Source organism: Pseudomonas salmasensis (genome assembly GCF_014268375.2).
In the GTDB taxonomy this organism is placed as follows: Bacteria; Pseudomonadota; Gammaproteobacteria; order Pseudomonadales; family Pseudomonadaceae; genus Aquipseudomonas; species Aquipseudomonas salmasensis.
The window spans coordinates 1,549,139-1,605,517 of the sequence record NZ_CP077083.1; the positions used below are offsets into that span (position 1 = coordinate 1,549,139).

The 56,379-nt window shown below is 61.2% G+C and carries 54 protein-coding genes (1 of these 54 running past the window's edge); 31 read left to right on the forward strand and 23 right to left on the reverse strand.

The genetic code is table 11. The features are described 5' to 3' along the window. The first annotated feature begins 273 nt into the window (after positions 1-273). Positions 274-426 (forward strand): DUF3309 family protein, encoded by a 153-nt coding sequence (locus tag HU731_RS06715; RefSeq protein WP_003192767.1) that lies wholly within the window; start codon positions 274-276, stop codon positions 424-426. Positions 427-594: 168 nt separating this feature from the next. Here HU731_RS06715 and HU731_RS06720 read toward each other — a convergent pair whose 3' ends face one another. From HU731_RS06720 to HU731_RS06740, 5 genes are all read right to left on the reverse strand, one after another. Then, complete coding sequence (locus tag HU731_RS06720; protein WP_186606796.1) at positions 595-2,682, reverse strand: LTA synthase family protein; 2,088 nt, start codon at positions 2,680-2,682, stop codon at positions 595-597. A 410-nt stretch (positions 2,683-3,092) separates the two neighbouring features. Further along, positions 3,093-3,284: a PLDc N-terminal domain-containing protein gene (locus HU731_RS06725; protein WP_003192770.1), complete on the reverse strand. Its 192-nt coding sequence runs from the start codon at positions 3,282-3,284 to the stop codon at positions 3,093-3,095. A gap of 67 nt (positions 3,285-3,351) precedes the next feature. Further along, positions 3,352-3,882 carry a hypothetical protein gene (locus tag HU731_RS06730; RefSeq protein ID WP_186606797.1) on the reverse strand — a complete coding sequence of 177 codons (531 nt, stop codon included), beginning with the start codon at positions 3,880-3,882 and terminating at the stop codon, positions 3,352-3,354. Positions 3,883-3,923: 41 nt separating this feature from the next. Next, positions 3,924-4,439 carry an ankyrin repeat domain-containing protein gene (locus tag HU731_RS06735; protein WP_056786268.1) on the reverse strand — a complete coding sequence of 172 codons (516 nt, stop codon included), beginning with the start codon at positions 4,437-4,439 and terminating at the stop codon, positions 3,924-3,926. Between the two features lie 106 nt (positions 4,440-4,545). Further along, the gene (locus HU731_RS06740) at positions 4,546-6,372 is read right to left on the reverse strand and encodes a long-chain-acyl-CoA synthetase (protein ID WP_186606798.1); all 1,827 of its coding nucleotides are present in this window, start codon (positions 6,370-6,372) and stop codon (positions 4,546-4,548) included. Positions 6,373-7,223: 851 nt separating this feature from the next. Here HU731_RS06740 and HU731_RS06745 point away from each other — a divergent pair. Then, the gene (locus tag HU731_RS06745; RefSeq protein ID WP_003172952.1) at positions 7,224-7,502 is read left to right on the forward strand and encodes a DUF3509 domain-containing protein; all 279 of its coding nucleotides are present in this window, start codon (positions 7,224-7,226) and stop codon (positions 7,500-7,502) included. Positions 7,503-7,564: 62 nt separating this feature from the next. On the opposite strand, the gene HU731_RS06750 is transcribed toward HU731_RS06745, so the two are convergent. From HU731_RS06750 to aroC, 4 genes are all read right to left on the reverse strand, one after another. Then, positions 7,565-7,834 carry a response regulator transcription factor gene (locus HU731_RS06750; protein ID WP_003192780.1) on the reverse strand — a complete coding sequence of 90 codons (270 nt, stop codon included), beginning with the start codon at positions 7,832-7,834 and terminating at the stop codon, positions 7,565-7,567. Between the two features lie 210 nt (positions 7,835-8,044). After that, on the reverse strand, positions 8,045-8,575 hold the full coding sequence (locus HU731_RS06755; protein WP_186606799.1) for a 1,2-dihydroxy-3-keto-5-methylthiopentene dioxygenase: 531 nt from the start codon (positions 8,573-8,575) through the stop codon (positions 8,045-8,047). Further along, a complete protein-coding gene (locus tag HU731_RS06760) occupies positions 8,572-9,735 on the reverse strand; it encodes an MFS transporter (RefSeq protein ID WP_186606800.1) in 1,164 nt (387 codons plus the stop codon). Before HU731_RS06760 ends, HU731_RS06755 begins: the two co-directional genes overlap by 4 nt. A 76-nt stretch (positions 9,736-9,811) precedes the next feature. Further along, positions 9,812-10,903 carry a chorismate synthase gene (gene aroC, locus HU731_RS06765; RefSeq protein ID WP_003192786.1) on the reverse strand — a complete coding sequence of 364 codons (1,092 nt, stop codon included), beginning with the start codon at positions 10,901-10,903 and terminating at the stop codon, positions 9,812-9,814. 143 nt (positions 10,904-11,046) lie between these two features. Here aroC and HU731_RS06770 point away from each other — a divergent pair, with 143 nt between their 5' ends. After that, the gene (locus HU731_RS06770) at positions 11,047-12,009 is read left to right on the forward strand and encodes an alpha/beta hydrolase (protein ID WP_019818577.1); all 963 of its coding nucleotides are present in this window, start codon (positions 11,047-11,049) and stop codon (positions 12,007-12,009) included. A gap of 99 nt (positions 12,010-12,108) precedes the next feature. Further along, complete coding sequence (locus HU731_RS06775; RefSeq protein WP_186606801.1) at positions 12,109-12,912, forward strand: hypothetical protein; 804 nt, start codon at positions 12,109-12,111, stop codon at positions 12,910-12,912. Between the two features lie 152 nt (positions 12,913-13,064). Here the strand turns inward: HU731_RS06775 and prmB are convergent, their stop codons facing one another. Continuing rightward, on the reverse strand, positions 13,065-13,973 hold the full coding sequence (gene prmB / locus HU731_RS06780) for a 50S ribosomal protein L3 N(5)-glutamine methyltransferase (RefSeq protein ID WP_116667592.1): 909 nt from the start codon (positions 13,971-13,973) through the stop codon (positions 13,065-13,067). Between the two features lie 239 nt (positions 13,974-14,212). Between prmB and HU731_RS06785 the strand changes: the two genes are divergently transcribed. The 5 genes from HU731_RS06785 to HU731_RS06805 all read left to right on the forward strand — a co-directional run bounded on the left by HU731_RS06785 (position 14,213) and on the right by HU731_RS06805 (position 16,990). Next, entirely contained in the window at positions 14,213-14,803 is a 591-nt protein-coding gene (locus HU731_RS06785; RefSeq protein WP_003192792.1) for a cysteine hydrolase family protein, read from the forward strand. 136 nt (positions 14,804-14,939) lie between these two features. Further along, the gene (locus HU731_RS06790; protein WP_032896015.1) at positions 14,940-15,260 is read left to right on the forward strand and encodes a hypothetical protein; all 321 of its coding nucleotides are present in this window, start codon (positions 14,940-14,942) and stop codon (positions 15,258-15,260) included. Between the two features lie 75 nt (positions 15,261-15,335). After that, positions 15,336-15,893, forward strand: coding sequence for a Smr/MutS family protein (locus HU731_RS06795; protein WP_003192796.1), 558 nt, complete (start codon positions 15,336-15,338; stop codon positions 15,891-15,893). Positions 15,894-15,971: 78 nt separating this feature from the next. Continuing rightward, entirely contained in the window at positions 15,972-16,517 is a 546-nt protein-coding gene (folE, locus tag HU731_RS06800) for a GTP cyclohydrolase I FolE (protein ID WP_014719282.1), read from the forward strand. Positions 16,518-16,618: 101 nt separating this feature from the next. Further along, positions 16,619-16,990 carry a glutathione S-transferase N-terminal domain-containing protein gene (locus HU731_RS06805; protein ID WP_003192799.1) on the forward strand — a complete coding sequence of 124 codons (372 nt, stop codon included), beginning with the start codon at positions 16,619-16,621 and terminating at the stop codon, positions 16,988-16,990. Between the two features lie 140 nt (positions 16,991-17,130). Here HU731_RS06805 and HU731_RS06810 read toward each other — a convergent pair whose 3' ends face one another. Genes HU731_RS06810 through HU731_RS06820 form a run of 3 tightly spaced genes read right to left on the reverse strand, consistent with a single transcriptional unit; the run spans position 17,131 to position 20,067 of the window. Beyond that, on the reverse strand, positions 17,131-17,451 hold the full coding sequence (locus HU731_RS06810) for an AtuA-related protein (RefSeq protein ID WP_186606802.1): 321 nt from the start codon (positions 17,449-17,451) through the stop codon (positions 17,131-17,133). Continuing rightward, complete coding sequence (locus HU731_RS06815; protein WP_186606803.1) at positions 17,448-18,773, reverse strand: acyclic terpene utilization AtuA family protein; 1,326 nt, start codon at positions 18,771-18,773, stop codon at positions 17,448-17,450. The genes HU731_RS06810 and HU731_RS06815 overlap by 4 nt, the downstream gene beginning before the upstream one ends. A gap of 1 nt (position 18,774) precedes the next feature. Beyond that, entirely contained in the window at positions 18,775-20,067 is a 1,293-nt protein-coding gene (locus tag HU731_RS06820; protein WP_186606804.1) for a CitMHS family transporter, read from the reverse strand. Between the two features lie 125 nt (positions 20,068-20,192). Between HU731_RS06820 and HU731_RS06825 the strand changes: the two genes are divergently transcribed. Next, positions 20,193-21,089: a LysR family transcriptional regulator gene (locus tag HU731_RS06825; protein ID WP_186606805.1), complete on the forward strand. Its 897-nt coding sequence runs from the start codon at positions 20,193-20,195 to the stop codon at positions 21,087-21,089. A 102-nt stretch (positions 21,090-21,191) separates the two neighbouring features. Here HU731_RS06825 and HU731_RS06830 read toward each other — a convergent pair whose 3' ends face one another. Then, on the reverse strand, positions 21,192-21,794 hold the full coding sequence (locus HU731_RS06830; protein WP_186606806.1) for a glutathione S-transferase family protein: 603 nt from the start codon (positions 21,792-21,794) through the stop codon (positions 21,192-21,194). Between the two features lie 289 nt (positions 21,795-22,083). Here HU731_RS06830 and HU731_RS06835 point away from each other — a divergent pair, with 289 nt between their 5' ends. Both HU731_RS06835 and HU731_RS06840 read left to right on the forward strand, forming a co-directional pair. Then, positions 22,084-23,430 carry an NCS2 family permease gene (locus HU731_RS06835; protein ID WP_186606807.1) on the forward strand — a complete coding sequence of 449 codons (1,347 nt, stop codon included), beginning with the start codon at positions 22,084-22,086 and terminating at the stop codon, positions 23,428-23,430. A 65-nt stretch (positions 23,431-23,495) separates the two neighbouring features. Next, positions 23,496-24,134 carry a LysE family translocator gene (locus HU731_RS06840; protein WP_186606808.1) on the forward strand — a complete coding sequence of 213 codons (639 nt, stop codon included), beginning with the start codon at positions 23,496-23,498 and terminating at the stop codon, positions 24,132-24,134. Here the strand turns inward: HU731_RS06840 and HU731_RS06845 are convergent. Further along, the gene (locus HU731_RS06845; protein WP_225931629.1) at positions 24,118-29,316 is read right to left on the reverse strand and encodes a dermonecrotic toxin domain-containing protein; all 5,199 of its coding nucleotides are present in this window, start codon (positions 29,314-29,316) and stop codon (positions 24,118-24,120) included. The genes HU731_RS06840 and HU731_RS06845 overlap by 17 nt on opposite strands. Before the next feature lie 155 nt (positions 29,317-29,471). Beyond that, on the reverse strand, positions 29,472-29,825 hold the full coding sequence (uraH, locus tag HU731_RS06850) for a hydroxyisourate hydrolase (protein ID WP_186606809.1): 354 nt from the start codon (positions 29,823-29,825) through the stop codon (positions 29,472-29,474). Between the two features lie 439 nt (positions 29,826-30,264). Between uraH and puuE the strand changes: the two genes are divergently transcribed. The 8 genes from puuE (at position 30,265) to HU731_RS06890 (ending at position 37,476) form a co-directional block, all read left to right on the forward strand. Further along, positions 30,265-31,191 carry an allantoinase PuuE gene (gene puuE / locus HU731_RS06855; protein ID WP_014719292.1) on the forward strand — a complete coding sequence of 309 codons (927 nt, stop codon included), beginning with the start codon at positions 30,265-30,267 and terminating at the stop codon, positions 31,189-31,191. After that, the gene (gene uraD / locus HU731_RS06860) at positions 31,188-31,703 is read left to right on the forward strand and encodes a 2-oxo-4-hydroxy-4-carboxy-5-ureidoimidazoline decarboxylase (RefSeq protein WP_044271673.1); all 516 of its coding nucleotides are present in this window, start codon (positions 31,188-31,190) and stop codon (positions 31,701-31,703) included. The genes puuE and uraD overlap by 4 nt, the downstream gene beginning before the upstream one ends. A 41-nt stretch (positions 31,704-31,744) precedes the next feature. Then, positions 31,745-32,740, forward strand: coding sequence for an allantoicase (gene alc / locus HU731_RS06865; protein ID WP_186606810.1), 996 nt, complete (start codon positions 31,745-31,747; stop codon positions 32,738-32,740). A 145-nt stretch (positions 32,741-32,885) separates the two neighbouring features. Then, positions 32,886-33,389, forward strand: coding sequence for an ureidoglycolate lyase (locus tag HU731_RS06870; RefSeq protein ID WP_003192823.1), 504 nt, complete (start codon positions 32,886-32,888; stop codon positions 33,387-33,389). A 51-nt stretch (positions 33,390-33,440) separates the two neighbouring features. After that, positions 33,441-34,724: a urate hydroxylase PuuD gene (locus tag HU731_RS06875; protein ID WP_003192825.1), complete on the forward strand. Its 1,284-nt coding sequence runs from the start codon at positions 33,441-33,443 to the stop codon at positions 34,722-34,724. Between the two features lie 186 nt (positions 34,725-34,910). Beyond that, the gene (locus tag HU731_RS06880) at positions 34,911-36,254 is read left to right on the forward strand and encodes a nucleobase:cation symporter-2 family protein (protein ID WP_032896003.1); all 1,344 of its coding nucleotides are present in this window, start codon (positions 34,911-34,913) and stop codon (positions 36,252-36,254) included. 44 nt (positions 36,255-36,298) lie between these two features. After that, positions 36,299-36,667 carry a hypothetical protein gene (locus HU731_RS06885; protein WP_137204238.1) on the forward strand — a complete coding sequence of 123 codons (369 nt, stop codon included), beginning with the start codon at positions 36,299-36,301 and terminating at the stop codon, positions 36,665-36,667. Between the two features lie 23 nt (positions 36,668-36,690). Further along, positions 36,691-37,476: an outer membrane protein OmpK gene (locus tag HU731_RS06890; RefSeq protein WP_032896002.1), complete on the forward strand. Its 786-nt coding sequence runs from the start codon at positions 36,691-36,693 to the stop codon at positions 37,474-37,476. Positions 37,477-37,588: 112 nt separating this feature from the next. On the opposite strand, the gene HU731_RS06895 is transcribed toward HU731_RS06890, so the two are convergent. Together HU731_RS06895 and HU731_RS06900 are read right to left on the reverse strand one after the other, a co-directional pair. Next, positions 37,589-38,731, reverse strand: coding sequence for a patatin-like phospholipase family protein (locus tag HU731_RS06895; protein WP_186606811.1), 1,143 nt, complete (start codon positions 38,729-38,731; stop codon positions 37,589-37,591). Between the two features lie 30 nt (positions 38,732-38,761). Then, positions 38,762-39,697 (reverse strand): lipid A biosynthesis lauroyl acyltransferase, encoded by a 936-nt coding sequence (locus HU731_RS06900; RefSeq protein ID WP_186606812.1) that lies wholly within the window; start codon positions 39,695-39,697, stop codon positions 38,762-38,764. A gap of 119 nt (positions 39,698-39,816) precedes the next feature. Here HU731_RS06900 and minC point away from each other — a divergent pair, with 119 nt between their 5' ends. From minC to HU731_RS06940, 8 genes are all read left to right on the forward strand, one after another. Next, positions 39,817-40,554 carry a septum site-determining protein MinC gene (gene minC / locus HU731_RS06905; RefSeq protein WP_186606813.1) on the forward strand — a complete coding sequence of 246 codons (738 nt, stop codon included), beginning with the start codon at positions 39,817-39,819 and terminating at the stop codon, positions 40,552-40,554. Positions 40,555-40,753: 199 nt separating this feature from the next. Then, positions 40,754-41,566 carry a septum site-determining protein MinD gene (gene minD, locus HU731_RS06910; RefSeq protein WP_003192835.1) on the forward strand — a complete coding sequence of 271 codons (813 nt, stop codon included), beginning with the start codon at positions 40,754-40,756 and terminating at the stop codon, positions 41,564-41,566. 3 nt (positions 41,567-41,569) lie between these two features. Next, positions 41,570-41,824, forward strand: coding sequence for a cell division topological specificity factor MinE (gene minE / locus HU731_RS06915; RefSeq protein ID WP_003175252.1), 255 nt, complete (start codon positions 41,570-41,572; stop codon positions 41,822-41,824). A gap of 202 nt (positions 41,825-42,026) precedes the next feature. Then, entirely contained in the window at positions 42,027-42,662 is a 636-nt protein-coding gene (locus HU731_RS06920; protein ID WP_003192838.1) for an RluA family pseudouridine synthase, read from the forward strand. Positions 42,663-42,833: 171 nt separating this feature from the next. Then, positions 42,834-44,123 (forward strand): M18 family aminopeptidase, encoded by a 1,290-nt coding sequence (locus HU731_RS06925; protein WP_186606814.1) that lies wholly within the window; start codon positions 42,834-42,836, stop codon positions 44,121-44,123. Between the two features lie 264 nt (positions 44,124-44,387). Then, positions 44,388-44,564, forward strand: a complete 177-nt coding sequence (locus HU731_RS06930) for a hypothetical protein (protein WP_186606815.1) — start codon at positions 44,388-44,390, stop codon at positions 44,562-44,564. A gap of 72 nt (positions 44,565-44,636) precedes the next feature. Beyond that, positions 44,637-46,802 carry a mechanosensitive ion channel family protein gene (locus tag HU731_RS06935; RefSeq protein ID WP_186606816.1) on the forward strand — a complete coding sequence of 722 codons (2,166 nt, stop codon included), beginning with the start codon at positions 44,637-44,639 and terminating at the stop codon, positions 46,800-46,802. A 16-nt stretch (positions 46,803-46,818) separates the two neighbouring features. Then, a complete protein-coding gene (locus HU731_RS06940; RefSeq protein WP_186606817.1) occupies positions 46,819-48,165 on the forward strand; it encodes an amidohydrolase in 1,347 nt (448 codons plus the stop codon). A 111-nt stretch (positions 48,166-48,276) separates the two neighbouring features. Here HU731_RS06940 and HU731_RS06945 read toward each other — a convergent pair whose 3' ends face one another. The 5 genes from HU731_RS06945 to HU731_RS06965 all read right to left on the reverse strand — a co-directional run bounded on the left by HU731_RS06945 (position 48,277) and on the right by HU731_RS06965 (position 53,598). Beyond that, a complete protein-coding gene (locus tag HU731_RS06945) occupies positions 48,277-48,501 on the reverse strand; it encodes an MbtH family protein (protein ID WP_186606818.1) in 225 nt (74 codons plus the stop codon). 82 nt (positions 48,502-48,583) lie between these two features. Beyond that, positions 48,584-49,984, reverse strand: coding sequence for an aspartate aminotransferase family protein (locus tag HU731_RS06950; protein WP_003192849.1), 1,401 nt, complete (start codon positions 49,982-49,984; stop codon positions 48,584-48,586). Positions 49,985-50,708: 724 nt separating this feature from the next. Beyond that, a complete protein-coding gene (locus HU731_RS06955; protein WP_186606819.1) occupies positions 50,709-51,476 on the reverse strand; it encodes an N-acetylmuramoyl-L-alanine amidase in 768 nt (255 codons plus the stop codon). 122 nt (positions 51,477-51,598) lie between these two features. Further along, positions 51,599-52,918, reverse strand: coding sequence for an ATP-binding protein (locus HU731_RS06960; protein WP_186606820.1), 1,320 nt, complete (start codon positions 52,916-52,918; stop codon positions 51,599-51,601). Continuing rightward, positions 52,918-53,598, reverse strand: a complete 681-nt coding sequence (locus HU731_RS06965) for a response regulator (RefSeq protein WP_032895992.1) — start codon at positions 53,596-53,598, stop codon at positions 52,918-52,920. Before HU731_RS06965 ends, HU731_RS06960 begins: the two co-directional genes overlap by 1 nt. A gap of 175 nt (positions 53,599-53,773) precedes the next feature. Here HU731_RS06965 and dsbD point away from each other — a divergent pair, with 175 nt between their 5' ends. The 3 genes in view from dsbD to dsbG are tightly spaced (each overlapping or abutting the next) and all read left to right on the forward strand, a layout consistent with a single transcriptional unit that may run on beyond the window. Then, positions 53,774-55,501, forward strand: a complete 1,728-nt coding sequence (gene dsbD, locus HU731_RS06970; RefSeq protein ID WP_186606821.1) for a protein-disulfide reductase DsbD — start codon at positions 53,774-53,776, stop codon at positions 55,499-55,501. Beyond that, positions 55,501-56,346, forward strand: coding sequence for a TlpA family protein disulfide reductase (locus tag HU731_RS06975; RefSeq protein ID WP_056786340.1), 846 nt, complete (start codon positions 55,501-55,503; stop codon positions 56,344-56,346). The genes dsbD and HU731_RS06975 overlap by 1 nt, the downstream gene beginning before the upstream one ends. Then, a protein-coding gene (gene dsbG, locus HU731_RS06980) for a thiol:disulfide interchange protein DsbG (RefSeq protein ID WP_044274929.1) crosses the window boundary here: on the forward strand, positions 56,322-56,379 show its 5' end (the start). Its footprint extends 704 nt past the window's final position; 58 of the gene's 762 nt are visible here — the first part of the coding sequence; its start codon is at positions 56,322-56,324; its stop codon lies beyond the right edge, outside the window. Before HU731_RS06975 ends, dsbG begins: the two co-directional genes overlap by 25 nt.

Genomic DNA, 56,379 nt, shown 5'->3' on the forward strand with positions numbered 1-56,379 from the left:
GCTCTGCCCACGCACCATCAGGGTGATGAATGCCCCGGGCAAACCGCGGGCTCGGTCGCAGCTGTGCGCATAGACTAAGTTCAATTTTTTTCAACTGATTAGTTCAAGTTGCGTACGCGTTAAAAGAAATAAGCGACGCATCAAAATGTTTTATAAAAACAATGAATTTTCTACGAAGCGGCAGAGTCGGAATGGGTAAGGCGTCCCACTGTACATGGACGAACCAACGGTTAAACAGCCGGTTTTTGCAAAGAACCTATAAGGAATAAAACCATGAGCCTCATTCTGATTATTATCCTGATCCTCCTGCTGGTAGGCGGCCTGCCGGTGTTCCCGCACTCGCGTAACTGGGGTTATGGACCGTCGGGTATCCTGGGTGTGGTACTGGTTGTTCTGCTGGTGCTGTTGTTGCTCGGCAAGATATAAACGCCGCGGTTTTGTAGGAGCGAGCTTGCTCGCGAAAAACTTGCAGGCGCCGCGTTTACTCAGGACGCGCGCGTTAGCGTTGAGGTTCTTCGCGAGCAAGCTCGCTCCTACAGTAAAAAAGCAAAAAAAAGAGGCCTTCTAGAAGGCCTCTTTTTTATTGCCGGTCAGTTAGTCCGGCTTACCGTCCACCACACCTGCGGTGTTATCCAGCAGGCTCTTGGTTGCGGTTTGCAGGAACGACTCAAGTTTCTGCTTGAGCACAGCTTCGTCCGGCGACTCAGGAATCACCTTGCCAGTCGGCTCGGCGCCCAGTGTGTACGCCCACAACTTGGGTGGCATTTCCTTGGGCAATACCAGTACGCGGTCACCGGTGAGCAAGGCCACGGTCTGGTCGCTGCCCGAGGGCTTGATCACGCCGAAACCCTTGTCGCCTTCCGGCAGGTTCAGCAGGTCGCGGCCCCAGCACTGGTGCAAGGTCTCGCCGCCCAGGCGGCCCATGATGGTGGGCACGATGTCGATCTGGGTGCCCACGGTGTGGTCACGCTCACCGAACTTCTCGCGCATGCCCGGTGCGATCATCAGCATCGGTACGTTGAAGCGGCCCAGGTCCATCTCGGTGATCTGCTGCTCGTTGCCGAAGCCGTGGTCACCGACAATCACGAACAGGGTTTCCTTGAAGTACGGCTCCTTGCGGGCCTTTTCAAAGAATTGGCCCAAGGCCCAGTCGGAGTAGCGCATGGCCGTCAAATGCTCGTTGAGGCTGCCACGGTCGGTGACTTTCTCAACCGGCAATGGGGTCGGCAACGCGTACGGGGTGTGGTTGGACAGGGTTTGCAGCAGCGCGTAGAACGGCTTGCCACCTTCGCGCGCCTTCAGCTCTTCCAGGCCACGGTTGAACATGTCCTGGTCGGACACGCCCCAGGTCGGGTCGGAGAATACCGGGTCGACGAAGTCATTGCGGCCGATGAAGTTAGTCATGCCCTGGTTGCTGAAGAAGCCCGACTGGTTGTCCCAGGCGAAATCGCCGTTGTAGACATACACATCGTCGAAATCACGCGCACTGAGCAACTGCGGCAGGCCCGACAGCTTGTGGCTGCCTTCCGGGGTCTGCATCAGGTATTCGAAACCCGGCAGGTTCGGGAAGCAGGCCATGGTGGCGAACATACCCTGGTGGGTGTGGGTACCGTTGGAGAAGAAGCGGTCGAACAGCAGGCCCTCTTGGGTCAGCTTGTCGAAGTACGGGGTGATATTGCCCGGACGTCCCAATGCGCCCACCGAGTGGCCGGCGAAGCTTTCCATCAGGATGACCACGACGTTCTTGATCGGCAGGGTTTTCTCGGCCGGTGGCGTGAAGTCACGGCGCACGGCAGCGGTGTCGGTGTCTACCAGCTTCTCTTGCGGCAGCACCAGCATGTCGCGCACCGTCTGGGTGGCCAGCGGTTGTTCCAGCGTCGCCTTCCAGATATTGGCGCGGTCTTCACCAAAGCGCGCCTTGGCCGCCGCGATCAGCGACAGAGTGCCATTGAGGCCCAACTGGTTGGCGAAGTTCGAATCGGTGGTGTAGACGTCACCCCAACGCAGCGGCGGCCCCTGGCGCAGGGTGCCACGGATGGCGACCACGGCAACCAGCAGGCAAACCATGAACACTGCGATGCGGCTGTACCATGGCGCCACCTGGCGCGTGCTGATCGTGCCGCCGCTGAAGGGGCCCCGTGGGCGCGTTGCGCGGTCAGCGCCCTTGAAGGCCATGCTCAGGATCAGCGTGCCCACGGCCCAGGCCAGCAGGTAGCGCACCACCGGGAAACCGTACCAGAGCATGCTCATCACGGTTTTCGGGTCTTCCTTCACATACTGGAAGACCAGGCCGTTGAGGCGCTGGTGGAACTCGCGGTAGAAGTCCATCTCCATCAGGCCCAGGAACAAGGCGATGCTGGACGCGACGGTCAGCCACAAACGGAAGAACCCGCGCGCCGCCATGGCCCGCACGCTGAACAGCGACAACAGCAGCGGAATCAGCAGGTACATCACCAGGCGGATGTCCAGGCGCAGGCCGTTGGCGAACGCTTCGAGGAACGTCGAGGCCGGCGTGTCCAGGATCATCTCGCGGTTGTAGACCAGCAACGCCAGGCGCAGCAGGGAAAACATCACCATCATGACCAGTGCGCAGAGCAGCGTGTACGCCAGATGGGATTTGACGGTCGGTTGCAGCAGGCGATTTGAAGCTCGCTGCTGATTCAGGGCGTCCGGGTTTGCCATGTCGTTTTAGGACCCATTGGAAGTTTAAGTTGCGAAATAATGCAGTGGCGTCCGTCCCTCGCCCAGGCTGGCTGGGGTAGGCGGTTAACGCGGTGGCACAAATGGTGCCCGATCAAGGCCGGCAAGGCTATTAATTACTGAACGTAAGGCACGGCCATGCCTTTAAGGGCACTGGAGATAGAGCCCTGGCAGCCGGTTAAAGCCGGCGAATTGTCTTGGATGGGATGTGAAAATTTCGTGCGGCGAATAGTTTCGACACACAAATCTAATGAATGCTGTGCCCCACACCTGTGGGAGCTGGCTTGCCTGCGATTGCGGTGTGTCAACCAAAACAATGCAAGCTGACCCACCGCTATCGCAGGCAAGCCAGCTCCCACATTGAGGGTGCCCACCGCAAATCGAGCAGGTCGTCAGATCCGCACGTTACCGCGCGGCCCGGCGATAGCCCAGATGATCAGGCCCAGCACTGGCAACAGCAGGATCAACAGGATCCACAGCACTTTGGCGCCGGTGCTGGCGCCGCTTTTGAACACGTTGATGATCGCCCAGATGTCCAGCGCGAGGATGATCAGGCCAATCAGGCTATTAAACGTGGAACCCATGGTGTCGCTCCTAAGTGAGGGCATGCCCTTGTAGGATAGTCAGCCTTGGCGGGGGTTCCGTTTTATTTCAGACGTGTGCGGCAATCTTCAAGGCTTCAAGCGAGGGCTCGGCCTTGATGCCGACTTCGGCACACAGTTCCAGCACCCGTGGCAGGTCGTTGCCGAACACCAGCACCGCCTGGATCTCGTCGTCCAGCAATTGGCTGAAATTCACCAGCACATAACCGCCGTCTTCCGGGCTCAGGGCGCTCATCTGGATCTGGATGCGGTTGAGCGCGGTCAGGTCTTCGGTCTTGGCCAGTTGCTTGGGCTTGAGGTTGAACGCCACACCCGGGCCAAACGACGCGACGATCTGGGCAAACAGGTCGCCATAGGTATCAGCCTGGAACAATACCGTGTCTGGCAGGCTACCCACCACCACCCACTCTCCCAGTGGGATAGGGAAGCTGTCGTCGTAGTTGATATCCGGGTTGGCCGCCAGGAACGCCGCCGGGTCCGCATAGGCCTGGGCCGCTTCGTCGGCGATACGCGCTACTTCGTCCGCACCCATGACGCCGGCGCTGATTTTGCTGATGAGTTCGACGAGGGCGGTTTTCATGGGGCGTTCCTGTAACGGGCAAATTTTGAAGGGCGCGTAGCCTACACCAGTTTCTGCAACTTCGCCGCCGTATCCACCGCGCCCATGGTTTGCGCCGCCGCCAGCGCCGTCGCGCCTTGTGCATCGGTGGCCTTGGGGTTTGCGCCTTTACCGAGCAGGTAATCAACCATCTCAACGCGGTTGAACATCGCCGCCATCATCAACGCCGTACGCCCGTCCGAGGAGGCCGCCTCAACCGGCGTGCCGCCTTCGATCAATGCCTGGACCACCGGCAGGTTGCCTTTGAACGCCGCACCGGCAATCGGCAACTGGTTCTTGTCGTTGGCGATCAGGGGGTCGGCCTTGAACTCGAGCAGCACTTTGACCGCCTCAGCATGGCCGTGGTACGCCGCGAGCATCAACAAGGTGTCGCCATTGTGATTACGAAAGTTGGCCGGCAGGCCTTTGGCCAACAATGCGGCGAGCATGGCGGCGTCGCCGCGACGGGCGACGTCAAAGACTTGCTCGGCAAACTCGGCGGCTTCGTCTTCGGTCATTTGTTTAGGCTGATCTGACATGGGGGCTCCTTGCTGAGGCGACTGACATAACTGTTTAAGGCGCCCAGTGTCGCGAGGGAGTTCCCTGGTGTCATGGCTTTTTTGTCAAAAGCCACCATAGCTAGAATCAATAACGGAAGTGGCCGCCCTGGATCTGCGCCAACAATTGCCCAGTCACCGGCACATAGCTGTCCGAACCCGGCAACCAGGCGTAGACCGGGTCATTGTCAGCCTTGTCCGGGTCGAACCCTTGCTCCTTGAGCTTCACTTTCTGGTACTTGAACGTGCCGGTGGTTTCCATCTTCACCTTGATCCGCAAAAACAACGGCACGGCATAAGGGGGCAACTGGCCGTGGGCGAATTGCAGCAGCTCGCGCATGTCCAGGCTGGCCAGGGATTCGCTGGGGGTGATGGCGACCATGCCGGCGCGGCCGTTGGTGTTGTCGATCTCGACGCCATAGGCCACCGCTTCAGCGATCTGCGGGTGTTGCAGCAAAACGTTTTCCACCTCGGTGGTCGAGACGTTTTCGCCCTTCCAGCGATAGGTATCCCCCAAGCGATCGACAAATTGCGCATGGCCGAAACCGATACTGCGCACCAGGTCGCCGGTGTTGAAATAGCGATCGCCTTTTTCGAACACGTCGGTCAGTACCACCTTGCGGTTCTTTTGCGGGTCGGTGTAACCGTCGAAGGGCGACTTTTCATCAATGCGCGCCAATAACAGGCCCTGCCCGCCAGTAGGCACCTTGACCATCAACCCATTGCTGCCGCGCAGAGGTTCGCCAGTGTCATGGGCGTAATCCACCAGCGCCCAATGCTGCAGGCAAAAGCCGATGGTGTTGTCAAAGTTCAGCACGTTGGTAAAGCCGATATTGCCGTCGCTGGCGGCATACAGCTCGCAGATATGCGCCACACCATAGCGCTGCTTGAACTGCGCCCATACACCGGGGCGCAAGCCATTGCCGACCATCTTGGTCACGTGGTTATCGCGGTCCTGCGCACTGGCAGGCTGGTCGAGCAGATAGCGGCACAGCTCACCGACATAGCCCAGGGTGGTCGCCTTGAACTTGCGCGCGTCATCCCAGAACTGGCTGGCGCTGAATTTGCGCCGAATGGCAAAGCCCGACGCGCCGATAATCGCTGCCCCCCAGCACACGCACAGGCCGGTGGCGTGGTACAGCGGCAAGGTGCAGTAGAGGACGTCCTGCGGGCCCATGTCCAGGGCGATACTGCCGAAGCTCACGGCGGTTTTGGTCCAGCGCCCATGCTTCATGATGCCGGCCTTGGGCAAGCCGGTGGTGCCGGAGGTGTAGATATAGAAGCAGGGATCATTGAAGAACACCTGCGCGGAACTCGCCGGGTTGCCCACCGGGCTTTCGGCACTGGCGGCCATCAGGTCGATATAGCCATCGGGCGTCGCACTGCCGGGCTGATCGGCCACGAACCAGGTGCGCTCGGCCGGAATCTGGACTTGATCGCGCACCGCTGCGTAAGGGCTCAGCAATTCGGCACCGACCACAATGGCAACCGGGTTGACCAGGGTCAGGCTGTGTACCAGCGCCCCTTGAGTTTGCGCCGTGTTGAGCATGGCGCAGATGCCGCCCAGCTTGGCCACGGCGAGCACGTTGAGCAGCAACTCGGGGCGATTTTCGATAAACAGCGCCACCACGTCACCCTTGCCGATGCCCTGGGCTTGCAGGTGGTGGGCAAGACGGTTGGCGCGCTGATTGGCGTCGCGGTAGCTGATCACGTTGTCCCCATAAAGCAGGGCAGCACCGTCCGGGTTACGCAAGGTGGCTAGTTCGAAATGCCAGCCCAGGCCGCAGGGTTGCCTGGGGTCGGTGACGTTGGCCGCGCGCATGCCGCGCACCACGCGTGGTAGGGCTCGAACGATGGCAGGCACCTTACGTAGCATCATGCTCCAGGTGATCATGTCGTTTTGCTGATGAGTCATGGCGGGACGTCCTTTTCTTATTCTTGGTCGGGCCCAGGTACATCGACTGGTGTAGCGGAAAGTACGTCAGCGGTTCTTTGGCTGTACACGCGGGATTTGAAAAGTTTTGTATCCCGTGGCGGCTGGCCGATGCTTATCTCCCGGACATCCCGCCATCCAAATGTGGGAGCTGGCTTGCCTGCGATGACGGCCCGCCAGCCGCTCCATATCTACCTGACACCCCACAATCCAACTGTGGGAGCTGGCTTGCCTGCGATGACGACCTACCAGCCGACACTTCTCTACCTGACACCCCACGATTCAATTGTGGGAGCGGGCTTGCTCGCGAAGGCGGCCTGACAGGCGACACAGTTGGATTGTGTATATATCCATTGCTGCGGTAACGGCCACTTAGGGTTCCGCCCTGACGGCGGCTCACTTTTGAAAAGCGCAAAAGTAAGCAAAACGCTCTTGCCCCACCACTCGGCACCTCGCTTAGGCTCGGTGTGCCCGTAATCCGCCAGCGTGGTTTGACGGGGCGCTTAAGATCAAGATCAAAAGCAGATCAAGAGCGGCTCGCTTCGCATCGTGGTTAGCGCGGCGGATACCACCAATATCGTGTAGATGGATTTTTCCAAGAAAAAGACGGTCAGTATCATTACAGCCCTCCCCCTCCTTCCGGAAAAATCACCGGGCAGATAGCGCAAAATGCAGGATGCACGATGGCCCTTCATGCAAATTGCACGAAAATGAAAATCCTATAAATTTATAAGCTACTGATTTATAACGTTTTTTTAGAATACCCAATACTGGCACAATCACTGCACCTATCACTCCATGCTTGCCAACTTGAGCCAATGGAGCTGATAGACATGAGCCTGATCCAAGATAAATTCGCTTCGGTATTCTCCAACTACGACGTCACCACCCAGCCACGTCCGGACGGCGGCATCCTGTTGACCCTGCGCAACAGCGAAGGTAAGCAGGTCAAGCGCTCGATCTCGTATCAGCAGCTGCATACCGCCGACCAACTGACCTGGGTGATCAGCGCCATTCGCCGTGACTTGGCTGAACAGGCCAGCGAACTGCCGCAGATTTCGATGTTGCAAAGCCAGAACCGCTTTGCGCTGCCGACTTATCATTCGGCCTAATAAGCTACAAACCTGAAAAAGGGCCGCGACGCTATTCAGCGTCGCGGCCCTTTTTTATGCCGTTAACATAAGCCTTGGCGGGCGGCCTCATTCTTTGCCTGTACGCGGTTGGTGACATCCAACTTGCCGTAGATGTTGCGCAGATGAAATTTCACCGTGGCTTCAGAGGTGGCGCGAATCTGGCTGATTTCCCAGACCGTCTTGCCCTCGGAGGCCCATCGCAGGATTTCCAGCTCTGTGGCAGTCAGGGGCTTGCCGCACAAGCTCAGGCGTTTTCTGATAGCCGTCGGCACAATAACCAACGGGCGATACGTCTCCTCGGGGCCACTCATTGCTCTCTCCTTTATGTCTGCTGATGCGCTGCCACCTTTCGGATTCCTCCTATTGACAGATGGCATAAACATTGACGTTAAGCAGAGAGTTACATAACGAGTGGAATCAAAGCGCACAGCAGAGAACAAACAGCTTTGCCCTACAAATAATTAAGTTTCTTCCCACAGCAACTTCCAACTTGCCTGGGTTGAACATTTAGCTATCTGTGCTTAGTCATCCAGCCCCGGAAAGCGTGTGGCAATCTCATTGCCCGTCAATGAGGGCACAATGCCCTGGGCCGTGTTGAACAAACGCAGTGTCACACAGTGCGGGTTCTCGCCCATGTCGAACCAGTGCGGTACACCGGCCGGGATGATCAGCAGGTCATTCTTCTCACAGCGCAGGCTGTACACATAGTCGCCTATGTGCAGCGTAAACAGCCCCTGGCCTGCGATGAAGAAACGCACCTCGTCTTCACTGTAGGTACGTTCATCCAGGAACTGCGCACGTAACTCGTCCTTCTGTGGATGGTCGTGGGTCACGCTGACCACTTCCACAGCGGCGTAGCCGAGGGCTTTGATCTGAGCCTGGTAGGCGGCAATCATTTGAGCGTCCGAGGCGCCCTTTTCGATTGGGCTGGGCTGCCAGCGTTCGAACCGCACACGGTGCTCTGCCAGGATCGACTGGATGTCGTCGGCATGGGTCAACACTTTGTTTGGGGTGTCCGGGGTGGCGATGGAGTAGACGGCTACATAGCTCATTGCACGGTTCCTTGGTTCGGCTCTTGCAATCGAAGGCCAATGATAATGGCGGCGGCCAGGGCCGCGAGGCTGGCGATACTGAACGTGAGGGTTGGCCCCAGCAGGTTCCAGCTGTAGCCGGAATACAGGGCGCCGAGCGCGCCGCCGGTGCCGGCCAGCGCGGCATAAAGGGCCTGGCCCTGGCCTTGCTGGCGGTCGCCGAAGCTGCGTTGCACAAAGGCAATCGCCGCCGCATGGAAGCTGCCAAACGTGGCGGCGTGCATCAGCTGCGCCACCAGCAGCAGCCAGAAAACCTCGGCAAATGAACCCAGCAGCCACCAGCGCAGCGCGGCCAGCAGGAAACTGGCGAGCAGCACCCGGCGCACCGAAAAGCGCGTAAGAATACGGCTCATGGCCAGGAACATCAGCACTTCCGCCACCACCCCCAGCGCCCACAGCAGGCCGATCACGCCACGGCTGTAGCCCAAGTGCTCCAGGTGCAGGGTGAGGAAGGTGTAATACGGGCCATGGCTCATTTGCATCAGCGCCACGCAGGCATAAAACGCCAGCACGCCGGGGCTGCGTAATTGCTTGAGGAACCCCTCACCGGCCAGGCGGTTGCCGTGGCTGGCAGGCTGCGCGTTCGGTACCCAAAGGCTGGCGCCGATGATGCCGGCCATGATCACCACGACCGCCACCGGGTAAATATCCAGGCTCAGCCAATCGAACAGGCGCCCCATGACCACCACAGTAAGGATGAAACCAATGGAGCCCCACAGACGGATCTGGCTGTAGCGCGAGGTTTGCTTGTGCAGGTGGGCCAGGGTGATGACTTCGAACTGCGGCAGCACCGCGTGCCAGAAGAACGCGTGCAGGGCCATTACCAGCGCCAGCCAGGCGTAGGTCTTGCTGACGAAAATCAGGCAGAAGCTGGCCAGGGTGCACACCGCGCCGAACCGGACGATGGCCAGGCGCCGACCGGTGTAGTCGCCGATCCAGCCCCACAGGTTGGGGGCCACGCAGCGCATCAGCATGGGGATGGCTACCAACTCGCCGATGCGTGCGCTGGAAAAGCCCAGGTGATCGAAGTACAGCGCCAGGAACGGCGCGGTCGCCCCCAGCAGGGCGAAGTAGAAGAGGTAAAAGCTGGAGAGGCGCCAGTATGGGAGGGCTGGGGTCATTTTATTCAGGGCTGCTTCGCAGCCCAGCGCGAGCAAGCTCGCTCGCCACAACAAGCGCGCTCATTGCCCCAGGCGATCACAGCTGGCCCAGTATCGGGGTACTCACGCGCACATCGGCATTTTGCCCACGGTTACGCAACAGGTGATCCATCAGCACGATGGCCATCATGGCTTCGGCAATCGGTGTGGCGCGGATGCCGACGCACGGGTCGTGGCGGCCCTTGGTGATCACGTCTACCGGGTTGCCGTGCACATCGATCGAGCGGCCTGGTGTGGTGATACTCGACGTAGCCTTGAGCGCCAGGTGCGCCACAATCGGCTGGCCGGAAGAAATACCGCCGAGGATGCCGCCCGCGTTGTTGCTGAGGAAACCTTCAGGGGTCATCTCATCGCGATGCTCGGTACCGCGTTGGGAGACGCAGGCGAACCCGGCGCCGATTTCCACGCCTTTCACCGCGTTGATGCTCATCAGCGCGTGGGCCAGTTCGGCGTCAAGGCGGTCGAAGATCGGCTCGCCCAGGCCCGGCTTCACGCCTTCGGCCACGACGGTGATCTTCGCGCCGACCGAGTCCTGGTCGCGGCGCAACTGGTCCATGTAGGCTTCCAGTTCCGGCACCTTGTCCGGGTCGGGGCAGAAGAAGGCGTTGTCTTCGACGCTGTCCCAGGTCTTGAACGGGATTTCAATCGGGCCCAGCTGGCTCATGTAGCCACGGATGACGATGCCCTGGGTGGCCAGGTATTTCTTGGCGATGGCGCCGGCGGCCACGCGCATGGCGGTTTCGCGCGCCGAGCTGCGGCCACCGCCACGGTAGTCGCGTTCGCCGTATTTGTGGTGGTAGGTGTAGTCGGCATGGGCCGGGCGGAACAGGTCCTTGATCGCCGAGTAGTCCTTGGACTTCTGGTCGGTGTTGCGGATCAACAGGCCAATGGCGCAGCCTGTGGTGCGGCCTTCGAACACGCCGGAGAGAATTTCGACTTCGTCCGGTTCCTGGCGCTGGGTGGTGTGGCGGCTGGTGCCGGGCTTGCGGCGGTCGAGGTCACGCTGCAGGTCGTCCAGGCTCAGCTCCAGGCCTGGCGGGCAGCCGTCGACAATGGCGACCAACGCCGGGCCATGGCTTTCGCCCGCGGTGGTGACAGTGAACAGCTTGCCGAAGGTATTGCCGGACATGCAGGGCGCTCCGTGAAATCAGTTGAATCAAGTCAACCGTAATAACTTAAGGCGGCCAGTATACGCAGGCTAACCGACTAGTTCATCCTCGAAACCTTACCGGTAGACGTTGGTCCAACCGGCACCTCTCCAATGATGGCGCTATGATGCTGCGAGTTCTGCTGTTCACCCTCACCCTGTTTACCGCCGTGGCCCAGGCCGCCTCCCCTGTCGTCCTGCAACGCCCGATCAGCCTGGACACCGGCAGTGGCCAACTCTTTGGCTCGCTGCTGTTGCCGCAATCGGATAAACCGGTGCCGGTGGTACTGATCATCGCCGGCTCCGGCCCCACCGACCGCAACGGCAACAGCGCCGACGGCGCACGCAATGACAGCCTCAAGCGCCTGGCCTGGGTACTGGCCCGGCATAACATCGCCAGCGTGCGCTACGACAAGCGCGGCGTGGCCGCGAGCCTGGCGGCCACGCCAGACGAGCGCAACCTGACTCTGGAGGCCTATGTGGCCGACGCCGTGGCCTGGGGCAAGTTGCTCAAGGCCGACAAGCGCATGGGCCCGCTGATTGTGCTGGGCCACAGTGAGGGTGCGCTGGTCGCCGCCCTCGCCGCGCCGCAGTTGGAACCGGCCGGGGTCATTTCCTTGTCTGGCAGCGCACGCCCGGTGGACCAGGTGATCCGTCAGCAACTGGCCGATCACCTGCCCCCTGCCCTGCTGCTGCGCAGCAACGAAATTCTCGATCACCTCAAGGCCGGCCAGGTGGACGCCGATGTGCCGCGCCCGCTGGAGGGCATTTTCCGACCCAGCGTGCAGCCGTATCTGATCAGCCTGTTCCGCGCCGATCCGTCGGCCGCTTTTGCCCGCTTGGACATGCCGGCGCTGATTATCCAGGGCACCAACGATATTCAGGTTGGCGTAGGCGATGCCCGGCAACTGAAGCAGGCCAAGCCCGACGCGCAGTTGACGGTGATCGAAGGCATGAACCACGTGATGCGCATCGTGCCCAATAACGTGAAGCAACAACTGGCCTCCTACAATGACCCGAAACTGCCGCTGGCTGCGGAGCTGGGCCAACGTATCGTCAGCTTTATCGAAGGACTTCAACCCCGTTAAGCGGCAATTGGCCTCCAGTCCTGGAAAAAACGGCCGATAAGTCCAGAGTCGACAGTAAAAAGACTGTCGGCTCGCAGGGCTTGGACAGGATCGCGCCGCATGACAACCACCGAAACAACACCCGAATCGACCGCCGACACCCCGGCCGCAACCGAAGCTGCCGCGGCAGCAGCCTTGCCGTGGGCCGACGTTCACGCCGAACATTTCAAGATGCTGCGCCTGGCCCCACTGGCCACCGACCGCGCGACCGGCGCACGGCCCTTGCGCTTTGTGCAGTTCGGCTATGCCGAGCGCCATGATAAACACCACAGCCTGTTGCGCATGGTCATCCAGTTACCGGGCCAGCGGGTACGGCGCGAGCAGAACCATTTGGATATCTGGGTGGATCACGATAAACACCGCGTGCACTTCGGCCCCGGCAACAGCCTGGAAATCGAGCCGGCCAACCGTGGTATCGGCCGCTTCCTGGTGGCCCAAGGCGCCGCCTGGGCGAAGAAGAAGTGGTCCCACTACCGCGTCGACGGCGTGGACCTGGCCAACAAAGACGCCCTCAACGAAGCCACGCGCCTGCGCCGCGATCACTTCCTGCGTATCCAGGGTTTCGATGTGGCCTACGCCGATGTGCAGCACCTCAAAGGCAATGTGCAACCGGGCAAGGTCAGCGACGTGCTGGACAGTTGGAACACCGAGAAAGTGCAGTTCGTGGAGATCCTGGAAGCCGCGCAAATGCTGCAACAGGCCGAGCAGAACCTGGCGGAGCAGGAAGTGAAGCTGCGCAAGGAAGAGGAGAAAGTCACCAAGTTCAAACGTGAGGACAGCGGGCTGCGCTTTACCATCACCTGTCTGGTGGCGTTTACGGTGTTTCAGGCGGGGTTGTTGATCTGGATTGCCACACACCGTTAACAGACTGAAATGCGGTCAGTGTGTGGCTTGCCCTGATGCCAGTAGGAGCGAGCTTGCTCGCGAAAAACCCATAGGCGCCGCGTTTACTCAAGAAACACGCGTTATCGTTGACGTTTTTCGCGAGCAAGCTCGCTCCTACAGCGTGCCTACAATTAGACCCGGGCAGCGAAAACTGCCTGATGCGCACGGCACTGTTCAGCCGTGAGCATGAACACCCCATGCCCACCGCGCTTGAAGTCCAGCCAGGCAAAGTCCACTTCCGGGTACAACGCCTCGACATGCACCTGGCTGTTGCCCACTTCGACAATCAGCAAGCCCTTCTCGGTCAGGTGGTCCGCAGCTTCAGCCAGCATCCGGCGTACCAGGTTCAGGCCGTCGTCACCGCAGGCCAGGCCCAGTTCCGGTTCGTGCTGGTATTCGTCGGGCATGTCGGCGAAATCTTCGGCATCCACGTAGGGCGGGTTCGACACGATAAGGTCGAAACGCTGACCGGGTAACCCGTCAAAACCATCGCCCTGCACGGTGTAGACGCGCTCGTCGACGCCATGGCGCTCGATATTCTGGTTCGCCACTTCCAGGGCTTCGAAAGACAGGTCTCCCAGCACCACTTCGGCCTCCGGGAACTCGTAAGCACAGGCGATACCGATGCAGCCAGAGCCGGTGCACAGGTCGAGGATGCGTGCCGGCGGCTGGGCCAGCCAGGGTTCGAAGTGGTCTTCGATCAGCTCGCCTATCGGTGAACGCGGGATCAACACGCGCTCATCGACGATAAACGACATGCCGCAAAACCAGGCCTCGTTCAACAGGTAGGCCGTCGGCACTCGCTCATGGATACGGCGATGCAGCAAGCGCTGCACGTGGGAGATTTCCTCTTCTTCCAGGTTGCAGTCCAAATAGCTGTCGGCGATTTCCCACGGCAGGTGCAAGGCGCCCAGCACCAACTGCCGGGCTTCGTCCCAGGCATTGTCGGTGCCATGGCCAAAAAACAGGTCTTCCCCATGGAAACGGCTGACAGCCCAACGAATATGGTCGCGCAAGGTGCGCAGGCGGGAAGTGATCACGGGGCAAGCTCCTGGAAAAAACGACTGGCGATTCTAACAGCCTTCACCTGTACCGACGATGTACGAAACACCTGGCACCGTACGTCGGATTTCATCCAATTTGCCCGCATTGTGGTAAACAGGCCTGCCTCTTGACATGGCTGCACGCCAGCAACGGCGTACCTTACGATAGTAGCGATTCACAGAAGCGCTCAGCCAGTGGACAATGTCGCAAAAGCCCCACTCACAGGAGCCCCAGAATGTCCGTTCCAAAGACGATGTTTCAACTCAGCGGTCGCGGTTACGCAGCAGCCAACCTCAATCATGCGACCCTGGTGATCATCGACGCCCAGAAAGAATACCTCAGCGGCCCGCTCGCCCTCTCGGGCATGGACGCAGCGGTGCAGAACATCAAGCAGCTGGTGACCGCAGCGCGCAGTGCCGGGCGCCCGATTGTGCACGTGCGCCACCTGGGCACCGTGGGCGGCCTGTTTGACCCCCAGGGCGAGCGCGGCGAATTCATTCCGGGCCTTGAGCCTGAAGGTGACGAAACTATCATCGGCAAACTGCTGCCCAGCGCCTTCCATGGCACCGGCCTGGAGAAACACCTGCAAGACCTGGGCTCCCTGGACCTGATCGTCTGCGGCTTCATGAGCCACTCCAGCGTCAGCACCACCGTGCGTGCGGCCAAGAACCTGGGCTTTCGCTGCACCCTGGTGGAAGACGCCTGCGCTACCCGCGACCTGCCCTACAAAGGCGGCATCCTGAGCGCCGAGCATGTGCAACAAACCGAAATGGCCATCATGGCCGACAACTTCGCCACCCTGGCGCTGGCCAAAGATCTGATCTGATCCCGTTGGCGGTGAGCGGCGTGTTTATTGCTCCGCTCATCCGCAAAGCCCTTTCATTTGGCGCATTTACCTCTCCCCCCGGAACAACCTGTGTATCTTCCGGTCGAAGGGCCGATACCCTGGAGGAAAGGTCGGAATGAAGATATCCGATGGTTTTGATGCTCGTCGCTTGCGCCCCAAGGGCCCGAGCAATTGGCGTCTGCGCCTGGTAGCGTGCATTGCCGCGTTGCTGGCGATAGTAGGCTTGTTGTTGGCGGGCGCTGGTGGCGCCGGCCTGTTTGGACGTTCGCCGGCTCTGGGCGAGCTGAATGCCAGCCCGGGCGGCTCGGCGCTCCTGCTGGGTGTCGGCTTGCTGGTGCTGTGGTTGGGTGTGTGGCTGTGGCGTCGCAGCCGTCGGAAAATGCGCCAACCGCTGTCGTTGAATATCGCCTCTCACCTGATGAAAAAGCACGACTGATGGCGCTTGGATAGCGTTTCCTGCGCCCTGGCCGCCGCGATTTAGGTAAACTGCCCGCCCTTCGCGGAGGCTGACATGCAAGACGACGATTTTTCCCTGTTCAAAAACGAGCTGCGCGGCGTCAAGCCGATCAAGCACGACCGCGCCGACACCGGCAAACCCAAGACTGACCGGGCGCAGATCGCCAAGCTGCGCCAGGCCGCGACCGTGCGCACCGATGCCACCACCGTGGATGGCCTGTCGGACCAGTTTGTGATCGACGTCGGCCCTGAAGATGAACTGATGTGGGCCCGCGACGGCGTGCAGGAAAGCCAGATGCGCAAGCTCAAGGCCGGCCAGATCCCGTTCGAAGGCAGCCTCGACCTGCACGGCATGACCGTAGAAAAAGCCCGGGAAACCCTCTGGGCCTTCCTGGCCGAAGCGACCAAATTCGAAATCCGCTGCGTGCGCGTCACCCATGGCAAGGCTGTGCGGCTGGACGGCAAGCGGCCGATGATCAAGAGCCACGTCAACACCTGGCTGCGCCAGCATGCCCAAGTGCTCGGCTTTACCTCCTGCCAGGCTCGTCACGGCGGTGCCGGCGCGGTGTATGTGATGCTCAAGCGCACCATGATGGAAGGGCGCGACGAGTAACAAGTGCCATCGTCAGGCTTGCAGCGATGTGTCCGCCACCGTAACCTTGCGCTTTGCGAAAATCCCACAGGTAGTTTCATGTCCCTGGAACAGAATTACACCGCGATCCTCGGCCAACTCGGCGAGGACGTGTCCCGCGAGGGCCTGCTCGACACGCCAAAGCGTGCCGCCAAGGCAATGCAGTATCTCTGCCGCGGTTATGAACAGACACTCGAGGAAGTCACCAACGGTGCCTTGTTCAGCTCTGACAACAGCGAAATGGTGCTGGTCAAGGACATCGAGCTGTACTCGTTGTGCGAACACCACCTGCTGCCGTTTATCGGCAAGGCCCACGTGGCGTATATCCCGAGCGGCAAAGTGCTGGGCCTTTCTAAGGTCGCGCGCATTGTCGACATGTATGCGCGCCGCCTGCAGATCCAGGAAAACCTCAGCCGCCAGATCGCCGACGCTGTGTTGGAAGTGACAGGCGCCCTGGGCGTGGCCGTGGTGATCGAGGCCAAGCACATGTGCATGATGATGCGCGGTGTCGAGAAACAGAATTCGTCGATGATCACCTCGGTGATGCTGGGTGAGTTCCGCGAAAACGCGGCCACCCGCAGCGAATTTCTCAGCCTGATCAAGTAACCGGCCAGGCAGGAAAAAACCGGCGTTCATCGCCGGTTTTTTTTCGCCTGCAGAAATCAGGTAAGCTGCGCCCCCTCAGTCATGGGCAAGAGGTTTCAGCCATGTTCGTCAAAGCACTTCGAGTGGGCCTCGGCCACGTCATCATCGCGGGCGACTTTCTTACCCGCCCACGCAAAAAACAACGCCCTGCCGAACAACAGGCCAAGGTCAATGCTGCGGCCAAGGACCTGACCCTGTATCAGTTCCACGCCTGCCCGTTCTGCGTGAAGACCCGTCGCACCCTGCACCGCCTGAATGTGCCGGTGGCCTTGAAGGACGCAAAGAACAACGAACAGGACCGCCAGACCCTGCTGGAGCAAGGCGGCAAGATCAAAGTGCCGTGCCTGCGCATCGAAGAGAACGGCCAGACCACCTGGATGTATGACTCCAAGGTGATCATCGAGTACCTGGACAAGCGCTTCGCTGCGATCTAGGACACGGCGATCAATGTGGGAGCTGGCTTGCCTTATTGTAGGAGCGAGCTTGCTCGCGAAAAACTCACAGGCACCGCGTTTATTCAGGCCGCCCGCGTTATCGTTGACGTTTTTCGCGAGCAAGCTCGCTCCTACAGAAATCAGGTCGGTATTTTCAGGTCTAGATCCAACAGTGCCGAGCCCAGGCACTTGCCGTGGGCATCCAGCGCCAGTGAGCGGGTCACGCCGCCGCGCAGGATGCCCGGCAACACGAAGTTAAGCGCCTGCACGTTCGGCAATTCATAACGCCGAACCGGCTCAGCGCCGGGTTCCATTAAATCCGCGAAGAACGCTGCCACGCGCTCGGCCGTCAGCTGTTCGCACAGCAACGGGTAGTCCTGCTCACGATAGGCAATGATCGAGATGTTCGACGTGTCGCCCTTATCCCCGGTGCGGGAATGGGCCAGTGTGTGCAGTTTCATTCTTCAATCCTCGGTTTGACCGCTTCACGGGGCAACAGTAACGACGCCACCGCCACCACCTGGCGCACGCTCTTGCTGGCCCCACCGCCGCCGGACGGGCCGTTGGTGTAGAGGGTTTCCACTTCATTGCCGACCCGTACGGCGTCGCTGCGCTCTTCACAACGGGCGGCAACCCGCAGGCGCACTTCCCAAGGCTCGACGCTGCTGCGGGGGCCGTGCAGTGAGTCCATGCCGATCAACTCGGCACGCAGGTCCTGCATGTTTACGCCGATCAACGCCAAGCGCTTGAGCACCACTTCCCGCGCCAACTCGGCCCGTGCGACAGCACCGGGACCGCCGTAGGACATCTGCCCTTCACCGATCCAGCCGTCCAGATAACCGACGCTGACCTTCAGTTGATCAGGCCGGGCACGCCCGCTCGCCCCCTCAGCGCGCACCCGGTCCACGCCCTCCTCGACAAACCCCACCCGGGAAAAATCGGCCGTCACATCCGGGGTCAAATAGGCTGCCGGGTCGTGAACTTCATAGATCAGTTGTTCAGCGCAGGTCGCGCGACTGACCCGCCCACCGGAGCCTGCCACCTTGGTGAGCAACGCATTGCCGTCGGCGTCGATCTCGGCCAGGGGAAAGCCCAGGCGCGCCAAGTCCTCCACATCCTTGAAACCGGGATCGGCGAAGTAACCGCCACTGACCTGCCCCGCGCACTCCAGCAAATGCCCCACCAACGTGCCCCGGCCCAACCGCTGCCAATCATCGAAGGCCCAGCCGAACTCAAACATCTGCGGCGCCAGAAACAGCGAAGGGTCGGCCACGCGTCCGGTGATTACCACATCGGCGTCGGCGTGCAAGGCTTCAACAATTCCCTCCACGCCCAGGTAGGCATTCGCGGAAATCAGCCGCTCGCCCAGCGCACCCACGGTCTGGCCGTTATCCAGCATCTGCTCGGCAGGCAAGGCGTGCAGCACGTCATCGCCGACCACGGCCACAACCTTGAGGCCCAGGCCCAGCTCGCCCGCAATGCGCCGTACTTCACTGGCCGCCGCCAACGGGTTGGCCGCGCCCATGTTGGTGATCACCCGCAGGCGTCGACGCCCCACCCGCTGCCCCACAAAGGGCAAGACACGGCGCATGCGCTCAGCCAGCAGCGGGTCATAACCGCCCTGCGGGTCGCTGATACGCACCTGTTGCGCCAGGGCGATGGTACGTTCGGCCAGGCATTCGAAGACCAGGTAATCCAGGTCGCCGTGTTCGGCCAGTTCCACGGCAGGTTCTATACGGTCGCCGGAGTAGCCAGCGCCGGAGCCGATGCGCAAGGTATTCATCTCAAATCACTCCCAGGAGCAACGCCGTCAGGGTCATCAACACCGAGGCGGCAAACAGGAAAGGAATGGTGAAGCGCTGGTGATCGGCCAGTTCGATCTTGCACAGGCCCACCAGCAGGAAGGTCGCAGGCGTCAGCGGGCTGACCGGGAAGCCGGTGGTGTGCACGCCCAGCAGCGAAGCCTGGGCCACTTGCAGCGGGTCGACGCCCAGGGCCTTGCCGACCTCGGCGATCACCGGCATCACGCCGAAATAGTAGGAATCGGGGTCAAACAACATGCTCAGGGGCATGGACAAGAAGCCCACGACGGCCGGGATCAATTTGCCGTGGCCCGCCGGAATCTGCGCCACCGCCACTTCGGCGATGGCCTTGAGCATGCCGCTGCCTTGCATGATGCCGGTAAATACCCCGGCGGCGAGCAGGATACTGGCCATGGTCAGCGCGGTTTTCGCATGGGCGTCGATGCGCGCACGCTGGGCGTCGACGTTGGGGTAGTTGATGCACAACGCAACCACCGTGCCGAGCATGAACATCACCACCGGGTCGACCCAGCCGGCGATCATTACCACCATCACCAGCACAGTGAGGATCAGGTTGACCCAGAACAGCCGTGGACGACGCAGCTTGATGTCGTCATCGCTGAGCACTCGTTGCGGTACCGCCTCCACGCTGGAACCCGCGCCCAGGCCCAGGCGTTTTTCTTCACGATGGCCCAGCCACCAGGCGCAGGCGAAGACAAAGATCAGCCCGACGATCTGCACCGGAATCAGCGGCTGGAACAGGTCGGCCACCGGCACATGCAGCGCCGCCGACGAACGCAGCACCGGGCCAGTCCAGGGCAGGAAGTTGACGCCGGCGGCCATCGCACACACGCAGGCGAGGATGCGTTTATCTATGCCGAGGCGCGTATACAGCGGCAGCATCGCCGGCACCGTCACCAGGAAGGTCACCGCGCCAGAGCCGTCCAGGTGTACCAGCAACGCCAAGGTCGCAGTACCGACGACAATCCGTGTAGGACGGGTCCCGACCGTGCGCAGGATGCGATCAATGATGGGATCGAGCATGCCCGCATCGGTCATGATCCCGAAAAACAGGATCGCGAACACAAACATGCCAACCACGGGGGCGACGTTCTTGATACCGATAATGATGAAAGCGCTGGTCTGCAGGCCAAAGCCACCGATCAGCGCGGCAATGATCGGCAAGGCGATCAAGGCCACCAGCGGCGAGAGGCGTTTGCTCATGACGGCAGCGAGCAGGCACAGGATGGTGATGACACCCAGGGTTGCGAGCATGGGTTACTCCAGGGCGGCCTTATTGGCCGGTTATTGTTTTCCCTGGAGTATTGGAATCACGCTAGGCTTTGTAAATTGCAATATTCAGCCACCGGCGTTCGGAAAAACAAAATGAAGCGGCGCTTATGAAAAACAGCATCCAGCACATTCAAGCCTTCCTCGCGGTTGCCCGCACAGGCAGCTTCACCAAGGCGGCCAACGAGCTACACCTTTCACCCTCGGCCCTCACCGTGCAGGTGCAACAACTGGAAGACTGGCTCGGCGTCGCCCTGCTCGACCGCAGCCCGCGCCACGTGAGCATTACCGCCGCAGGCCAGGATGCGCGCGGGCCTATGGAAAAGCTGCTGCTGGACCTGGACAACATCGTCACCGGCTCCCGCGACCTCGCCGCCTTGCGCCGTGGCGTGGTGACCATCGCCGCCCTGCCCTCAGTCTGCGCTGGCGCCCTGCCCCCGGCCTTGCGCCTGTTCCGCGAACGCTTCGCCGGCATCGAAGTGCGCCTGCATGACCTGGTGGCCCAGCGCATTCACGCAAAGGTTCGCAACGGCGAGGTGGATTTCGGCATCGGCGTGCGCGCCCGCCTGAGCCACGGCCTGGACTTCGTGCCGGTGCTCAATGATCGGCTGTGCGCGTTTGTGCCATCGGGTCATGCGCTCGCCCATCACCGCCAATTGACCCTGGAGCAACTGGCAGACCAGCCGATCATCCTGACCGGGCGCGACAGCAGTGTGCGTGAGCAAGTGGATACGCTGTTCGATGAGACACGACTGACGTTGAACGCTGGCATGGAGGCCAACTACATGTCGACCGTATTGGCATTGGTGCGCCAGGGGTTGGGTGTCAGTGTACTGCCGGAGTCGGCGGCGGATAGCCTGGAGGGTTTGCAGCGGATCAGCATCGATCATCCCGGGGTGAATCGGGAGATCGGCTTGATCAGCCGTAGCGGCATGGGCTTGAGCCCGGCAGCGCAGCGCTGCTTTGAACTGCTCAACAACGCATTACCTGACACGCCGTCGCGCTGAATGTGGGAGCTGGCTTGCCTGCGATGCAGGCACCTCGGTTTATCCGTGGCACCGGGGTGATGCTATCGCAGGCAAGCCAGCTCCCACATTGGACCGAGTAAGTCAGTCGAGCATCGGCACATACCGAGGATGGCTGGCCACCCGCTGCAACCATGCCTGCACACCCGGATAAGCGTCCAGATCAAAGCCGCCCTCTTGGGCCACATGGGTATAGGCATATAACGCCACATCAGCGATGGAGAATCGGTCGCCTACCAGATACGGGGTCAACTGCAGTTGGCGCTCCATCACCTTTAGGGCCTTGTAGCCGCCTTTGTGCAGTTTCTTGTATTCCTCCAGGCGATCTTCCGGCAGCCCCAGGTAGAACTGAATAAACCGCGCCACCGCAATGTAAGGCTCATGGCTGTACTGCTCGAAAAACTGCCACTGCAATACCTGGGTACGCAGGCGCGGTTCGGTCGGCAGGAATTCGCTGCCATCGGCGAGGAAGTTGAGGATCGCGTTGGACTCCCACAGGCAGGTGCCGTCTTCAAGCTCCAATACCGGAACCTTGCCATTGGGGTTCTTGGCCAGGAACTCGGGGGTCTGGGTGTCACCCTTGAGGATATCGATATCGATCCATTCATACGGAATGCCCAACAGAGTGAGCATCAATTTGACCTTGTAGCAATTGCCCGACTTGTAATCGCCATAAACCTTGTACATGGGGCTCCCCTTTCGCCGCGCTGACCGAATGCTTGCGCCCACAAGGTGCGGGTATCGAAGGCTTGTTTCAAGGCGTCGCGCAGAATAAATCCCCTGGCGTGGGCCTTTCATCCCTTTTCGCCCAGATAATCGAAAACATTATTTGCTTTATTTGTATACAAAAGCATAATTCGCTTCGTGCGAGTTCCTGACCTTTTGGTCAACAAACCCGCCAGTACCTCAAAGCGCCGTTGCCCACTCATGTAACCGGCGCTGGAAATAACAATAAAACGATTGAGGAGTACTCGCTGTGGATAGCCGCAAAACCGAAGCCCCTACGTTGGACCTGGCCGCGCCCCGAGGCGGTTGGCTGGAACGCCTGTTCAAACTGCGCTTGCATGGCACCACAGTGAAGACCGAGCTGATCGCCGGCCTCACCACCTTTATCACCATGGCCTACATCATCTTCGTCAACCCCAACATCATGGCCGATGCCGGTATCGATCACGGCGCGGCATTCGTCGCCACCTGCATCGCGGCGGCGCTGGGTTGCCTGCTGATGGGCCTGTACGCCAACTGGCCCGTGGGCTTGGCGCCGGGCATGGGCTTGAACGCGTTTTTTACCTACACCGTGGTCGGCACCATGGGCTACACCTGGGAGACCGCACTCGGCGCGGTGTTTATTTCCGGCGTGCTGTTCATGATCTTGACGCTGTCGCGCATCCGCGAATGGCTGCTCAACAGCATTCCAGTCAGCCTGCGCCATGCCATGGGCGCCGGCGTGGGCTTGTTCCTGGGAGTGATCGGCCTGAAAACTGCCGGCATCATTGTTGACAGCCCGGCGACGCTGATCAAGCTCGGTTCCCTGCATGAGCCGGCACCGCTGCTGGCGGCCGTGTGTTTCCTGTTGATCGCCATCCTCAGCTATCACCGCGTATTCGGCGCGATGCTGATCAGCATCATCGCCGTGACCCTGGCCGGCTGGGGCCTGGGCCTGGTGCACTACAACGGCATTCTCGCCACCCCACCGAGCCTGGCACCGACCTGGATGGCAATGGATGTGATGGGTGTGTTCAATGTGAGCATGATCAGCGTGGTATTTGCCTTTCTTTTTGTACACATGTTCGACACTGCCGGTACACTGATGGGCGTTGCGCAACGCGCAGGCCTGGTGAATGCCGATGGCAAGATCGACAACCTGTCTCGCGCATTGAAGGCTGACAGTGCATCCAGCGTGTTCGGCGCCATGGTCGGTGTACCGCCGGTGACCAGTTATGTGGAAAGTGCCGCGGGTGTGGCTGCTGGCGGCCGTACGGGTTTGACCGCGGTGACCGTGGGTGTGCTGTTCGTGGCGGCGATGTTTTTCGCGCCGCTGGCCGGCATGATCCCTGCCTACGCAACGGCAGGCGCGCTGATTTATGTAGCGATGCTGATGATGGCGAGCATGGCCCATATCAATTGGGATGAGGCCACCGACAGCATTCCGGCGATCGTCACCGCGATCATGATGCCACTGACGTTTTCGGTCGCCGACGGCATCGCCCTGGGCTTTATCACCTATGTGGCGTTGAAGGCCGGCACCGGCAAGTACCGCGAAATTTCCATCAGCCTGTGGGTGCTGTGCGCGATCTTTATCGCCAAGTTCATCTTCCTGTAGTTCGGGAACGGCTGAAAAACCGCCTCACCTTCGGGTGGGGCTTTTGCATGAAGGGAGGACTGTAAATGACCTTGGAAACCTGGCTGCTGTTCAGTGGCGCTGCGCTGGTGGTGATCCTGATTCCTGGCCCGCTGTCGCTGTTGATGATCAGCAACAGCCTCAACTACGGCCTGCGCCGTTCGTACCCGGCATTTCTGGGTGGTGTGTTCGCCTCGATCTGCCTGTTGAGCGCCTCGGCCCTGGGCCTGGGCGCGCTGTTGCTGGCCTCCGAGCAGTTGTTCAGCGCATTGAAGATCGTCGGCGCGCTGTACCTGTTTTACCTCGCCTGGCAGAGCTGGCAACAGTCGCGCCAGCCAAGCCAGGGCGCAGTGGTGCCGCAAACCCCCACGGTGCCGCGCTTTCGCGCCCTGTTTGGCCGCGCGTTTGTACTGGGTGCCAGCAACCCCAAGGACATTCTGTTTTTCGCCGCCTTCCTGCCGCAATTTCTCAGTGCCCAGCAGGCCTTTTTACCGCAACTGCTGATCATGATCGCCACCTGGACGGTACTCGACCTGCTGTGCAAGCTGGCTTACGGCCTCGGCGCCCATGGCGCAGCGCGGTATTTGCGCAGCGGCGCCGGCCAGAGCTGGTTCAACCGCGTCAGTGCGGCTCTGTTCGGTTGCGCCGGCCTGGCCTCGCTGATGAAGGTCAGGGGTTCAGTTTGATGAAGTACACCGTGGGCGAGACATCGCTGCCGGTCGGCCACTGAATACCCGCCAGGATCCGTACCAGGCGCTGCTCGCGCATGGCACTGCTGACTTCGTCAGCCAAGGCCACGTTGGTATAGTTCCTGAGCCCGGTCACAAGCCAGTTGTCGCTTAACGTCGAGAAAAGACGCAAAGACGGCTTTTCCGCCCACAGGTAGGACACGTAATACAGCCGGGATGGGGAGTTTGGGTGGGTGGCCAGCGTCTCGCGCCGGATTGCCCCGTAACGTCGCACATGGACATGCCTGAGGGTGAAGCCCTGTTCCTCAAGCAACGTACTGACCGCCGCATATTGCACAGTGTTTCTTTCGCTCGCGACAGCCTTGCCACCGCGACGCAGCCGGCGTAGCGGCCTGACAGGTGGCAGGAAGTCAATGCGTGTCATGCCCGGCGCAGCCCCCTGGAAGCTGATGAAGGTCGAATTGAGCGACCTGTCGGTGGGTCGCAACAGCCGCAATAAATCATCGGTTCGGCCAGGCCGTGCGGGGGCCGGCGGCAACCATTCGTCCAGCGTTGCACGCACTCTGAGCAGATGCGTGGCAGTTGCCGGGCGCGCCGAACCCGACACTTCGATCAAGCGGCTTACCACGTGATCTCGGGTTCTATTGGTCAGGGTGGGAAAGGCGATGGCCACGGACTGCTCCAACGGCCGGTCGAAAATCGGCGCATGCAAATGCCAGGCGCCCGTTGCCGTGCGGGATGCAGGTAACGGCTGTTCGTGAAGGTCGGTGCTTGTCCAGCGCAGGATGTCAACGCTGGCCAATGACACCAGCGGTTCATTCTGGGTGATGAACACGATGCCATGGAGCCCGGCATCCTCACCTGGGGGCAGCAACCGGTAAAAACGGCTGCTTGGATCCGTCAGGCTGGAACGTTCAGGCGCCACACGCAGCACATGGTGAGGATAGCCTTGAGGGTCGGCCGCGACATGAAATATCCCTGGCGCAGGCGAGCTCGATAGCTGGCTTGCGTGAACCGGCGCATGCCAATCCAGCCAGTGCGTGGTTGTGATGGAGAATTGGCGGATCCTGTCTTCGCTCACCACACGCACCGGCGGTTGCCAGTCCGACACCTCAGGCCTGGGGGGTTGCCACGGCTGATGGACTCCCGAACTCGGCCCCGGTGCTGGTGCGTCCGCGCCCAGCAACCATTCCTGGGGCTGATGGATATGCACAATCAGCTCATCCTCCTCCGGGACCTGTTTGTTTTTCAGGCGCAGCGATTGCTCGCTCTGGCGCCGGTACACCGGATAACGGTGCGTGGCGTCGGCCACGAATGCCTCGCCATTCTTGACGTACACACCCTCTTCACCCACGCCTTTAAGCGCAACGGCATCTTGAGGCACACCCTTGAGCCGAAAAGGCTCCAAGGCTTTGAGCTGGGTGGTGGGGCGTGACAGGCCACCCACCGGTGTTCGGGGTGCACTCATGCGCAGATGCCGGATACGGCTCAACCCGCTTGCCAGCGAGCGCCGAGTGATGGCACCCACCACGCCCGCTCGCGGCTTGGTGCCGGGGACCACACTCAACAACAGCTCAACCATCAAAAAGGCGCTCATGAACCCCACGTCCACCGCGTCCGAAGCCTGGCCAAAACGGTGGTAGCGCCGCGCCGCCAGCAATAACTCGTAGACATCATTGAGCATGCCGTACGGCGGCACGAAAAACCCCACCAGCGCGCGCAGGCGCGTATCACTCTGCTCTTTCAGGCGCTGGGTTCGATAGTGGTCCAGTGCCTTGGCGGAATGGCTGGCCGCCTGGGTCTTGCGATGCAAATCGAGCACTCTGGCCTGGTACAGCAAGGCGCTGGCATCGCTGTGGGTGGTGGGCACGATCGCCAGCGCGTTCAGCGGGTCAGTGGTGACCTGTTCCTGGAATTGCTTTTCGATCTCTTCCAGCACCGGCGTCGGCTCCAGGTGCTTGATCGCGAAGGAGCGAATAAACTCCACGCCTCGCCACACGCCGTAAAAGTAGGTCACCTGCAGCAGATCATCCAGGACGGTGTCGTCAGCACTCTGCTCGACGGCATGGATGGTGGCCTCGAATGCCCAGCCGGGTGCGACTTGCCGCGACAGCTGCTTGGCAGGCTCGGCCTGGGCCGCAATACGATTGAGCGCCACATGCGCCTCTTGCACGTTGGCGTACTCGGTGACGGCCAATGCATGGTCGGCGTTCGGCCAGTACACCACACAGCGCCCACTGGCCTGATCCTGCATGACCACAATGCCGGCGATGTAACGATCATGCTGTAGCGTGTGCCCCACCAGATGCACCACCGACAGGCTCAGTCGATGGCCGTTTTTCAGCAAGTCCTGGGGCGTTCGTGCAGCCATCGCCGTGTTGAACAGGCTTTTTGCAGGCGCACTCAGCCCCTGGCGGGTGGCCGAGTACAGCCGTACCTTGGCGCAGTCGCGCAGCAGGCGCTGCATCAGTTCGGGAATACGGCCTTCGCTCACCCCTTGGGCCGCCGGCTTAAAGGTGCGCTCGATCTTCGCTGCGTATTGGCCACCGATATCCAGCGCGGAGATTGTCTTGATCAGGTAGTCCGCATCCAGCCGTTTGCGCCAGTCCGGCTGCAGGTAGGTGGCGTGGTTCAAGCGCTTGCGCGTCCAGGGCGCTTGCGGGTCGAGGTTATGCAACGCCAGTTGCAGCAGGCTGAAGGTGGTGCGCTCAAGGCTGGGGGTCTGGATTTCCTTGCGATCGCCCGGTGTGCAGCGGCTTTCATAACCGCAGAAAGTGCTGACGACATCGTCCGGCATGGTCAGTAAGGGTTGGTCGATATCCAGCCCCGGATAGAAACCGTCCTTCGTTAAACGGGCGATCAGGGCCGTGCGTGCAAAGGTCTCCAGGTCTTCCAGGCGCTGCCCAAGCCGGTTTTCAGCGGCAAGAGCGCTGGCCAAGTATCGACCCTGTCGTTTCTTGAAGGTCTTGCGCTGGGCGATCGAAGCGCCCGCCAGCCATGCTGGCAGCTTTTTCGCATCGACGGTGGCTGTGCGCAGTACATCAAGATGGGCCTGGCTCTGCTCAAGAAGATCATTGGCCGGCACTTTCAGATGCTCGCCCAGCTCTATCAGCAGCAGATCGCGGCTGAACGCAGGGCTCTTGACCTCAGCAAAAAGCTGCGTCGCGCCCGCCGAGCTTTTGTGCAACGTCCCATAGTGCTTCATCAGTTTTTTGAACAACGACTCCAGAGGGCTTTTTTCGATCAGCTCGTAGCGCACTGCCAAGGTGCCACGTGCGGCATGCTTGCGTAGATCCTTGCGCACCTTTCGCTCGATGCACTTCCAGAGCACTGACTCATCGCTGCTCTTGAAACTGGCCTGCAGGCTTTTAGTCAGGGCTTTCAGGCTGGAAAAAGGCACCACCCCGCCCGATTGTCCGAACCCACATAACACCACCGGAACCGAGCGGCCGGGCGTCTCAATGGCCGTCGCCTTGGTGACCACCAGCAGGTTATGCACGTGGTAGAACGCATCCGGCGCGCTGCCCACCGAAACCGACAAGACGCGCGCTTCACCGTACTCACGCTGGGCGGCCTGGTGCTGATCCACCACGCTGATCACCAGGTCTCGATGTGCCGTCGGTATCAGCTTGAGCCGGTGTTGCAACTGCACCTCGCAGCGCAAGGCCTCGCCTTGAGCCTGCAAAAACAGGGTGGCGCGTTTTTCGGTCTGGGTTGGACGTTCGAGCCAGAACCCATACTCATACAACCGTTGCTGCGCCCCACGACTCAGTGAGTCCATGGTTTGCGCATGCGCCTGGCGCTCGCGTTCGAGGGTCAGAACCTCCTGAAACCGCGCGGTATCGACGCTGGGGTCAGCCACATCGAGTAACGCGAGCAAGCCCTTTTCGTAGCGCTTGAGCCGACCATAGGTCGCGAGCACGGGCTGGCCGGACAGCCGATTGGCAAAGCAGATGTCGCGTTGCCGACGCCGCGCATCCCATTCAAGTAACAACTTGCCTGATACGCCAAGCCGCGCCTCACCGACCAACTGCTTTCTGGCACGTTCGACGAACGCCAGAAAAGGCGCAGCCGTCAGCGGCGCAGGCGGCGTCCGTCGTTTGGAATACAGGTGGCTCTGATTGATCGCCAAGGCACAGGCCAATTCATTTTCCCACTGCCCGTCCAACAGCGCCTGTGCGCTCAGCGCCAACGCATCGCCGTCCAGTACCGAACCACGGGCGACACTGCTCGCCGGGGTGTAGTGCGTGGGCCGGCAAAGTTCATGGCGGCGCTTGAGCGGCAGGCACTGCCAAAGCTCGTCGAACAACGCCTGGCTGGTCAGTTTCAGCAGGCCGCACTGCAGGAAGAAGAAGCTGGGATACTCATAAAAATTGCGCGCTACACCCGGCAGGTAGATCACATGCGGCACATCACTGGGGTCATCCGCACGATAGATGTGCAAGGCGCCGGGGATCGCTACCGCGGGTGAGCCGGGCCACATCAATTGGCTGGCGCGCGCACTGGCCCAGTCGCCCCCGGCCCGCTGGCGAGCTTCGGGGCTCGGCGCATCGATCAGCGCCTGGACCAGGCTTGACGCCTCACTCGACAGCTCGCCCAACTGCCCCGCGATAAAGGCCCGATCAGCGAACAACTCGGCATGCAATTGGCACCAGTGCTCCTGACGCGTCTGCCAGGAGCCGGCCGCCAGTGTTTCCCAGTAGCGGCTGAACGCGGCGCCCAGACGTTCGAACAGCTTCATGGCGATCACTTGCTGCAGCACCTGCAAGGGCGTCAACGGCCAGACACGGGCCGGTTCATCCTTGACGCTCAACGTGGTGAACTGGTTAAGGTTGATCGGCACGGCAGGCAGCGCCAGCAAGAGCAGCGCCCGTTCCGTCAGGGTGTCGACCCTGTGCAGTGCTGGCGGCGGCATGGCTTGGGTGAACAGTAGTTTGTCCGGGTCGATGTCGAACGCTTGGCGCAATGCTGCGCGAATCACCGTCAGGATCTTGGGCGCGCGTACCGTCAAATGCATCAGGGCTTTGGTTGTGTTGGCGCATCGTTGGTCGGCAAGGCCGATCTGATTGATCAGGCGGCTGGGCTGCGGGTGGCTGTTGATCCGTCGTGACAGTTGGCTGCGCATTTGCTGTATGGACGCTTGCGCAGTGGGGTCGGTCGTGTCGATGGGTGGGGCCATGATGTTTTCTTAACCTGAGGAAAACACCCAGCCTAGGCACGCCACTGACGCAACAGGCGTTAGATAGTTGAACAAACGCCAGGCAAAAAAAAGCCCGCAGTGTGCGCGGGCGAAACCAACGAAGAGCATTTGGGGGTGTGAAGCGAGGTGACGACTCAGCTACCGCGATAGGTGGAGTAGCTGTAAGGCGAAATCAGCAGGGGCACATGGTAATGGTCCTGTTCGGCACTGATGCCAAAGCGCAGTACCACCACGTCCAGAAAAGCCGGCTCGGGCAACTGCACGCCGCGGGCCCGGTAGTAATCACCGGCGCTGAACTGCAGTTGGTACACGCCGCTGCGGTAGTCGTCGCCTTGCAGCAATGGCGCGTCGCAACGGCCATCGCTGTTGGTGGTGGCGCTGGCGACCAGCTCCAGCTGCGCGCCTTCGACGCGGTACAGCTCAACCTTGATGGCGCTGCCGGGGCAGCCGTGCGCGGCGTCCAAAACGTGTGTGGTCAAACGTCCCATGGCTTCTATGCGCCTCCCGAAGTCAGTATTAGAGAAACCCGCACTCTTTCAGGGCAGTGAAAAAGCCGGCGATGGCTGATTAAGACATTTTTCTAAAAAATTGTACACAATAAATTCAACAGCCTTCCAACCCCCTGTAGGAGCGAGCTTGCTCGCGAAAAACGTCAACGATGACGCGGACTATCAGGATTAAAAGTGGCGCCCTCAGGTTTTTCGCGAGCAAGCTCGCTCCTACAGTGGGCTTTTTGATTTTAACCTGACCACTTAGGCAAGTTTCTTGCAAAGACCCGTAGAGAGCCCGTTCAGAAAAAATGCAGAAATGCAGGCTTACAAAGTTTGCGATAAGTTGTATACAATCACTCATCGCTGTGACGCCATTCAGTCATTCCACTGCCCGGCCGCCACACATCTGCTACCACGAACAAGAAGGAAGACTGCAGTGAGCGCTGACTACCCACGCGACCTGATCGGTTACGGCAGTAACCCTCCTCACCCCCACTGGCCGGGCAAGGCACGCATCGCGCTGTCGTTCGTACTCAACTACGAAGAAGGCGGCGAGCGCAACATTTTGCACGGCGACAAAGAGTCGGAAGCCTTCCTCTCGGAGATGGTCTCGGCCCAGCCGCTGCAAGGCGAGCGCAACATGAGCATGGAGTCGCTGTACGAATACGGCAGCCGTGCCGGCGTGTGGCGCATCCTCAAGCTGTTCAAAGAATTCGATATCCCGCTGACCATCTTCGCCGTGGCCATGGCCGCCCAGCGTCATCCGGATGTGATCCGCGCCATGGTCGCCGCCGGCCACGAGATCTGCAGCCACGGCTACCGCTGGATCGACTACCAGTACATGGACGAGGCCCAGGAGCGCGAGCACATGCTCGAAGCCATCCGCATCCTCACCGAACTCACCGGCGAACGCCCGCTGGGCTGGTACACCGGCCGCACCGGCCCCAACACCCGCCGCCTGGTGATGGAGGAAGGTGGCTTCCTGTACGACTGCGACACCTACGACGACGACCTGCCCTACTGGGAACCCAACACCCCCAACGGCAAGCCGCATTTGGTGATCCCCTACACTCTGGACACCAACGACATGCGCTTCACCCAGGTGCAGGGCTTTAACAAGGGCGATGACTTTTTCGAGTACCTCAAGGACGCCTTCGACGTGCTGTATGCCGAAGGGGCCGAGGCGCCGAAGATGCTATCGATCGGCCTGCATTGCCGCCTGATCGGTCGCCCGGCACGCCTGGCCTCGCTCAAGCGCTTCATTGAATACGTCAAAGGCCATGACCAGGTGTGGTTCACCCGCCGCGTGGACATCGCCCGTCACTGGCACCAAACCCACCCTTTCCCGGGAGCGGCGAAATGACTGCGTTCCAAACCCTTAAACCTTCGACCTTGAGCCGCGACGCCTTCGTCCAGGCCTTCGCCGATATCTACGAACACTCGCCATGGGTGGCCGAAAAGGCCTTCGACCTGGGCCAGGACGCGTCGATCGACCAGATCGAAACCCTGCACCAGCGCATGAGCGATATCCTGTTGAGCGCTGATCACGCCTCGCAACTGGCGCTGATCAATGCTCACCCGGACCTGGCCGGCAAAGCTGCCGTTCAGGGCCAACTGACCCAAGCCAGCACCGATGAACAAGCGGGCGCGGGTATTCACCAATGCACGGCCGAAGAGTTTTCTCGCTTCACCGAGCTGAATGAGGCCTACAAAGCCAAGTTCAAGTTTCCCTTCATCATGGCGGTAAAAGGCAGCAACCGGCACCAGATCCTCGCCGCGTTCGAAACGCGCATCCACAACTCGGCAGACGCTGAGTTCAAGTGCGCGCTGGACGAGATCAACAAGATCGCGTTGTTCCGTTTACTGAACCTCTAGCAGTCCATCTCCAGCCACTCTATCTAAGGCAGACAAGAAGAATGAAAGCTTACGCCGTACCTTTCGAGAAGTTCGTCAACCTGGCCGACGCCCGCCTGGGCACCAAGATCATCTCGGTGACCGATGACTGGTTCGCTGACGCCAACCGCCTGTTCCAGCCGACCCCGGCCGTGTGGAAGGAGGGCGTTTTCGATGACAACGGCAAGTGGATGGACGGCTGGGAGTCACGCCGCAAGCGCTTCGAAGGCTACGACAGCGCGGTGATCCGCCTGGGCGTGCCGGGTTCGATCAAAGGCGTGGACATCGACACTTCATTCTTCACCGGCAACTTCCCGCCGTCGGCCTCCCTGGAAGCCTGCTTCCTGGCCTCGGGCGAGCCGGACGCCAACACCCAGTGGGTGCAAGTGCTGTCGGCCGTCGAGCTGCAAGGCAACAGCCACCACTACCACGAGATCAACAACGACCAGGCGTTCAGCCACCTGCGCTTCAACATCTACCCGGATGGCGGCGTAGCGCGTCTGCGTGTGTACGGCGTGCCGTTCCGCGACTGGTCTTCGGTGGGCGACAACGAACAGGTCGACCTGGCTGCCGCGCTCAATGGCGGTCGTGCCCTGGCCTGCTCCGATGAACACTTCGGCCGCATGAGCAACATCCTCAACCCGGGCCGTGGCATCAACATGGGCGACGGCTGGGAAACCGCACGTCGTCGCACGCCAGGCAATGACTGGGTGATCGTGGCCTTGGGTCATCCGGGCGAGATCGAGAAAATCGTCGTCGATACCCTGCACTTCAAGGGCAACTACCCGGACACCTGCTCGATCCAGGGCGCCTTTGTGAAAGGCGGCACCGACAGCCAGATCGAAACCCAATCGCTGTTCTGGCGCGAACTGCTGCCGGCACAGAAGCTGGAAATGCACGCCGAACACACCTTCGCCGAGCAGATCAAGGCGCTGGGGCCGATTACCCACATCCGCTTGAACGTGTTCCCGGATGGTGGCGTGAGTCGCCTGCGTGTCCTGGGCAAAGTGTCGAAGTAATGCTGAGCCTGTAGGAGCGAGCTTGCTCGCGAAGATCGTCAACGATAACGCGCCCATTCTGGATATACGCGGTGTCCTTGAGTTTTTCGCGAGCAAGCTCGCTCCTACAAAGATCCAATAACAATTCAAGATTAAGAAGACAGCCATGCGCACACTGATGATCGAACCTTTGACCAAAGAAGCCTTCGCCCCCTTCGGAGACGTTATCGAAACCGACGGCAGCGACCACTTCATGATCAACAACGGGTCGACCATGCGCTTTCACAAACTGGCCACGGTCGAAACCGCAAAGCCGGAAGACCACGCCATCATCAGCATCTTCCGCGCCGACGCGCAGGACATGCCGCTGACCGTGTGCATGCTGGAGAGACACCCGCTGGGCAGCCAGGCTTTCATTCCGCTGCTCGGCAACCCCTTTCTGATCGTGGTCGCGCCACTTGGCGATGAACCTGTATCGGGCTTGGTCCGCGCCTTCGTCACCAACGGCAGGCAGGGCATTAATTACCATCGCGGCGTCTGGCACCACCCGGTGCTGACGATCGAAAAGCGGGATGACTTCCTGGTGGTTGATCGCAGTGGCACAGGCAATAACTGCGATGAGCATTTTTTCAAAGAGGATGAGCGTTTGATCCTCGCCCCCCACCAATAAGAGAAGGTCTGATCACCCGACAACAAGGGTGACAGGCGAGAGGTAAAGACTGTGGAAGCACATCTGTTGGAATGGCTGAACCTGAGCGTGCGCTGGGTTCACATGATCACTGGCGTCGCCTGGATCGGCGCTTCTTTCTACTTCGTCTGGCTGGAAAACAACCTTAATCGCGTCAACCCCAAGAACGGCCTGGCCGGTGACTTGTGGGCGATCCACGGTGGCGGTATCTACCACCTGGAAAAATACAAACTGGCCCCGCCGACCATGCCGGACAACCTGCACTGGTTCAAATGGGAAGCCTATTTCACCTGGATGTCGGGCGTCGCGCTGCTGTGCGTGGTTTTCTACCTCAACCCCACGCTGTACCTGCTCGCCCCCGGCAGCAGCCTCAGCGGCACCGAAGGCGTGTTGCTGGGCATCGGCTCACTGTTCGCTGGCTGGTTCATCTACTCCTTCCTGTGCGACTCGGCCCTGGGCAAACGCCCTGCCCTGCTCGGTTTGATCCTGTTCGTGCTGTTGATTGCGGCGGCCTACGGCTTCAGCAAAGTGTTCAGCGGCCGCGGTGCGTACCTGCACGTGGGTGCGGTGATCGGCACGATCATGGTGGGTAACGTGTTCCGCATCATCATGCCCGCCCAACGCGCGCTGGTGGCGGCCATCGCCGAGAACCGCACACCCGACCCGGCGCTGCCGGCCAAGGGCCTGTTGCGCTCACGCCACAACAACTACTTCACCTTGCCAGTGCTGTTCATCATGATCAGCAACCACTTCCCGAGCACCTATGGCAGCCAATACAACTGGCTGATCCTGGCCGGGATCGCGGTGGCGGCGGTGTTGGTGCGCCATTACTTCAACACCCGGCATGACAGCCAGAAGTATGCGTGGACCTTGCCCGTGGGCGCCTTGGCGATGATCAGCCTGGCCTATGTGACCGGGCCCAAGCCGGCTGAACCGATTGCCAAGGCACCGGCTGCCATCGAGTACCAACCCCTGCCGGAAACCGCATTGGGCGGTGGCTTGAAACCGGCCGCGCCTGCCGCACCCGCCGCTGAACCGGCACCGGCCCAGGCCACCACGGACTTCGGCCAGGTGCACCACGTGATCGAGCAACGCTGCACCGTGTGCCACTCGGCCAAGCCCACCAGCCCGTTGTTCAGCACCGCTCCGGCTGGGGTGATGTTCGACACACCGGCACAGATCCAGCAGCAAGCCGCGCGCATTCAAGCGCAGGCCGTGGCCAGCCAGATCATGCCGCTGGGCAACATTACCCAAATGACCCAGCAGGAGCGGGATTTGATTGGCACCTGGATCAACCAGGGGGCGCGCACCAATTAACTATGTGCATCACCCACTGTAGGAGCGAGCTTGCTCGCGAAGGACGTCAACGATAACGCGCACGTGCTGAATGAACGCGGCGCTCTTGGGTTCTTCGCGAGCAAGCTCGCTCCTACAGGATTGAGAACAGCGCTAATGGCAATTGAATGCCAAACAACACAAAAATAAAAAGATTCGAGGTGTTGCATGTCCCAGTTAGAAACGCAGACTCCTGCCGCGCCCGCCATGGTGCGGCTGCCCCTCTTGCAATTGATTCTGGTAGGCCTGCAACACGTCTTGCTGATGTACGGCGGTGCCGTCGCCGTGCCACTGATCATTGGCCAGGCCGCCGGCTTGAGCCGTGAAGAAATCGCCTTTCTGATCAACGCCGACCTACTCGTAGCCGGTATTGCCACCATGGTGCAGTCGTTCGGCATCGGCCCGATGGGCATTCGCATGCCGGTGATGATGGGTGCCAGTTTTGCCGCCGTGGGCAGCATGGTCGCCATGGCCGGCATGCCCGGTATCGGTTTGCAGGGCATCTTCGGCGCGACCATCGCCGCCGGGTTCTTCGGCATGCTCATCGCCCCGTTCATGTCCAAAGTGGTGCGCTTTTTCCCACCGCTGGTGACCGGTACGGTGATCACCGCCATCGGCCTTTCGCTGTTTCCCGTGGCAGTGAACTGGGCCGGCGGAGGCAGTGCCGCCGCCACGTTTGGCTCGCCGGTCTACCTGGCGATTGCCGCCCTGGTACTGGCCACTATCTTGCTGATCAACCGCTTCATGCGCGGCTTCTGGGTGAACATCTCGGTGCTGATCGGCATGGGCCTGGGTTACGCGCTATGTGGTGTGATCGGCATGGTCGACCTCAGCGGCCTGGCCCAGGCGCCGTGGGTGCAGGTGGTGACGCCGTTGCACTTTGGCATGCCCAAGTTCGAGTTGGCGCCGATCCTGTCGATGTGCCTGGTGGTGGTGATCATTTTTGTCGAGTCCACCGGCATGTTCCTCGCGCTGGGCAAGATCACCGGCCAGGAGGTCACGCCGAAGATGCTGCGGCGCGGCCTGCTGTGCGATGCCGGCGCGTCGTTCTTTGCCGGCTTCTTCAACACCTTTACCCACTCCTCCTTCGCGCAGAATATCGGCCTGGTGCAGATGACCGGCGTGCGCTGCCGCTCGGTCACGCTCATGGCCGGGGCGTTCTTGATCGTGCTGAGCCTGTTGCCCAAGGCGGCCTACCTGGTGGCGTCGATTCCACCTGCGGTACTCGGCGGCGCGGCGATTGCGATGTTCGGGATGGTGGCGGCGACTGGGATCAAGATCCTGCAGGAAGCCGACATCGCCGACCGCCGTAACCAGTTGCTGGTGGCGGTGAGCATCGGCATGGGCCTGATCCCCGTGGTGCGCCCGGAGTTCTTCGCACAGCTGCCGTTGTGGATGAGCCCGATTACCCACAGCGGCATCGCCATGGCGACCCTCAGCGCGCTGTCGCTGAACATTCTGTTCAACATTCTCGGTGGCGCTGAGCGCCCCGAAGTCGCGCATACGCATTGATTCCTTTGTTAGTACAAAAATAACAACAAACAGGGAACACCCACATGCACAACCTTGACATGGGGCCGGCCACACGCCGCGCCCCATTCTTGCCCCTCGCGCTCTGTTACAGCGCACTTGAGCCCAGGCCTGGGAGCCAGTATTCTCCGCGCCCGCTCGAATCGACTCAAAAAAAAACAGCGAATGTAAAAGCTGACCTCAAGGCCAACTTATCCCGGCCTGATGTTTGCTGCCAAAGTGCGCAAAAGTCCCCTGAATTCGACTGCATCCGTTGCAGCCGACGGGGATTTTTTGGCTTTTTGAACACCTTGGCGCAGCTCTTGCTAAAAGCATCAAAGCTGACCGAACAGACGATTTTTGCAGCGAACCAAAAGGCGCCACACCAGAGCGCCTGCGTAGAAGAAAAACCATAAAACTTTAACTCGGGAGCAACCGAATGAAACCTATGTTCAAAGGCCTGATGCTGGCAGGGTCGCTATTGGCCGGTGGCCAAGCCGTGGCCGGTGACTTGTTGCAGTGGCAAAACAACAGCCTGACTTACCTGTGGGGCAAGAGCTTTACCGTCAACCCGCAGATCCAGCAAACCGTCACCTTCGAACATGCCGACGCGTGGAAGTATGGCGACAACTTCTTCTTCCTCGACCGCATCTTTTACAACGGCAAGGAAGACGGCAACGTCGGGCCCAACACTTACTACGGCGAGTTCAGCCCGCGTTTGTCGTTCGGCAAGATTTTCAACCAGGACCTGTCATTCGGCCCGATCAAGGATGTGTTGCTGGCCTTCACCTATGAGTTCGGCGAAGGCGATAACGAGTCCTACTTGCTGGGCCCGGCATTCGATTTGAACATCCCCGGTTTCGACTACTTCCAGCTGAACTTCTACCAGCGCCAGACCGAAGGCAATCGCCCGGGTGACGGCGTATGGCAGATCACCCCGGTATGGTCGTACACCATTCCCGTGGGTAACTCCGATGTGTTGATCGACGGTTTTATGGACTGGGTGGTGGATAACGACAAAAACGCCCGTGGCACTTACCACGCCAACCTGCACTTCAACCCACAGGTCAAATACGACTTGGGCAAGGCGCTGCATTGGGGCGACAAGCAGTTGTATGTGGGTTTTGAGTACGACTACTGGAAGAACAAATACGGGATTGAAGACAGCGGCGCCTTCAAGACGACTCAGGACACGGCGAGCTTCCTGGTCAAATACCACTTCTGACGGCCCTGTGTAGGAGCGAGCTTGCTCGCGAAAAACTCAAGATCACCACGCTCATGCTAAATAAGCGCGGCGTTCTCAGGTTCTTCGCGAGCAAGCTCGCTCCTACAGAGGTTCACGTCAGGCCTAGGAAACGGGTGATTTCTTCGCGCTTGGCCAGCGCATCCTTGCGCCCCAGCTCGATCAATTCACTGCAATACCCCGCCTCGAACAGCAGATAACTCAACACCCCTGCACCGCTGGTCTTGGTCGCCCCCGGCCCACGCAAAAACACACGCAGTGCCGCCGGCAACTCCTGGCGATGTCGTGCGGCGATTTCATCGATGGGCTGGCTGGGGGCAATCACCAGCACTTCTACCGGTGCCAGGCCCTGCACCGCCGCATCCGCAGGCACGACGCGGCTGAACTGGTTCAAGCGCTCCAGCAGCTCGATATCGCTTTCCAGGCTGTCAATGAACGTGCTGTTGAGCATGTGCCCGCCGATCTGCGCCAGGGTCGGTTGCTGGCCGGTGTAGGTGCGTTGCACCGAAGGTTCATTGCCCCGTGGGTTGCCGCTTACCCCCACCACCAACACGCGGCTGGCGCCCAGGTGCAAGGCCGGGCTGATGGGTGCGGACTGGCGCACCGCGCCATCGCCGAAGTACTCCTGGCCAAGCTTGACCGGGGCAAACAGCAGCGGAATCGCCGAACTGGCCAGCAGGTGTTCCACGGTCAATTGGGTGGGCACGCCGATACGCCGATGGCGCAACCAGGCATCGATGGTGCCGCCGCCCTGATAGAAGGTCACCGCTTGCCCGGACTCATAGCCAAACGCGGTCACCGCCACCGCCTGCAAATGCTGGCGACGGATCGCCTCGTCGATGCCGTCCAGGTTCAAGCGCTCCTGCAACAGCTCGCGCAGCGGTGAGCTGTTGAGCAACGCCACCGGCACCTGGGCGCCCAGGCCCAGCAGACTGTGGATCAGGAAACGACTGGCCTGGCGCATCACCCCCGGCCAATCGCTGCGCAGCACCTGATGGCTACGAAAGCCCTGCCAGAAGGCCGTCAGCCGTTGGATGGCCGCGGAAAAATCGCTGGCGCCACTGGCCAGGCTCACCGCATTGATCGCACCAGCGGAGGTGCCGACGATCACCGGAAAAGGATTCGCTGCCCCCGCAGGCAGCAACTCGGCAATCGCCGCCAACACCCCCACCTGATACGCCGCGCGCGCCCCGCCGCCGGAAAGAATCAAGCCTGTGACCGGTTCCGCTGGGCGCATTGCGTCACTCCATGTGAGAAGGGGTTGGGGTTATCGACGGCGCTTTTCGTACAACTTGGGCTCACCCGGTGGCCGGCTCTTGAACCGGCGGTGCGTCCACAGGTATTGCTCGGGGCATTCGCGTACCGAGGCTTCAACCCACTGGTTGATGCGCAGGCAGTCGATCTCGTCGGTTTCACCCGGGAAGTCGGTCAGCGGCGCATGGATTACCAGGCGGTAACCGCTGCCGTCAGCCAGGCGCTCCTGGGTAAACGGCACCACCAGCGCCTTGCCCAGGCGGGCGAACTTGCTGGTGGCGGTGACGGTGGCGGCCTGGATGCCGAACAGCGGCACGAAGATGCTTTGCTTGGCGCCGTAGTCCTGGTCCGGTGCGTACCAGATGGCCCGGCCGGCGCGCAGCAGTTTGAGCATGCCGCGCACGTCGTCACGCTCCACGGCCAGGGAATCGAGGTTGTGGCGTTCGCGGCCACGGCGCTGGATAAAGTCGAACAGCGGGTTGCCGTGTTCGCGGTACATGCCGTCAATGGTGTGCTTCTGCCCCAGCAGCGCCGCGCCGATTTCCAGGGTGGTGAAGTGCAGCGCCATGAGGATTACGCCCTTGCCTTCCAACTGCGCCTGAGTGAGGTGCTCCAGCCCTTCGACATGGGCCAGGCGCGCCAGGCGCGGCTTGGGCCACCACCAGCTCATGGCCATTTCAAAGAAGGCGATGCCGGTGGAAGCGAAGTTTTCCTTGAGCAGGCGTTTGCGTTCCTTGGCGGATTTTTCCGGGAAGCACAGCTCAAGGTTGCGTGCCGCGATACGGCGACGATCGCCCGCCACGCGGTACATGCCCGCGCCCAGCAGGCGACCAATGGTTAACAGGGCCCGATACGGCAATTGAGTGACCAGCCACAGCAGGCCGAGCCCCAGCCATAGCAGCCAAAAACGCGGGTGAAGAAATACAGCTCGAAAACGCGGGCGATCCATTACAGATTCCGGTAAAGACAAGGGCCGCGCATTCTACAACGGTTCGACTCGGCTTGCGGCGGGTGAGTGTTCTCGTTATAAGTCTCGACACTTTTCGTGACAAGCCGCTTTCGCCGACCATGAGCCAAACCGAACCGCTAGACCAAGATCCCGTGTTCCAGCTAAAAGGCAGCATGCTCGCCATTACCGTGCTGGAACTGGCCCGCAATGACCTCGACGCCCTGGACCGCCAACTGGCCGCCAAGGTCGCCCTGGCGCCGAACTTCTTCAACAACGCCCCGCTGGTGCTGGCCCTGGACAAGCTGCCGGCCGGCCAGGGCGTGATTGATTTGCCCGGGCTGATGCGCGTATGCCGTTCCCATGGCCTGCGCACACTGGCCATCCGCGCCAGCCGCATCGAAGACATTGCCGCCGCCATCGCCATTGAACTGCCAGTACTGCCACCGTCCGGCGCCCGCGAGCGTGCGCTGGAACCATTGGTCGGCGAAGAAAAGAAAAAACCGGAAAAACCGCCCGAGCCTACGATCAGGCCCACCAAGATCATCACCTCGCCGGTACGCGGCGGGCAGCAGATTTACGCCCAGGGCGGCGACCTTGTGGTGGTCTCCTCGGTCAGCCCGGGGGCGGAACTTCTTGCCGATGGCAACATCCATGTATACGGCCCGATGCGCGGACGCGCCCTGGCCGGCATCAAGGGTGATACCAAGGCGCGTATTTTTTGCCAGCAGTTGACCGCTGAGCTGGTTTCCATCGCGGGTCAGTACAAGGTTTCCGAAGATTTGCGCCGCGATCCACTGTGGGGCGCTTCGGTACAGGTCAACCTGTCGGGCGATGTGTTGAACATCATCCGTCTTTAACGGATACTGCCGCATTTTCCAAGCATCTCTAGACTCTGATAGCAAAGCGAAACCGGCAAGACTTGTGTAGGACTTTTTGGAAGTTGGTGTTTCCCCATGGAAACCCCGACTTTTTCCTGCAAAGGCTGTCCGCCTGCGGCGAGCTCCAAGAGATGTTTTTCAGGGACCGAAAGTCCTTTTTCCTTAGGGGTGAAACACCTTGGCCAAGATTCTCGTGGTTACATCCGGCAAGGGTGGTGTGGGTAAGACCACCACCAGCGCCGCTATCGGTACCGGCCTCGCTCTGCGCGGCCACAAGACAGTCATCGTCGACTTCGACGTCGGCCTGCGTAACCTTGACCTGATCATGGGCTGCGAGCGCCGAGTGGTGTATGACTTCGTCAACGTGGTGAACGGCGAAGCCAACCTGCAACAGGCCCTGATCAAGGACAAGCGCCTTGAGAACCTGTACGTGCTGGCCGCCAGCCAGACCCGTGACAAAGACGCGCTGACCAAAGAAGGCGTGGGCAAAGTCCTGGCCGAACTCAAAGAAACCTTCGAATACGTGGTGTGCGATTCCCCGGCCGGTATCGAAACCGGTGCTCACCTGGCGATGTACTTCGCCGACGAAGCCATCGTGGTCACCAACCCGGAAGTGTCCTCGGTACGTGACTCGGACCGCATGCTCGGCCTGTTGGCCAGCAAGTCCAAGCGCGCCGAAGAAGGCCAGGACCCGATCAAGGAGCACCTGCTGCTCACCCGCTACAACCCGGAGCGCGTCAACAACGGCGAAATGCTCGGTGTTGAAGACGTGAAGGAAATCCTCGCCGTGACTCTGCTGGGCGTGATCCCAGAATCCCAGGCGGTGCTCAAGGCATCCAACCAGGGCGTACCGGTAATTCTCGACGACCAGAGCGACGCCGGCCAGGCGTACAGCGATGCCGTGGATCGCTTGCTGGGCAAGACCGTGGAACACCGCTTCCTCGATGTCAAGAAGAAGGGATTCTTCGAGCGTATCTTTGGAGGCAACTAAACAATGAAATTTCTCGACTTCTTTCGCGCCAACAAAAAACCCAGTACCGCATCGGTCGCGAAAGAGCGTCTACAGATCATCGTGGCGCACGAACGCGGCCAACGCAGCACCCCGGACTACCTGCCAGCCTTGCAGAAGGAACTGGTCGAGGTGATCCGCAAGTACGTCAATATCGGCAACGATGACGTGCATGTCGCCCTGGAAAATGACGGCAGCTGCTCGATTCTGGAACTCAATATCACCCTGCCCGATCGTTGATCGAACGGGCGGTCGCCACGGCGGCTCTGCTACCTGGTCCCTGTACTGCTGTAGGAGCGAGCTTGCTCGCGAAAAACTCAACGGCACCGCGTTCATTCAGGTGAAATGCGGTGTTCTCAGGTTCTTCGCGAGCAAGCTCGCTCCTACAAGGTGAGGGGGCGGTCAGTGGAGCCGCCGTTGGCGTTTGTTACGAGGCTGTTTAATGCCGCTGTCCAATATCCATATCCTGCATCAGGACGACGCTGTCCTGGTGGTGAACAAGCCGACCCTGCTGCTCTCGGTGCCTGGCCGCGCCGACGACAACAAGGACTGCCTGATCACCCGCCTGCAGGAAAACGGCTACCCCGAAGCCCGTATCGTCCATCGCCTGGACTGGGAAACTTCGGGGATCATCTTGCTGGCCCGGGACGCTGATACCCACCGCGAACTGTCCCGCCAGTTTCACGACCGCGAGACCGAAAAGGCCTACACTGCCCTGGCCTGGGGCCAACCGGCACTGGACAGCGGCAGCATCGACCTGCCCCTGCGCTACGACCCGCCGACCAAGCCCCGCCATGTGGTCGACCATGAGTTCGGCAAACATGCACTGACCTTCTGGAAAGTGCTGGAGCGTTGCGGCGACTGGTGCCGCGTGGAGCTGACACCCATCACCGGGCGTTCGCACCAGTTGCGCGTGCATATGTTGTCCATCGGGCATCCGCTGCTGGGTGATGGCTTGTACGCCCATGAGCAAGCCCTGGCGGCCTGGCCACGACTGTGCCTGCATGCAAGCATGCTCAGCTTCACCCATCCGCAAAGCGGCGAGCGTTTGCGCTTCGAGTGCCCTGCGCCTTTTTGAAGGCACAGACGCTTACCTGTAGGAGCGAGCTTGCTCGCGAAGAACCTGAGAGCACCGCGTATAACCTGAATGGCTGCGGTGCCATTGAGTTTTTCGCGAGCAAGCTCGCTCCTACAATGAATCGGCGGGGCCAATACGGTAAACTCCGCGCATTGCTGTCTGGAGCTATTTATGCGCGAAGCGTTGAATCAAGGCCTGATCGACTTCCTCAAGGCCTCCCCTACTCCTTTTCATGCCACTGCTGCCCTGGCCCATCGCCTGGAAGCGGCCGGCTACCAGCGTCTCGACGAGCGCGACACCTGGGCCACCGAGGCCAACGGGCGCTACTACGTGACCCGCAACGATTCCTCGATCATCGCCTTCAAGCTCGGCCGCCAATCGCCGCTGCAAGACGGTATCCGCATGGTCGGCGCCCACACCGACAGCCCGTGCCTGCGGGTCAAGCCCCAGCCGGAGCTGCAACGCCAGGGCTTCTGGCAACTGGGCGTGGAAGTCTACGGCGGCGCGCTGCTGGCGCCCTGGTTCGACCGCGACCTGTCCCTGGCCGGGCGTGTCACCTTCCGCCGCGATGGCAAGGTCGAGAGCCAACTGATCGATTTCAAGCTGCCGATCGCCATCATTCCCAACCTGGCCATTCACCTCAACCGTGAAGCCAACCAGGGCTGGGCGATCAATGCCCAGACCGAGCTGCCACCTATCCTCGCGCAGTTTGCCGGTGACGAGCGCGTGGACTTTCGCGCCGTGCTCACCGAACAGTTGGCCCGCGAGCATGGGTTGAATGCCGATGTGGTGCTCGACTACGAGCTGAGTTTCTACGACACCCAAAGTGCCGCCGTGATCGGCCTCAATGGCGACTTCATCGCCGGCGCGCGCCTGGACAACCTGCTGTCGTGCTACGCCGGCTTGCAGGCCTTGCTCACCAGCGACACCGATGAAACCTGCGTGCTGGTGTGCAACGACCACGAAGAAGTCGGTTCCTGCTCGGCCTGCGGCGCCGATGGCCCGATGCTGGAACAGACCCTGCGTCGCCTGTTGCCCGAAGGTGAAGAATTCGTACGCACCATTCAGAAATCCCTGCTGGTGTCGGCAGACAACGCCCACGGCGTGCACCCCAACTACGCCGAGAAACACGACGCCAACCACGGCCCGAAACTCAACGCCGGCCCGGTGATCAAGGTCAACAGCAACCAGCGCTACGCCACCAACAGCGAAACCGCCGGGTTCTTCCGCCACCTGTGCATGGCCCAGGAAGTGCCGGTGCAGAGCTTTGTGGTGCGCAGTGACATGGGCTGCGGCTCGACCATCGGCCCCATTACCGCCAGCCACCTGGGCGTGCGCACGGTGGACATCGGCTTGCCGACCTTTGCCATGCACTCCATCCGCGAGCTGTGCGGCAGCCATGACCTGGCGCATCTGGTCAAGGTGCTGGGAGCGTTCTACGCCAGTCGCGATTTGCCCTGATATTACGAACTGAACTCAATCAAAATGTGACTCCATCATGTAGGAGCGAGCTTGCTCGCGAAGAACGTAAACGATAACGCGTGCTTGCTGAATGAGCGCGGCGCCTGTGAGTTTTTCGCGAGCAAGCTCGCTCCTACATGGAGTTAGGGCATGCCCCTCGTACATTGGGTTCTGTGTACTACCAAACTGACCTGTATCACCTGCACTTCTGCCAATCCAGCCTAGACTTGTCAGAACTTCCAGTCCGACAAGGCCGCCCCGTCCATGATCTCAATGTCCTCGTTCCACGCCATGCTGATCCCTATCATGATCGGCATGATCATGCTCGCGGTCGGCTTCAACTTTCGCGACAAGCCTCTGGGCGTGTTTGGCATGTGGATCGGCATGCTGTTGATCCTCGGCACTGTGGTCTACAAGATCCTCGCCAAACTGGCGCAGTGACAAATGCGCTCGCATTGGGCATAGCGGCCTCGTACACTCGGTCAATTCGTCGTTTTCAAGGTTGACCGCCTCGTGTTCTCCCGTCTGTTTGCCCTACCCTGCTACCTGCTGATCGCCCTGCTCACGCTGCTGCCAGTGATGCCCGCCCAAGCCGTAGGCTTGCCCGGGATGCTGGGCGGCTCCAGCAAGACCCAACCCCAGGCGGAAGTGCCCCTGGGGCAGTCGCTGGACGAAGTGATCAAGACCCTGGAAAACGACCAGCAACGCACCCAGTTGCTCAGCGACCTGAAGAAGCTGCGCGCCGCCACGCAAAAGGCCCAGCCCGCCGCCGAACTCGGGGTACTCGGGTTGATCGGCAGTACGCTGTCGGGCTTTGAGCAGCAGTTTTCCGGCGCCGACAGCCCGCTGGGGCGTTGGTCCAATGAAGTCGACCTGGCCAAGGATGAACTCGCCGCCCTGATGTTGCCGGCCAGCGAATGGCTGCCGATCATCTTCGGTTTTGCTGTGATCCTGGCGGTGTGGAGCCTGCTGGCCGCCGCGCTGATCTGGCTCAGCCACCGGGTGCGCGAGCGCTTCGGCCTGCCCGAAGAGCTGCCGCAGCACCCGCGCACCTGGGACATGCTGCGCTTCGCCCTGCGCAAGCTGGGCCCATGGCTGATCGCCCTGGTGATCACGGTGTACCTGAGCTACGCCCTGCCCTCATCCCTGGGTAAATCGTTGGCCATGGTGCTGGCCTATGCCCTGGTGGTCGGCACCTGCTTCTCGGCTATCTGTGTGATTGCCTTCTCGCTGCTCGACGGCCCGCACCGCCACCGCGCCCTGTATATCCTGCGTCACCAAGCGTTCCGCCCGCTGTGGTGGATCGGCAGTTTTGCCGCCTTCGGTGAAGCCTTGAGCGACCCGCGCCTGGTTGCAGCCCTCGGCCAGCACCTGGCCCACACTGCCGCGACGGTGGCCAATGTAATGGCCGCGTTGTCCACCGGGGTGTTTATCCTGCGGTTCCGCCGGCCGATTGCGCACCTGATCCGCAACCAGCCGCTGTCGCGCCGCCTCAACCGCCGTGCGCTCACCGATACCCTGTCGATCATCGGCACCTTCTGGTACCTGCCGGCGCTGTTGCTGGTGGGCATTTCGCTGTTCGCCACCTTCCTCTCCGCCGGCGACACCAGCACCGCCCTGCGCCAGTCACTGCTGTGCACGGTGTTGCTGGTGTTGTGCATGGTGATCAACGGCCTGGTGCGCCGCCACGCCCTCAAGCCGCAACGCGGGCACAAGCGCCACGCGCTGTATTCCGAGCGCCTCAAAGGCTTCGTCTACACCCTGGTGCACCTGGCGGTGTGGCTGGTGTTCATCGAGCTGGGGTTGCGCGTGTGGGGCCTGTCGATGATTCGCTTTGCCGAAGGCGACGGCCATGAAATCGCCGTCAAGCTGGTGGGCCTTGGCGGGACCTTGCTGTTTGCCTGGCTGATCTGGATCCTCAGCGACACGGCCATTCACCACGCCCTGACGCGCTCGCGCAAAGGCTTGGCCAACGCCCGTGCGCAGACCATGATGCCGTTGATCCGCAACGTGCTGTTCGTGACCATTTTCATCATCGCCGCCATCGTCGCCCTGGCCAACATGGGCATGAACGTCACGCCCCTGCTGGCCGGTGCGGGTGTGATCGGTATCGCCATCGGTTTTGGTGCACAGTCGCTGGTGGCGGACTTGATCACCGGCCTGTTCATCATCATCGAAGACTCCCTGGCCATCGACGACTACGTGGATGTGGGCGGCCACCTCGGCACGGTGGAAGGCCTGACCATCCGTACCGTGCGCCTGCGCGATATCGACGGCATCGTGCACACCATCCCGTTCAGCGAAATCAAGAGCATCAAGAACTACTCCCGCGAGTTCGGCTACGCAATCTTTCGCGTGGCGATCCCCTACAACATGGAAATCGACGACGCGATCAAACTGATGCGCGAGGTCGGCCATGCCATGCGCAACGACCCGCTGCAACGCCGCAATATCTGGTCGCCGCTGGAGATCCAGGGCGTGGAAAGTTTCGAGTCCGGCAGCGCGATCCTGCGCGCACGCTTCAAGACCGCGCCGATCAAGCAGTGGGAAGTGTCGCGGGCGTTCAACCTGTCGCTCAAGCGGCACCTGGATGAAGCCGGGCTTGACCTCGCGACGCCGCGCTTGAGCGTGCAAGTGCTGACCGCCGGCAGCGTGCAGGAGAAAGATCCACAACAATAAGCAAGGAGAGGTTGGTATGCGTATGAACGGTCTGACACACCAATGGGTTTTGGGGTTGCTCGGCGCGGTCGCAAGCAGCGCAGTGATTGCCGCCAGCAGCGGCCAGGACAGTGCCCGGGAGGAAATTGCCGCCCAGGCGAAAATCCTCGAACCCAGCCTGTTGGAAACCCGCCGCGATATCCACGCCCACCCCGAACTGGGCAATACCGAAACGCGCACCGCCGAGCTGGTCGCCAAACAGTTGCGCGAACTCGGCCTTGAGGTAAAGACCGGAGTAGCCCGTACCGGCGTCGTCGCCATCTTGAAAGGCGCCCTGCCCGGCCCGACCGTGGCCCTGCGCGCCGACATGGATGCGCTGCCGGTCAAGGAAGTCGCCGACCTGCCCTTCGCCTCCAAAGCCAAGGGCACCTACCTGGGCAAGGAAGTCGACGTGATGCACGCCTGCGGCCACGACGCCCATACCGCTATCTTGCTGAGCACTGCGAAGATTCTTACCGGGATGCGCGAGCGCCTGCCCGGCACCGTGGTGTTTTATTTCCAACCGGCCGAAGAAGGCCCCAGCGACTTTATCCCAGACGGCAAGAACACCTGGGGCGCGAAGATGATGGTGCAGGAAGGCGTGATGAAAGCGCCCAAGCCTGATGCGGTGTTCGGCCTGCATGTGTGGGCCGGTGTGCCTGCCGGGCAAATCGCCTACCGCCCGGGCCCGACCCTGGCAAGCTCCGATGACCTGCGCATCAAAATCCTCGGCAAACAGACCCACGCCGGCCGCCCTTGGGACGGTATTGACCCGATCACCGTCGGCGCGCAAACCATTGTCGGCCTGCAGACCGTGGTCAGCCGCCGTACCGATATTTCGTCATTCCCCTCTGTGGTGAGCATCGGCACCATCAACGGTGGCACCCGCTATAACATCATCCCCGAGTCGGTGGACATGAGCGGCACCATTCGCTCCTACGACTACGGCATTCGCCAGAAGCTGCATGCAGACGTGCGTCAAACCGTAGAGAAAATCGCCGAAAGCGGTGGCGCCAAGGCCGAAGTAACGATCATCGAGAAGTACGACCCCACCATCAACAACCCGGTGCTGACCGAGAAGATGCTGCCGAGCCTGCGCTGGGCGGCTCAGGATGATGTGGTGCAAGGCCCATTGGTAGGTGGCGCCGAAGACTTCTCGTTCTATGCCAAGGAGGCGCCGGGGCTGTTTGTGTTCCTGGGGGTGACACCAAGGGACCAGGACATGAGCAAGGCGGCGCCGAATCACAACCCAGGGTTCTTTGTGGATGAGTCGGCGCTGGTGGTGGGCGTGAGGACGCTGGCGTCGTTGGCCACGGATTACCTCTACACCCACACTCCACTGTAGGAGCGAGCTTGCTCGCGAAAAACTTCAGAACGCCGCGTTTATTCAGGGTAAACGCGGCGTTCTTGCGTTCTTCGCGAGCAAGCTCGCTCCTACACGGGGTATGGGGGTGAATCAGTTGGCGAGGGCCGCGCCATCCATTTTCTGGCGCAGGCTCAGCGGGCGCATGTCGGTCCACACGTCCTCGATGTAGGCCAGGCATTCTTTCTTCATGCCGCTCTTGCCCACGGTGCGCCAGCCTTCTGGCACGGCCTTGTAGTCGGGCCAGATCGAATACTGTTCTTCATGGTTGACCACTACCTGAAAGAGGATGTCGTCGCGGTCAAATACTGAGGTCATTGCTGTTCTCCGTCGCTCAAAGGCTGGCTGCGCACCACGCGCAGCACTGATATCTGTAGAAACGTACCAAGGGCCTGGAAAATTAGACGCTGGCCACGGCCGCCGCCAAGGCGCGCCCGAAAATCTCGGCCACCTGGTCTACTTCGCCAGCGGTGATCACCAGCGGTGGCAGAAAACGCACCACACTGCCATGGCGCCCGCCCAGTTCCAGGATCAGCCCGCGCTTGAGGCATTCGCGCTGCACCAGCGGCGCCAACTGGCGATGCACCGGTGGGTGGCCCTGACTATCAGGCGTGCCCGTCGGGTCGACCAGCTCCACCCCCAGCATCAACCCACGCCCGCGGATATCCCCCAGGTGTGGGAAATCGCGCTGCAGGATGCGCAGGTGTTCGCCCAGGCGCTCGCCCATGGCCGCCGCATGGCCTGCCAGGTCGTGATCCTTGAGGTAGCGCATCACCGCCGAGCCCGCCGCCATCGCCATCTGGTTGCCACGGAAGGTCCCGGCATGAGCGCCCGGCAGCCAGGTGTCGAGCCAGTCGCGGTACACCACCACCGCCAGCGGCAGGCTGCCGCCAATGGCTTTGGACATGACCACCACATCCGGGATGATGCCAGCGTGTTCGAAGGCAAACATTTTGCCGGTACGCCCAAAGCCACTCTGGATTTCATCGACGATCAACGCCACCCCCGCTTGCGCGGTGATACGGCGCAGGCCACGCAGCCAGTCGAGGTCCGCCGGGATCACACCGCCCTCACCCTGGACCACTTCGACAATTACCGCCGCTGGCAGCAACACGCCGGCTTCCGGATCGTTGAGCAGGTTTTCCAGATAATGCAGGTTGACCCGCACACCCTCAGCGCCACCCAGGCCGAACGGGCAACGGTAGTCATACGGGAAGGGCAGGAATTGCACGCCATTGCCGAGCAAGGCGCCCAAGGGTTTCTTCGGCCCCAGGCTGCCCATCAAACTCAGCGCGCCCTGGCTCATGCCGTGATAGCCGCCCTGGAACGACAGCACAGTGCTGCGCCCAGTGGCGGTGCGCACCAGCTTCAACGCGGCTTCCACCGCATCGGTACCGGTGGGGCCGCAGAACTGGATTTTGGCTTCCCGCGCCAGCTCCGAAGGCAGCAAACCGAACAGGTCCTGCACGAATTGATCCTTGACCGGCGTAGTCAGGTCCAGGGTATGCAGGGGCAGTTCGTCGCTCAGCACTTGCTGGATGGCCTGGATCACCACCGGGTGGTTATGCCCCAGCGCCAGGGTGCCGGCACCGGCCAGACAGTCGATGAACCGCCGCCCCTCCACGTCCTCCACATAAATGCCCTTGGCACGCTTGAGCGCCAGGGGGATGCGCCGTGGGTAACTGCGGGCGTTGGATTCCTGCTGGCGCTGACGGGCCAGCAGCGGGCTTTCGTCAAACTGATAGAGCGTTTCCGCGGCCTGCACCGGGGCGTCTTCGATACGGCTGGTAGCGACTGACATCTCTGAATCCCTCAATACGCTGATGATCGTGACCAAACTGCCGATCCGTTGGCGTCTGGCCCAAGGGCATGCGCACGGATTTCCTGTTGTGGAGACGCTTCAGATGCACGGGGATTTAGGAGGTTGGTCGGATATTTACCGACTGTGCAGTTCGCCACAGCCACCGCTAACCACGATGCGAAGCGAGCCGCTCTTGATCTTGCTCTGCTTGTGATCTTGATCTGGCTTTTGATCTTAGGCGCCCCGTTAAACCACGCTGGCCGAACGCAGGCTTGAATTCGTGGGTAACCCGGCAGGACGCCGGGTTAGCCGCCCCGCGCCATGGATGGCGCGTGGCGGCGGCCCACGGATTCAAGCCTGCGTTCGGGCACACCGAGCCCAAGCGAGGTGCCGAGTGGTGGGGCAAGAGCGTTTTGCTTACTTTTGCGCTTTTCAAAAGTGAGCCGCCGTCAGGGCGGAACCCTAAGTGGCCGTTACCTAAATAACGGATATGTACCCGGTCCAACTGTGTTGACTGTCAGGCCGCCTTCGCGAGCAAGCCCGCTCCCACAGTTGAGTTGCGGGGTGTCAGGGAGAGAAGTATCGGCTGGTAGGCCGTCATCGCAGGCAAGCCAGCTCCCACAGTTGGATCGCGGCGCGTCAGGTAGATAAGCGTCGGCCGTCAGGCCGTCACGGGGGCAAGCCCCCTCCCACATGGAGCCCCACATTTGAACAGTGCTCGGCATCAAATCCCGCGGTACTTTTCGTTCAATGCATACAAGACCGCACAAGTCTCTGCATCCAGAAACCCACAATAATCCCGTGGCCGAAAGTGCATCTGGAACGCTCGGGTGCGCTGCTCAAAGGCCCGGCGATTCTGCGCGGGCTTGTAGCCATACCGCTGAAACGCCCGCTCCACTTCCACCTCCGGCGGCAAGCCAACACAAAAGCGGCGCTGGTACATCGCCCGGGTCGATTCATCAAACCAGGCCCCGATGCCGGCTTCATGCAGCACACGCCAGGGCAGCCGAGGCCCAGGGTCGCTCTTGCGCCAGTAGGCCACGTCCGAATGCCCGAGCCAGTCAGTAGGGCCGACCTGCGGATAGCGTTCCAGCAGGTCGCGAAGCAATTCAATCAATACATCAACCTGCGCCGGTGCATATTCAGGAAAGGTAAAGACGCCCGCGTCATCGCGCGCCAGGTTGACGATTTCAATGCCCATCGAGCGGCTGTTGAGGTCGGCCTTCCCCGCCCAATAACTCACGCCTGCATGCCAGGCGCGCTGCCCCTCGTCCACCAGGCGAAACACCCGCAGCTCTTCATAACCGGCAGCGCGGTAGCTGGGTTCATCGGGGTCGGGCAGCAGATAGTGGGCGCTGACGCCATCTTGAGTGAGGGTGCGCAGCGAGCAAGCAAAGGGCGAAGCGGTGTAGTGCAAAACCACCTGTTGCACGGTTTCGCCGCGGCGGTCGTTGAAATCCCTGGCGGGGAAACTGGTGTCGATCACCAACATAAGAACGGTCCTTTTCAATTCAGGCCGACTCATTCGGCCCGTTCAAGCGCAAAAAAATTACCGCCATCCTGAAGGCTTGAGCCTCAGGCGGGCGGTAATTATTTGCCACGTGAAAAGTCAGTTCAGCGCCGCAACGGCATACCCAGGTCGACCCGCATACCATCGGGCTGGCTGTCAAAATGCAACGAGCAGGAGCAGCGCTGCACGATCGCCTGGACAATCGCCAGGCCCAGGCCACAGCCTTCGCTGCTGCCATTGCGCCAGAAACGTTGGGTGAGGTATTGCAGGTCTTCGCTGGAGATCTGCTGGCCATGGTCACGCACGCGGAACACCACATTATCCGGGGTAGAAAACACGTGCAGTTCCACGCGGGTATCGGCCGGGGTATGGCGCAAGGCGTTGTCCAGCAGGTTACGCAAGGCCGCGACGGCCAGGCCCACGGGCATTGCCACTGGCACAGGGGAAAGCGCCGGCGCCAGGATCAGATCGATGCGTGAGTTGTCACCGGCATTGGCATCCTGGATCGCCAACCTGGCGACTTCCTCGGCACTGGATTGCAGACCATCGTCAAACGATAGGCTGCCCTCCACTCGCGCCAGCAACAGCAGTTGCTCCAGGGTGCGATGCAAGCGGTCGGCGCCCTCCTCGGCGTGCGCCAGGGACTGGTCGCGGGCCGCGCCCTCGGTCATGCGCGCGACTTGCAGGTGGGTCTTGATCGCCGTCAACGGGCTGCGCAGTTCATGGGCGGCGTCACCGGTCAGGCGACGTTCGCGCTCGATGGTCTTGGCGATGCGTTGCAGCAACTGGTTCTGGGTGTCGAGCAACGGTTTGAGCTCACTGGGCAGCGGGTGAATCTGCAAGGGCTCGAGGGAGTCGGCACTGCGCCGCATCAGCGCATCACGCATACGGTTGAGCGGCACCAGGCTCTGGCCGATGCCCAGCCACAGCAGGCACAGGCAGCCCAGCAATGCCACGCCGACCGGCACCGAGGCCGCCAGCAGGATCGACAGGTTGAGGGCTTCACGCTCCACCTGGCGGTCGGCGGTGGTGATCAGCAAGTCGCCACGGGACAGGGTAAAACTGCGCCAGCCCACGCCGTCGATGATCTGGTCGCGAAAGCCGCTGCGGCGCGACTCCAACCCTTCCTCTGGCGTGGTATGGCTACGGGCCAGAATCTCGCCGCGCAAAGAGCTGACCTGGCAAGCCATGCCGCCCGGCACATTCAGTTGTTCGGTGCGCAAATGCGCGCCACCGCTGACACTGGCCAGGCCCGGCATCTGTTCGGTGAGCCCGGCCACCATGCGCGCCGAAGCCACCAGGCGCTGGTCGAGGGAAAACATCATCTGGTTGCGCAAATCGTTGAGCATCCAGGCAGCCGCCAGCACCCAGATCAGTACAAAAGCGGCGCCCAGCTTGAACGTCAGGCGCAGACGCAAGCTCATCACGGGGTGTTTTCTCCCCCATCAGCCGTGCCCAGGCGATAGCCCAGCCCCCTGACGGTTTCGACGATGCCGTTGCCCAACTTGCGCCGCAGGTGGTGGATATGCACATTGAGCGCGTTGCTTTCCAGTTCGTCGCTGAACCCGTAGACGCTGTCTTTGAGCTGTTCGCTGGACAGTACGCGGCCCTTGTTGTGCAACAGCGCCTGCAACAACGCCTGTTCACGCCGGGACAAATCTACCGGCTGGCCGCCGAGGAAGGTCTCGCGGCTGCTGGGGTCATAGGCCAGGCGGCCATGTTCGATCAGGTTGACGCTGCGCCCCGCCACCCGGCGCAGCAAGGTTTGCAGGCGAGCGGCGAGTTCGCGCAGGTCGAAGGGCTTGAGCAGGTAGTCGTCGGCGCCGGCCTGCAGGCCGTCGACGCGGTTGGTCACCGAGTCCCGCGCGGTGAGGATCAGCACCGGAATCTCCAAGCCCTGGCTGCGCTGTTGTTGCAACAGCTTGAGGCCGTCTTCGTCGGGCAGGCCGAGGTCGAGCACCATGATGTCGAAGGCCGCAGCCTTAAGCATCGCCCGCGCAGCCGACGCCGTGGCCACGCGTTCCACGGTAAAGCCCTGGGCGGTCAGGCCGGCCACGATGCCACTGGCGATCAGTTCGTCGTCTTCACAGACCAGTACGTGCATGGTTAACCCTTCATGAATGATGGCGCGATTAGAAAAGCCACGGATTAAGCGCGCATTATGCCGCTAAAGTTCGCAACACCGGATAATCCCTACACTCTAGAATAGCGGCGGTTAATCATCGGTTAATCAACGCCACACATTGTGTGCCTCACTTGCATCGAACTAAGGCTTGACCATGCGGCATCTGTTTACCTTTCTGCTGGTGTTGTTCGCGGGATTCGCCCAGGCAGCGCCGGGCAGCCCCTTCGAAACCAAACCCGACTTCCTCCCGGTGGGCAAAGCCTTCGCCTTTACCTCCGAACGTCTTGAAAGCGGCGAAACCCAGCTGTTCTGGCAGATTGCCGACGGTTATTACCTGTACCAGCAGCGCATGAAGTTCGACGGCCTGGCCGAACAACCCGTGCTGCCCGAGGGTGAAGCCCATAGCGACGAGTTCTTTGGCGAGCAGCAAGTGTATCGCCAGGGCCTGGAAGTGAAGATCCCCGCCGGCACCACCGGCCAGGTCAAGCTCGGCTGGCAGGGCTGCGCCGATGCGGGGCTGTGCTATCCGCCGCAGTCGATCACCGTGGACCTGGGCGGCAACCCGGCCGTCGCCGCCACCGCGCAGGCCCAGGATCAAAGCCTGGCCAGCGGCCTGCAGCAGCGCAGCCTGGGGTGGAGCCTGCTGGTGTTCTTCGGCCTGGGCCTGCTGTTGGCGTTTGCGCCCTGCTCGTTGCCGATGCTGCCGATCCTCGCCGGCCTGGTGGTGGGCAGTGGCGCCAGCCCGCGCCGTGGCTTTGCCCTGGCCGGCAGCTACGTGGTGTGCATGGCGCTGGTGTATGCCGCCCTGGGGGTGATGGCCGCATTGCTCGGCGCCAACCTGGCGGCGTTGCTGCAAACGCCGTGGATTCTCGGCAGCTTTGCCGCGTTGTTCGTGCTGCTCGCCCTGCCGATGTTCGGTTTCTTTGAACTGCAACTGCCCGCCTTCCTGCGCGACCGCCTCGATAACGTCAGCCGCCAGCAAAGCGGTGGCAGCCTGGTGGGTGCCGGTGTGCTCGGCGCATTGTCCGGCCTGCTGGTGGGGCCGTGCATGACCGCGCCCCTGGCTGGCGCCCTGCTGTACATCGCCCAGAGCGGCAACGCGCTGCACGGTGGGCTGATCCTGTTTGCCATGGGCATCGGTATCGGCATTCCGCTGTTGCTGCTGGTCACCGTGGGCAATCGCTTCCTGCCCAAGCCGGGCACCTGGATGAACGTGCTCAAGGGCGTCTTCGGTTTCCTGTTCCTGGGCACCGCCGTGCTGATGATTCGCCCGGTGGTCGGCGACAGCCTGTGGATCGGCCTGTGGGGCGCCTTGGCGCTGGTGATGGCGTACTGTGGCTGGGCACTGGCCCGTGAGTCCGGCCTGGCGGCCAAGGTATTCGGCGCCGGTTCCCTGGTGCTGGGCCTGTGGGGCGCGGTGCTGGTGGTGGGTGCGGCCGGTGGCAGCGATGAGCTGTGGCAACCGTTGAAGGTCTACAGCGGCTCTCGGGTCGCCGATGCACCCAGCGCTCACGACGCCTTCACCACGGTAAGCGACCCGGCGGTATTGCAAAGCCAACTCGACAGCGCCAAGGCCCAGGGCCAATGGGTGCTGTTGGACTACTACGCCGACTGGTGCGTGTCGTGCAAGATCATGGAGAAACAGGTGTTCGGCAAACCCGAGGTGATGGACGCGCTCAAAGACGTGCGCCTGTTACGCCTGGACGTCACCGCCGACAACGCCGCCAGCCGCGAGCTGCTGGGCCGCTACAAAGTGCCAGGGCCACCGAGCTTCGTGTGGATCGGCCCGGACGGTGAAGAACGCCGCGCCCAACGCATCACCGGCGAAGTAGACGCCGCCGCCTTCCTGCAACGCTGGACCCAGACGCGGGACGCTCGCTGATGCTGACCCTCACCATCGGCACCTTCGCCATCGCCCTGAATCACCTGCTGCTGATCAGCGCGCTGATTCTCGCCACCTTGGTGGGCTGGCGCGTGGCCAAGCGCGGCGGCGAAAACCCAGAGTCGGTGCTGTTCAGCCTGTTCCTGCTGGGCCTGCTCGCCGCCCGGGTCAGCTTTGTGCTGATGTACTGGAGTTATTACAGCAACGACTGGGTGGAGATGGTCGACCTGCGTGACGGCGGCTTTCTCGCCTGGCCTGGGATCATCGCGCTGATCCTCGGCGCGCTGGCGTACGGCTGGCGTCGCCCGGCCCTGCGCAAGCCGCTCAGCGCCGGGGTGATTACCGGCCTGTTGTTCTGGGGCATGACCAGCCTGTCCCTGAGCCTGTATGAAAAAGGCACGCGCCTGCCGGACATCACCCTGCGCAATGCCAATGGCGAAGTGGTGCAACTGGCGGATTATCAGGGCGGCCCGTTGGTGATCAACCTGTGGGCCACCTGGTGCCCGCCGTGCCGACGCGAAATGCCGGTGCTGGAAAACGCCCAGCGCATGCGCCCCGACGTGACCTTCCTGTTCGTCAACCAGGCCGAAAGCATGCAAAGCGTCAGCACCTACCTGGCCACCCAGGGCCTGAACCTCGACAACGTGCTGTTTGACGCCAGCGGTCGCCTCGGCCAGGCCGTGGGTTCCATGGCCCTGCCGACTACGCTGTTCTACCAAGCCGATGGGCGCCTGATCAACAGCCACCTGGGCGAACTCTCCGAAGCCAGCCTGGCCCGTGCCATGGAACCCTTCGACAACGCCACGATAAGGAAACCGACATGCCTCGCCTCCGCCACCTGCTGACCCTGCTGCCTTTGACACTAGCCGCTGCGCTGG

What these genes read in the sequence shown, in the direction of transcription:
- HU731_RS06930 (WP_186606815.1), top strand. Translation starts at nt 44,388, where the DNA reads ATGATCTCAATGTCCTCGTTCCACGCCATGCTGATCCCTATCATGATC.
- HU731_RS06940 (WP_186606817.1), top strand. Translation starts at nt 46,819, where the DNA reads ATGCGTATGAACGGTCTGACACACCAATGGGTTTTGGGGTTGCTCGGC.
- HU731_RS06900 (WP_186606812.1), bottom strand. Translation starts at nt 39,697, where the DNA reads ATGGATCGCCCGCGTTTTCGAGCTGTATTTCTTCACCCGCGTTTTTGG.
- uraH (WP_186606809.1), bottom strand. Translation starts at nt 29,825, where the DNA reads ATGGGACGTTTGACCACACACGTTTTGGACGCCGCGCACGGCTGCCCC.
- HU731_RS06815 (WP_186606803.1), bottom strand. Translation starts at nt 18,773, where the DNA reads ATGAATACCTTGCGCATCGGCTCCGGCGCTGGCTACTCCGGCGACCGT.
- HU731_RS06760 (WP_186606800.1), bottom strand. Translation starts at nt 9,735, where the DNA reads ATGACCCCAGCCCTCCCATACTGGCGCCTCTCCAGCTTTTACCTCTTC.
- aroC (WP_003192786.1), bottom strand. Translation starts at nt 10,903, where the DNA reads ATGTCCGGCAATACCTTCGGCAAGCTGTTCACTGTCACCACCGCGGGC.
- HU731_RS06785 (WP_003192792.1), top strand. Translation starts at nt 14,213, where the DNA reads ATGTCCGTTCCAAAGACGATGTTTCAACTCAGCGGTCGCGGTTACGCA.
- HU731_RS06960 (WP_186606820.1), bottom strand. Translation starts at nt 52,918, where the DNA reads ATGAGCTTGCGTCTGCGCCTGACGTTCAAGCTGGGCGCCGCTTTTGTA.
- HU731_RS06845 (WP_225931629.1), bottom strand. Translation starts at nt 29,316, where the DNA reads ATGGCCCCACCCATCGACACGACCGACCCCACTGCGCAAGCGTCCATA.
- HU731_RS06805 (WP_003192799.1), top strand. Translation starts at nt 16,619, where the DNA reads ATGTTCGTCAAAGCACTTCGAGTGGGCCTCGGCCACGTCATCATCGCG.
- alc (WP_186606810.1), top strand. Translation starts at nt 31,745, where the DNA reads ATGAAAGCTTACGCCGTACCTTTCGAGAAGTTCGTCAACCTGGCCGAC.
- HU731_RS06755 (WP_186606799.1), bottom strand. Translation starts at nt 8,575, where the DNA reads ATGAGCTATGTAGCCGTCTACTCCATCGCCACCCCGGACACCCCAAAC.
- HU731_RS06895 (WP_186606811.1), bottom strand. Translation starts at nt 38,731, where the DNA reads ATGCGCCCAGCGGAACCGGTCACAGGCTTGATTCTTTCCGGCGGCGGG.
- HU731_RS06950 (WP_003192849.1), bottom strand. Translation starts at nt 49,984, where the DNA reads ATGTCAGTCGCTACCAGCCGTATCGAAGACGCCCCGGTGCAGGCCGCG.
- HU731_RS06920 (WP_003192838.1), top strand. Translation starts at nt 42,027, where the DNA reads ATGCCGCTGTCCAATATCCATATCCTGCATCAGGACGACGCTGTCCTG.
- HU731_RS06975 (WP_056786340.1), top strand. Translation starts at nt 55,501, where the DNA reads ATGCTGACCCTCACCATCGGCACCTTCGCCATCGCCCTGAATCACCTG.
- HU731_RS06955 (WP_186606819.1), bottom strand. Translation starts at nt 51,476, where the DNA reads ATGTTGGTGATCGACACCAGTTTCCCCGCCAGGGATTTCAACGACCGC.
- HU731_RS06810 (WP_186606802.1), bottom strand. Translation starts at nt 17,451, where the DNA reads ATGAAACTGCACACACTGGCCCATTCCCGCACCGGGGATAAGGGCGAC.
- HU731_RS06880 (WP_032896003.1), top strand. Translation starts at nt 34,911, where the DNA reads ATGTCCCAGTTAGAAACGCAGACTCCTGCCGCGCCCGCCATGGTGCGG.
- minC (WP_186606813.1), top strand. Translation starts at nt 39,817, where the DNA reads ATGAGCCAAACCGAACCGCTAGACCAAGATCCCGTGTTCCAGCTAAAA.
- HU731_RS06720 (WP_186606796.1), bottom strand. Translation starts at nt 2,682, where the DNA reads ATGGCAAACCCGGACGCCCTGAATCAGCAGCGAGCTTCAAATCGCCTG.
- HU731_RS06790 (WP_032896015.1), top strand. Translation starts at nt 14,940, where the DNA reads ATGAAGATATCCGATGGTTTTGATGCTCGTCGCTTGCGCCCCAAGGGC.
- HU731_RS06770 (WP_019818577.1), top strand. Translation starts at nt 11,047, where the DNA reads ATGATGCTGCGAGTTCTGCTGTTCACCCTCACCCTGTTTACCGCCGTG.
- HU731_RS06885 (WP_137204238.1), top strand. Translation starts at nt 36,299, where the DNA reads ATGCACAACCTTGACATGGGGCCGGCCACACGCCGCGCCCCATTCTTG.
- HU731_RS06870 (WP_003192823.1), top strand. Translation starts at nt 32,886, where the DNA reads ATGCGCACACTGATGATCGAACCTTTGACCAAAGAAGCCTTCGCCCCC.
- HU731_RS06890 (WP_032896002.1), top strand. Translation starts at nt 36,691, where the DNA reads ATGAAACCTATGTTCAAAGGCCTGATGCTGGCAGGGTCGCTATTGGCC.
- HU731_RS06820 (WP_186606804.1), bottom strand. Translation starts at nt 20,067, where the DNA reads ATGCTCGCAACCCTGGGTGTCATCACCATCCTGTGCCTGCTCGCTGCC.
- HU731_RS06740 (WP_186606798.1), bottom strand. Translation starts at nt 6,372, where the DNA reads ATGACTCATCAGCAAAACGACATGATCACCTGGAGCATGATGCTACGT.
- HU731_RS06840 (WP_186606808.1), top strand. Translation starts at nt 23,496, where the DNA reads ATGACCTTGGAAACCTGGCTGCTGTTCAGTGGCGCTGCGCTGGTGGTG.
- folE (WP_014719282.1), top strand. Translation starts at nt 15,972, where the DNA reads ATGTCCCTGGAACAGAATTACACCGCGATCCTCGGCCAACTCGGCGAG.
- HU731_RS06735 (WP_056786268.1), bottom strand. Translation starts at nt 4,439, where the DNA reads ATGTCAGATCAGCCTAAACAAATGACCGAAGACGAAGCCGCCGAGTTT.
- uraD (WP_044271673.1), top strand. Translation starts at nt 31,188, where the DNA reads ATGACTGCGTTCCAAACCCTTAAACCTTCGACCTTGAGCCGCGACGCC.
- HU731_RS06715 (WP_003192767.1), top strand. Translation starts at nt 274, where the DNA reads ATGAGCCTCATTCTGATTATTATCCTGATCCTCCTGCTGGTAGGCGGC.
- HU731_RS06775 (WP_186606801.1), top strand. Translation starts at nt 12,109, where the DNA reads ATGACAACCACCGAAACAACACCCGAATCGACCGCCGACACCCCGGCC.
- HU731_RS06745 (WP_003172952.1), top strand. Translation starts at nt 7,224, where the DNA reads ATGAGCCTGATCCAAGATAAATTCGCTTCGGTATTCTCCAACTACGAC.
- HU731_RS06730 (WP_186606797.1), bottom strand. Translation starts at nt 3,882, where the DNA reads ATGAAAACCGCCCTCGTCGAACTCATCAGCAAAATCAGCGCCGGCGTC.
- HU731_RS06830 (WP_186606806.1), bottom strand. Translation starts at nt 21,794, where the DNA reads ATGTACAAGGTTTATGGCGATTACAAGTCGGGCAATTGCTACAAGGTC.
- minE (WP_003175252.1), top strand. Translation starts at nt 41,570, where the DNA reads ATGAAATTTCTCGACTTCTTTCGCGCCAACAAAAAACCCAGTACCGCA.
- HU731_RS06965 (WP_032895992.1), bottom strand. Translation starts at nt 53,598, where the DNA reads ATGCACGTACTGGTCTGTGAAGACGACGAACTGATCGCCAGTGGCATC.
- HU731_RS06750 (WP_003192780.1), bottom strand. Translation starts at nt 7,834, where the DNA reads ATGAGTGGCCCCGAGGAGACGTATCGCCCGTTGGTTATTGTGCCGACG.
- HU731_RS06925 (WP_186606814.1), top strand. Translation starts at nt 42,834, where the DNA reads ATGCGCGAAGCGTTGAATCAAGGCCTGATCGACTTCCTCAAGGCCTCC.
- HU731_RS06825 (WP_186606805.1), top strand. Translation starts at nt 20,193, where the DNA reads ATGAAAAACAGCATCCAGCACATTCAAGCCTTCCTCGCGGTTGCCCGC.
- HU731_RS06795 (WP_003192796.1), top strand. Translation starts at nt 15,336, where the DNA reads ATGCAAGACGACGATTTTTCCCTGTTCAAAAACGAGCTGCGCGGCGTC.
- HU731_RS06945 (WP_186606818.1), bottom strand. Translation starts at nt 48,501, where the DNA reads ATGACCTCAGTATTTGACCGCGACGACATCCTCTTTCAGGTAGTGGTC.
- dsbD (WP_186606821.1), top strand. Translation starts at nt 53,774, where the DNA reads ATGCGGCATCTGTTTACCTTTCTGCTGGTGTTGTTCGCGGGATTCGCC.
- HU731_RS06725 (WP_003192770.1), bottom strand. Translation starts at nt 3,284, where the DNA reads ATGGGTTCCACGTTTAATAGCCTGATTGGCCTGATCATCCTCGCGCTG.